Source organism: Azotobacter beijerinckii, assembly GCF_900110885.1.
Classification (GTDB): Bacteria; Pseudomonadota; Gammaproteobacteria; order Pseudomonadales; family Pseudomonadaceae; genus Azotobacter; species Azotobacter beijerinckii.
This window is the reverse complement of the sequence record NZ_FOFJ01000025.1, coordinates 1-55,537: the sequence shown is the minus strand read 5'-3', so window position 1 is coordinate 55,537 and position 55,537 is coordinate 1. Positions and strand designations below refer to the sequence as shown.

Genomic DNA, 55,537 nt, shown 5'->3' with positions numbered 1-55,537 from the left:
GCCAGTGCGAACTACGGTACCCGCTCCAGCACCGCTCTGATCGTCGCGGCGGACGGCACGCGGCAGCTGGTCGAGCGCAGCTACGGCCCCTACGGCGCTCACCTCGCCGAAGTGAGGCTCGACCTCCCGTGAGCAGGTTGGCTGGACAGTCGCTAGCAGACCACGACGCAATCCCGCTGCTGCTTGGCCAGATACAGCGCATCGTCCAGGCGGCGGATCAGCGCGACCGAGTCTTCGCCCGGGCACATCGCCCCCACGGCGAAGCTGGCGGTGAGCAGCATCGGCAAGGCGGCATCGATCCGCCGCAGGGTCAGGCGCAGGCGCTCCGCCAATGACAGGGCCGCACCGGCGTCGGTGTCCGGCAGCAGCACGACGAACTCCTCGCCGCCCCAGCGGGCGAAGCAGTCCACCTCCCGCAGGTCTTGGCGAACCGCCTCCGCCACCGCGACCAGCACCCGGTCCCCGGCTGGGTGGCCGAGGCGGTCGTTGATTCGCTTGAAATGGTCGAGGTCGAACATCAGCAACGCGCAGGGATGGCCATGTCGCTGCAGGCGATGCCATTCGGCCTGCACCTGCCGTTCGAAGCGGCGGCGGTTGGCGACCTGGGTGAGCGGGTCGGTCTCGCTGAGGCGCAGGGCCAGCGCAGCCTGCTCGGCCAGGGCCCGGTTGGCCTGCTGCAGGGCCTCGGTACGCGCCGCCACCAGGTCCTCGAGGGTCCGGTTGAGTTCCAGGAGTTCCTGATTCTTCTGCTGCAGGGCCAGTTCGGCGAGCTTGCGCTCGTGAATGTTGCGGTGTGCGCCGATCATCCGTGTCGCCCGCCCCTCCTCGTCGAACTCGACGAAACGGCCGTGATCGCTGACCCACAGATAGTCGCCATTGCGGCAACGGCAGCGGTACTCCTCGGCATAGAGGGGCTGCGTCCCGTCCAGATAGGCCTGAAAACCGCGCATGACCCGCTCGAAGTCGTCCGGGTGGATCACCTCGTGCCAGGTCGCGACGTTCTCCGACAAGCCGTCCACGGCATAGCCGAGCATCGAATACCAGCCCGGGCTGCGCTTGACGTGATCGGTGCGGATGTTCCAGTCCCAGATGCCGTCGCTGACGATCTCCAGCGCAAAGCGCAACGTCCGCTCGACGGCCTCCTGGGACGCACCAGGATAGGTGCTGTCGGTAATTTTGCGCCCCTCCATGAGCTTCGCCCCGGCGCGGCGCGGGACTGGCCCCATCGCCGGAGGATCCCCGGCCCAGCACGGCTCCGGGAAGATACAGGCCCGCCGCTTATCCCTGCAGCGAGGCCACCGGATTGATCACCCGGCCGAGGCCGAGGTTGCGCAGGGCCAGTTGCAGTGTGCTGTGGACGACCTGCGCATTGTCGATGGCCATCAGCTGGCCGAGCAGCTCCCGGGCCTTGCCGAGGGTGATCTGGCGCAGCAGCCACTTGACCTTGGGCAGGTTGGTGGCGTTCATCGACAGGCTGTCGAAGCCCATCGCCAGCAGCAGCACCGCCGCCGAGGGATCGCCGGCCATCTCGCCGCAGATGCTCACCGGCTTGCCTTCGGCATGGGCGTCCTGCACCACCTTGTTGAGCGCCTGCAGCACCGCCGGGTGCAGGTAGTCGTAGAGGTCGGCGACCCGCGGGTTGTTGCGGTCCACCGCCAGCAGGTACTGGGTCAGGTCGTTGGAGCCGACCGAGAGGAAATCCACCATGCGCGCCAGCTCGCGGGTCTGGTAGACCGCCGCGGGAATTTCTATCATCACCCCGATCGGCGGCATCGGCACGTCGGTGCCCTCGTCGCGGACCTCGCCCCAGGCGCGGTGGATCAGGTGCAGCGCCTCGTCCAGCTCGTGGACGCTGGAGATCATCGGCAGGAGGATGCGCAGGTTGTTCAGTCCCTCGCTGGCCTTAAGCATGGCGCGGGTCTGCACCAGGAAGATCTCCGGGTGATCGAGGGTGACGCGGATGCCGCGCCAGCCGAGGAAGGGGTTGCTTTCCTTGATCGGGAAATAGGACAGCGCCTTGTCGCCGCCGATGTCCAGGGTGCGCATGGTCACCGGCAGCGGATGGAAAGCGGACAGCTGGTCGCGGTAGATCGCCAGTTGCTCCTTCTCGCTGGGGAAGCGCTCGTTGTTCATGAACGGTACTTCGGTGCGGTACAGGCCCACGCCCTCGGCGCCGCGCTCCTGGGCGCGGGCGACGTCGGCGAGCAGGCCGGTGTTGACCCACAGCGGCAGACGGTGGCCGTCGAGGGTCTCGCAGGGCAGCTCGCGCAGGGCGTCCAGCCCCTGGGTCAGTTGGCGCTCCTCCTCGACCAGTTCGGCGAACTGCTGGCGCAGCAGCTCGCTGGGGTTGGTGTAGACCTCGCCGTGGTAGCCGTCGACGATCAGGTCGATGCCGTCCATCTTCGAATAGGGCAGATCGACCGCCCCCATCACCGTGGGAATGCCCATCGCGCGGGCGAGGATCGCCACGTGGGAATTGCCCGAGCCCTGCACCGACACCAGGCCGGCCAGCTTGCCCTCGGGCACCTCGCCGAGCATCGCCGGGCTCAGCTCCTCGCTGACCAGGATGGTGTTCTCCGCATAGACCATGGCCTGCTGGCGGGCCTGCTGCAGGTAGGCGAGCAGGCGCCGGCCGAGGTCCTTGACGTCGGAGGCCCGCTCGCGCAGGTAGGCGTCGTCCATCATCTCGAAGCGCTTGACGTGCTCGTTGACCACCTGGCGCAGCGCACCCTGGGCCCACTGGCCGGTGCGGATCACCCGCTGCACCTCGCTGCCCAGGGAGGCGTCGTCGAGCATCATCAGGTAGACGTCGAACAGCGCGCGCTCTTCCGGACGCAGCTGGGTGGCCAGCTTGACGGACAGCGCGCGGATGTCGGTGCGCACCGCCTCCAGGGCGTTGCCGAACAGCGCCAGTTCGGCCGGGACGTTCCCCGCCGGCTTGTCCGGCACCACGTCCAGGTCGGCCGGCGGCAGCACCACCACGGCCTTGCCGACGGCGACGCCCGGCGCGGCCGGCACGCCGACGAAGCGCGCCTCCTGGATGCCCTTGCCCTGCCGGCCGAGGCCGCTGATCGAACCGGTCGCCTCGGCATGGGCGATGACCCCGGCAAGCTGCGCGCTCATCGTCACCAGGAAGGCTTCCTCGCCCTCGTCGAACTCGCGGCGCTCCTTCTGCTGGACGACCAGCACCCCCATCACCCGCCGGTGGTGGATGATCGGCGCGCCGAGGAAGGAGGCGTAGCGCTCCTCGCCGGTTTCGGCGAAATAGCGGTAACGCGGGTGGTCGGCCGCATTCTCCAGGTTGAGCGGCTCCTCACGGGTGCCGACCAGGCCGACCAGCCCCTCGTTGGGAGCCATGCTGACCTTGCCGATGGAGCGCTTGTTGAGCCCCTCGGTGGCCATCAGCACGAAGCGGTTGGTTTCCGGGTCGAGCAGATAGACCGAGCAGACCTGGCTGCGCATGGTTTCCCGGATGCGTTGCACGATGATGCCCAGTGCCGTTTTGAGATCCTTGGCGGCATTCACTTCCTGGACGATCTTGCGCAACGTGTTGAGCATGGCTCGGTTCGAGCTCCGTCTGATCAGTCCCGCGCCAGCAGGCGCGGTGCGAGTTCTTTCAAGGCGCGCCGGTAGACCTCGCGCTTGAAGGTGACTACCTGGCCCAGCGGGTACCAGTAGCTGACCCAGCGCCAGCCATCGAATTCGGGTTTGCCGGTCAGGTCCATGCGCACCCGCTGCTCGTCGGAGAGCAGGCGCAGGAGGAACCACTTCTGCTTCTGGCCGATGCACAGCGGCTGGCTGTGGGAACGCACCAGGCGCTGCGGCAGGCGGTAACGCAACCAGCCACGGGTGCAGGCGAGGATGCTCACATCCTGCTGCTCCAGCCCGACTTCCTCGTTGAGCTCGCGGAACAGCGCCTCCTCCGGCGACTCCCGCGCATCGATGCCGCCCTGGGGAAACTGCCAGGCATCCTGGTTGATCCGCCGTGCCCAGAGCACCTGACCGATGTCATTGGTCAGGATGATGCCGACATTGGGGCGAAATCCATCGGGGTCGATCACGGCAATGAACCTTGCGAACGCATGTGGGTGCATTGTTCCACAAAAAGGTTCGCGCCAGAAGCAGGCAGGGCAAGGGCTGAAGAAGCGCCGGGCCTCCAGCTTTTACCGCGGAACCGGTATGCTTCGCCACGGTCTCATTCCTTCCCTTCAGCGAGGTTCTCGCGTGCGTCTGGCTCTATTCGATCTCGACAACACCCTGCTGGCCGGCGACAGCGACCATGCCTGGGGCGACTGGCTGTGCGAACGCGGCATCCTCGACGGCGAGGCCTACAAGGCACGCAACGACGCCTTCTACCAGGACTACCTGGCCGGCCGGCTGAACATCGTCGACTACCTGAACTTCAGCCTGGAGATCCTCGGCCGCACCGAGATGGCCGTGCTCGACGAGTGGCACCGGGCGTTCATGCGCGAGCGCATCGAGCCGATCATCCTCGCCAAGGGCCAGGCACTCATCGAGCGGCACCGCAGCCAGGGCGACCGGCTGGCGATCGTCACCGCCACCAACCGCTTCGTCACCGGCCCCATCGCCGCGCGCCTCGGCGTCGACACCCTGCTCGCCACCGAATGCGAGATGGCCGGCGGTCGCTACACCGGGCGCACCACCGACGTACCCTGCTTCAAGGAGGGCAAGGTCGAGCGCCTGAACCGCTGGCTGAAGGAAACCGGTCATTCGCTGGAAGGCAGCCACTTCTACAGCGACTCGCACAACGATCTTCCGCTGCTCGAGCGGGTCAGCCACCCGGTGGCGGTCGACCCCGACCCCAGCCTGCGGGCGGAAGCCGAACGGCGCGGCTGGCCGGTGATCTCGCTGCGCTGAGCGGACGACCGACCGAATCCCGACGGCGCCGGCGGGCGCCGTTTTCGTCGACGGGCCGAGCGGCTCAGACCGGCTTGGCCACCATCAGGAAGAAGATCACCACGAAGACGCCGAACGCCGGCCAGCCGAGGGCGAACCACCAGGCCATGTAGCGCTCGGCGCAGGCGGGCAGCGGCGTGCCCTCGCGCTCGGCCTGCACGGCCAGGTCGCGCACGCGGATCTGCAGCCAGACCACCGGCAACCAGCACAGCCCGGCCAGCACGTACAGCCCGAGAGTCACCAGCAGCCAGGCCTGGCTCAGCGACCAGCCGGCCAGGTAGACCATGGCCGCGCCGCTGAGCGGCTGGAGCAGCGCGGTGGGCGTGGTGAACAGCCAGTCGGCGGTGACCAGATGGCGGAAGGTGGTGGCGATGGTCGCCACCTGCCCGCTCCTCCACGCGCGCCAGGCGTAGTAGGCCGAGCCCAGGCCGGTGCCGAACAGCAGGGTGGAGGAAAGGATATGCAGCGTCTTCAGCAACAGATAAAGGCTCATGGCCGGCTCCGTGCGTAGGCAGGCTGCAACCACAGCAGCCAGAGGCTAGCGGGCAGCAGCACCAGATTCTTGCCGACGCCCTGGAAGGGGTCGAACCAGTAATGCGGCAGCAGCCAGGTGACGAGGGCGGTGTAGCCCAACATCAGGAAGATCTGCGCCTGCAGCGCGCGGCGTCGCCAGCGGGAGAGCAGCAGGCCGAGGCCGAGCAGCGCATCGCACAGTGCACCGGCAAGCACCGCCAGACGCGCCGGCCAGCCGGCGATGCCGGCTTCGGCAAGGATGCGCAGCCCCCAGTCGAAGCCGGGACCGAGACAGGCCAGCGCAGTGCCCAGCCAGATCGTCACCAGCAGCGCCAGCAGCAGCGGCTGCAGGGCCAGATGCACGCTGTCCGCGGAGGACGGCCAGTCGTGCAGGCGCGCCTCGAGCGGCAGGCAGCGGTGACCGCAGGTGCTCGCCAGCGGCTCGGGCGCGGCCAGGTTGTCGCACCGGGCCAGAGCCAGGGTCTGGCGATTCAGGGCGCGCCAGCCGAAGCGCTCGCCCAGCGCCGTGCCGAGCGTGGTCAGCGGCCGCGGCAGTACCCAGTAGCGTCCCGGCCCCCAACCCTGGGCGGCACGCAGGCGATCCAGCAGTTGGCTCTGGGTCATCGCTTCGGGCCCGACCAGCGCCAGGCTGCACGGCTGCTCCGGCCAGTGCCGCAGCAGGGCCAGCACCGCGGCACAGAGATCGTCGACATGCAGCGGCTGCAGGCGGGCACGATTGTCCAGCAGCGGGATCAGCGGCCAGGGCGACAGACGCTGCAGCCAGCGACTGCTGGCGCCGCCGGGGCCGAGCACCAGGGACGGGCGCAATACCACGGCAGGCATGCCGAACCCGAGCAGATGGCGGTCGGCCGCGGCCTTGCTGGCGAGAAAGTCGGTACCCGCCCCCTGCTCCGCGCCCAGGGCGGAGATCTGCAGCACCCGCGCGCCATGGGCTGCGGCTCGCTCGAACAGGGCGCAGGCGCCGCGGTGCTGGACTTCATGCAGTTGCTTGCCATCCGTCGACAGCAGCCCCGCGGCATTGATCACCAGCTCGACACCCTCGGGCCAGACGAAGGCCTGCGGATCGCGGGCCAGCTCGGCCAGGTCGAGTCGGCACCAGTCGCCCGGCGCCGCGGGATCGGGCCGGCGCGCGCTGGCCAGTACCCGATGGCTGGCCGCATGCAGCGCGGCATGCAGGTGGCGACCGATGAAGCCGCCGGCACCGACCAGCAGAATACGCATCAGGCCCACACCCGGAGTCGGGTGCGACGATTGGGATCTTGTCCGTGGAGCATGGCGATCACCTCCCTGCGAGCGGCCAGCATCCGGCGAAATAGCCTGCAGCCACTATATCGCCCAGCCGGTGCCCGAACGAGGCCAACATCACAACCTGGCGGACCGGCGATCACGCGGCGCCGAGCTTCAGAGCGGCTTGACCACCATCAGGCCCAGACTGGCGGCGAAGCACAGCAGCCCGACCAGCGCCAGTCCCAGGCCGAGCCGGACGCCCGGCTTGCCGCCGACGACCCGGGATGCCAGCCACAGCCCGCAGAGCGAGCCCGGCAAAAACAGCAGCGAGCTGCCGAGCAGCCAGGGCTGCCCCAGCGGCCAGCCGGCCAGGTGCGCCAGCCACCAGCCGCTGACCGGCAGGCCGACCAGGCAGAGCAGCAGCAGGATCGCGCAGAGTGCCGGCCACGGCGACGAACGCCCAGGAACGTCCACCTCCGTGGCCTCTGCGACTTGGGCTTCCTCGGTCGCCTCTACGGCCTCCGCGTCTTCCGCCTCGGCGGTAGGTTCCGCTTCCGCCTCCAAGCCCTTCTCGGCCGCGGCATCCGTCGGCGGCGCCGCGACGCGGCGCGACCGCCAGCAGAATCCGGCGAGCGCGAAGAGGGCGACGAGCAGCAGCACGCCGGCCAGTCCATGGAGCAGCTTGAGCAGCGCGAGGTTTTCCATCAGGCGCACATCCTGGTCGGGTCGGCCGAAGGCCGCCGGCGGCTCAGCCGAGGAACAGCCGGTAGGCCGGGTTGTCGGTCTCGTCCCACCAGGGGTAGCCGATGGCTTCGAGCGCTGCCGGCAGCAGGTGGCGCTCGTCCGCCGGCACCTGCAGGCCGGCCACCACGCGGCCGTCGGCGGCACCGTGGTTGCGGTAGTGGAACATCGAGATGTTCCAGCGCCCGCCGAGCTTGCTGAGGAAGTTGAACAGCGCGCCGGGACGCTCGGGGAACTCGAAACGCAGCACCACCTCGTCGCTGACCGCCGCCGCGTGGCCGCCGACCATGTGGCGGATGTGCAGCTTGGCCAGCTCGTCGTCGGTCAGGTCGAGCACCGGGAAACCCTGCTCGCGCAGGCTGGCCACCAGTTGCTCGCGCGGGTCGCTCTCCGGGTGGGTCTGCACGCCGACGAAGATGTGCGCGTGGTCCGGGCGGTTGTAGCGGTAGTTGAACTCGGTGATCTGCCGCTTGCCGATCGCCTGGCAGAACGCCTTGAAGCTGCCCGGCTGCTCGGGGATGGTCACGGCGATGATCGCCTCGCGCCGCTCGCCCAGCTCGGCACGCTCGGCGACGTGGCGCAGGCGGTCGAAGTTGATGTTGGCGCCGGAGTCGATGGCCACCAGGGTCTGCCCGGCCGCCCCCTCGCGCTCGACGTAGCGCTTGATCCCCGCTACCGCCAGGGCACCGGCCGGCTCGGTGATCGAGCGGGTGTCGTCGTAGATGTCCTTGATCGCCGCGCAGATCTCGTCGGTGCTGACGGTGACCACCTCGTCCACATGGTGGCGGCAGACCTCGAAGGTATAGGCACCGATCTGCGCCACCGCCACGCCGTCGGCGAACAGCCCGACCTGCGGCAGCACCACCCGCTCGCCGGCGGCCATCGCCGCCTGCAGGCAGTTGGAGTCCGCCGGCTCGACGCCGATCACCTTCACCTCGGGACGCAGGTACTTCACGTAGGCGGCGATACCCGCGATCAGTCCGCCGCCGCCGACCGGCACGAAGATCGCGTCCAGCCGGCCCGGCTTCTGGCGGAGAATCTCCATGGCGATGGTGCCCTGCCCGGCGATCACTTCGGGGTCGTCGTAGGGATGGATGAAGGTGTAGCCCTTCTCCTCGACCAGCTTCAGCGCATGGGCCAGCGCCTCGGGAAAGGCATCCCCGTGCAGCACGGCTTTGGCGCCGCGAGCACGCACCGCCTGGACCTTGATCTCCGGGGTGGTCCTGGGCATCACGATGATCGCCTTGATGCCCAGGTGCTTCGCCGCCAGGGCCACGCCCTGGGCATGGTTGCCGGCCGAGGCGGTGACCACCCCGCGCGCCAGCTCCGCCTCGCTCAGCTGGGCGACCTTGTTGTAGGCGCCGCGGATCTTGAAGGAAAACACCGGCTGCAGATCCTCGCGCTTGAGCAGGATCTGGTTGCCGAGCCGTTCGGAAAGCTGGCGGGCGGGCTGCAAAGGGGTTTCGACGGCGACGTCGTAGACGCGCGAGGTGAGGATCTTCTTGACGTACTGTTCGAGCATCGGCGGACATCGGGGCGCTGGGAAGGAATCGGGCAGTCTACCCCTCGCTGCCCTGGCCGGCCACCCATCGGGCGCGGCTATAATCATGCTCTTCCCTTCCCTTCGACGAAGATCCCCCATGACCCAGGACCAGCTCAAGCAGGCCGTGGCCCAGGCCGCCCTCGACCACATCCTTCCGCAGCTCAGCGCAAAGAGCGTCGTCGGGGTCGGCACCGGCTCCACCGCCAATTTCTTCATCGACCTGCTGGCCCGCCACCGGATGGAATTCGACGGCGCCGTGGCCAGCTCCGAAGCCACCGCCGAGCGCCTCAAGGGCCACGGCATCCCGGTGTACGACCTGAACAACGTCGTCGAGCTGGAGTTCTACGTGGACGGCGCCGACGAGTGCAACAAGTACCTGGAGCTGATCAAGGGCGGCGGTGCCGCGCTGACCCGCGAGAAGATCGTCGCCGCGGTGGCCGAGACCTTCATCTGCATCGCCGACGAGAGCAAGCGGGTCGACTTCCTCGGCAACTTCCCGCTGCCGGTGGAGGTGATTCCCATGGCGCGCAGCCATGTGGCCCGCCAGCTGGTCAGGCTGGGCGGCGACCCGGTCTACCGCGAGGGCGTGACGACCGACAACGGCAACGTGATCCTCGATGTGTACAACCTGCAGATCGTCAACCCCCGGCAGCTGGAGGCCGATATCAACAACATCGTCGGGGTGGTCACCAATGGCCTGTTCGCCGCGCGCCCGGCCGATCTGCTGCTGCTCGGCACCCGCAACGGCGTGGAGCGGATCAAGCGCCCGTAACCGACGGAGCCGGCACGGATGCCGGCCCGCACGCAGCCGCGTTCGCACGGCCGCTCAGGGTCGCGCCTTGCGAAACACATAGAAGTGGTTCGGCTCGCCGATCACGTAGAGAGTGCCCGCGCCGTCCATGGCCACGCCCTCGGCCTGGCGGATACCGCGGTGCAGGCCGTTGAAACCGCCGAGCAGGCTGATGAAGCTGAACGGCCGGCCCTCGCGGTCGAACTCCACCAGCAGTCGCGACTCGTCGGAAAGCAGCAGGAGATGGCCGCTGCGCGGGTCGACGGTCAGCGAGGACAAGTCGCGCACCGGCAGCCGCTCAAGGGATAGCCGCTGCAGGTCGCCGGCGACTTCCCCCGCGGCGGAGAAAGCCAGGCCGAACAACGCCGGTGGGCGCTCCCGGGCCAGCAGCAGACGGCTCGTCCGCGCATCCCAGCCCAGCCCCTCGAAGCCCTTGTTGCCGGCGGCGGAGGAACCCAGGTCATGGCGCGGCGCAGCGCCCAGATCGAGGCTGTCCGTGCCCGGCGGAAGACGGAACAGCAGCACCTGGCGGCGGCGCTCGTCGATGATCGCCAGACGCCCGTCGCCGAGCGCCTCCACCCCCTCCGGATCGCTGACGCCGCTCAGGCGGATGCGCCGCAGGACCGCACCGTCGAGGCTGAGCTCCACCAAGTGGGGATGCTTGCCGGTGACGGTGAACAGGGTTCCGGTCTGCGGGCTCCAGGTCAGGCCGGAGGTTTCGTCCTCCTCCAGCCCGTGCAGATCGGTTTCCAGCGCCAGCCGGTAGTCGGGCAGCCAGACGCCGGCAGCCCGCGCCTCCGGGGCCGTCCGGTACTCCTGCCAGGACAGCCGGAGCAGATCGAAGCCGTGCCACTCGCGACCGACCACCAGCACGGCCAGGGCGAGCAGCAGCAGGGCGAGAGTGCACAACAGGCGCCGGCGGGGTACACCGGCAAAGGGCATCGGCATGAAGGGGTTTCCACGGGACCAAGCAGCCCGGGAGCGTGCCAGCGCCGGCTTACGTGAAGATGATGAACACGCCGGGCCGGGCGCCGCGGCGCCCGGCCAAGCCTCAGAGCACCCGGCTTTCGAAGCGGGACAGCCCGCTCAATTCCAGCACCAGGCTGTCGCCAGTCAACAGCGGGCCGACGCCGGCCGGCGTGCCGGTGGAGACCACGTCGCCCGGCTGCAGGCTGAAATGCCCGGCGATGTGCTGGATCAACGCGACGATGGGGTTGAGCATGTCGCGGCTGTTGCCGTTCTGGCGGACTTCGCCGTTGATGGTCAGGCGGATGCCGATGTCGGCGAGATCCTCGACGGCATCGCCGGAGACGAAGGGCGCCAGCACGTAGGCGCCGTCGAAGGCCTTGGCCAGCTCCCAGGGCAGGCCCTTTTCCTTGAGCCTGGCCTGCACGTCGCGCAGGGTCAGATCCAGGGCCGGAGCGAAGCCGGAGATGGCGTCGCGCACTTCCTCGGCGCTCGGCCGATGCGACAGCGGCTTGCCGATCAGCACGGCGATCTCCGCCTCGTAGTGCACCGCGCCGCGCTCCCGGGGAATGGCGAAGCCGCCTTCCAGCGGAACGGTGCAACTGCCCGGCTTGATGAACAGCAGGGGCTCGGTGGGCACCGGGTTGTTCAGCTCCCGGGCGTGTTCGGCGTAGTTGCGCCCGACGCAGACCACCTTGCCCAGCGGGTAGTGGATGCGGGTGCCGTCGAGGTATTGGTGCTGGTAACTCATGCAAGGCTCCTCGTGTTTGTCATGACCTGAAGTCCATGGCGACGACTCTACGGCAAATCCCCACGGCGCCGAAGGCTTTTTCCGGACACGGGAACGGGGAGGAACGCAGGCCGCACGGGCCTGCGTCCGAAGCGGGGGTCAGGCGAAGATCTTGCCGGGGTTCATGATGCCGTTCGGATCGAACACTGCCTTGATCGCCTTCATGCAGGCGATCTCGGCCTCCGAGCGGCTGTAGCCCAGGTAGTCGCGCTTGGTCATGCCGACGCCGTGCTCGGCGGAGATCGAGCCGTGGTATTTCTCGACGATCTCGAACACCCACTTGTTCACCGTGGCGCACTGGGCGAAGAACGCGTCCTTGTCCATGGCGTCGGGCTTCAAGATGTTCAGGTGCAGGTTGCCGTCGCCGATGTGGCCGAACCAGACGATCTCGAAGTCCGGATAGTGCTCGCCGACGATCGCGTCGATTTCCTTGAGGAAGGCCGGCACCTTGCCGACCGTGACCGAGACGTCGTTCTTGTACGGGGTCCAGTGGGAGATGGTCTCGGAGATGTACTCGCGCAGCTTCCAGAGGTTCTGCAGCTGCTGCTCGCTCTGGCTCATCACCCCGTCGAGCACCCAGCCCTGCTCGACGCAATGCTCGAACAGCTCCAGCGCGGCGTTGGAAACCGCCTCGCTGCCGGCCTCGAACTCCAGCAGGGCGTAGTACGGGCAGCCGGTCTCGAACGGCGCCGGCACGTCGCCGCGGGCCAGGACCTTGGCCAGGGCCTTGTCAGAGAAGAACTCGAAGGCGGTGAGGTCGAGCTTGCCCTGGAAGGCATGCAGCACCGGCATGATCGAGTCGAGGTCGGGGGTGCCGAGGACCATCGCGGTGAGGTTCTTCGGCGCGCGCTCGAGGCGCATGGTGGCCTCGACCACGAAGCCCAGGGTGCCCTCGGCGCCGATGAACAGCTGGCGCAGGTCGTAGCCGGTGGCATTCTTGATCAGGTCGCGGTTCAGCTCGAGGATATCGCCCTTGCCGGTGACCACCTTGAGGCCGGCCACCCAGTTGCGGGTCATGCCGTAGCGGATCACCTTGATCCCGCCGGCATTGGTGCCGATGTTGCCGCCGATCTGGCTGGAGCCGGCCGAGGCGAAGTCGACCGGGTAGTACAGCCCCTTGTCGCGGGCGAACTCCTGCAGGGTGGCGGTGACCACGCCCGGCTGGCAGACCACGGTGCGGTCGAACTCGTTGAACTGCAGGATCTGGTTCATGTAGTCGAAGGCCACCACCACCTCGCCATGGGCGGCGACGGCGGCGGCGGACAGCCCGGTGCGCCCGCCCGAGGGCACCAGCGCGACCTTGCGCTCGTTGGCCCAACGGACGATCGCCCGGACCTGCTCTATGCTCTTCGGAAACGCGATGGCCAGGGGGGCGGGGGCGAAATGCTTGGTCCAGTCCTTGCCGTAGGCGTTGAGGGAATCGGCGTCGGTGAGCACCTTGCCGGGCTCCACCAGGGTCTTCAACTCGTCGATCAGGGCTGGGTTGGTCATGGGGCAACTCTCAAAGGATTCATGGCCGTCCTGAGTACCCTTCAAGTCCCAGGGATGGCGGTTTGGCGAGCCCGGTATGCTAGCATAGCCGCCCCGTGAGTCGTGCCTCCCGCCGATTTCCGGGACGGCTGTAGCCTTTTTCGGACAGCACTACCGGCTGCCCGCCTGCATCGCCACACACCTCCAGGAAAACAGGTTTACGTAGATGAGCAAGACCTCTCTCGACAAGAGCAAGATCCGCTTCCTTCTGCTGGAAGGCGTTCACCAGACGGCACTGGATACGCTCAAGGCTGCCGGCTACACCAACATCGAGTACCTGACCGGCTCGCTGCCCGAGGACCAGCTGAAGGAGAAGATCGCCGATGCGCACTTCATCGGCATCCGCTCGCGCACCCAGCTGACCGAGGAGGTCTTCGACTGCGCGAAGAAGCTGGTCGCGGTCGGCTGCTTCTGCATCGGTACCAACCAGGTCGATCTGGGGGCCGCTCGCGAGCGCGGCATCGCGGTGTTCAACGCGCCCTACTCGAACACCCGCTCGGTGGCCGAGCTGGTGCTCGCCGAATCCATCCTGCTGTTGCGCGGCATCCCCGAGAAGAACGCGGTCTGCCACCGCGGCGGCTGGCTGAAGAGTGCCAGCCACTCCTACGAGATCCGCGGCAAGAAGCTCGGCATCGTCGGCTACGGCTCGATCGGCACCCAGCTCTCGGTGCTGGCCGAAAGCCTGGGCATGCAGGTGCTGTTCTACGACGTGGTGACCAAGCTGCCGCTGGGCAACTCCACCCAGGTCGGCAACCTCTACGACCTGCTCGGCCAGTGCGACATCGTCACCCTGCACGTGCCGGAAACCGCCGCGACCAAGTGGATGATCGGCGAGAAGGAAATCCGCGCGATGAAGAAGGGCGCGATCCTGCTCAACGCCGCCCGCGGTACCGTGGTGGACATCGACGCACTGGCCGCCGCCATCCAGGACAAGCACCTGAACGGCGCGGCCATCGACGTGTTCCCGGTGGAGCCGCGCTCCAACAACGACGAATTCGTCAGCCCGCTGCGCGGCCTCGACAACGTCATCCTCACCCCGCACGTCGGCGGCTCGACCATGGAGGCCCAGGCCAACATCGGTTCGGAAGTGGCCGAGAAGCTGGTCAAGTACAGCGACAACGGCACCTCGGTGTCCTCGGTCAACTTCCCCGAAGTGGCCCTGCCCTCTCACCCGGGCAAGCACCGTCTGCTGCACATCCACCAGAACATCCCCGGGGTGATGAGCGAGATCAACAAGGTCTTCGCCGAGAACGGCATCAACATCTCCGGCCAGTTCCTGCAGACCAACGAGAAGGTCGGCTACGTGGTGATCGACGTCGACGCCGAGTACTCGGAAATGGCCCTCGAGAAGATCCAGCAGGTGGGCGGCACCATCCGCGCCCGCGTGCTGTTCTGACCGGGCGGCGCCCTGCGCCGGCAGGGCGCTCCTGACGACAAGGCCCGTACCGCACCGGTACGGGCCTTGTCGTTTTCGGGAACTACAGATGCCCGCTGACGAATACCCACAGCGGCAGGGTCAGCGCGGCCAGCAGGGTCGACAGGGTGATCGCCGAGCTGACCACCCGGTTGTCGTCCTGATGGCGGGCGAAGCCCAGCACATTCACCCCGCTGGGGCAGGCCGCCATGACCGTCAGCACCGAACCGGCCAGCGGCCCCAGTCCGAGCCCGGCGCACAGGAGCAGCACCGCCAGCGGAAACACCAGCAGCTTGGCGAAGACGATGCCGAGCGCCTCGCGGCTGGGCAGCAGGTGGCAGTTCGAGAGATTGGCCCCGAGCACGATCAGCGCGCAGGGCAGCGCCGCCTGGGCCAGCCACTGGACCAGGTGCTCGAAGGGCGCGGGCAGCTGCAGGCCGGAGAGGTTCAGCAGCACGCCCAGCAGCAGCCCGACGATCATCGGATTGGCCAGGTTCAGCAGCAGGGAGCGGACATCCACGGCCTCCTTGCCGGCCAGCGCGCCATAAAGGCTCTGGAAGGAGAACAGCAACAGGCTGTGGAAAGCCAGCACCGCGAACACATAGACGAGGCCCGGACTGCCGAACAAACTGGCGACCAGCGGAATCCCCACCAGCACGTTGTTGGAAAAGCTGGCGGTCAGGCCGAACGGCGTGGGACGCCCGCGCAGGCGGTGGCCGACCGCATTCAGCGCGACGAAGGTGGCCAGGGCCGGCACGAAATAGGCCAGCAGCAGGCCGGGAGAAAAGCCCTCGTCCAGCGAGGCCTTGGCGATGCCGCTGAACAGCAGCATCGGCATGAACAGCTTGAAGGTCAGGTTGCCCAGTTCCCGGGCGGCCTGGTTGCTCAGCCATTGACGGCGACCCAGGACGTAGCCCAGCACGATCAGGGCGAAAATGGGCAGGATTGCTTGCAGGACGGCCACGACTGAAGAACTCCGGCGGCGTGAAGGAAGGACCCGCGGCTAGCGCTGCGCCAGGCGCATGATCTGCCGCGCGAAGAAGGCTCCGGTGAAAATCACCCCGAACAGGCGAAGGGTCTGCATGGCCAGCACCAGACCGGCATCGGAGCGGGTGTCCACGGCGATGATCGCCATGGCGTCCAGCCCGCCGGGCGTGGTCGCCAGGTAGACCGAGAGAAAGTCCTTGCCGAGCAGCAGCGCGATCAGCCAGGCCGACAGCGCGCAGAGCACGATCAGCACCACCGCGCCGACGATCATCGCCGGCAGGCGGCGCCAGACATGGCTCAGCGTCGCCATATCGAAGCGCAGCCCGATATAGCAGCCGATCGCCCCGTAGGCCAAAGGCGGCAGCCAGTCCGGCAGCCCCAGGTGCAGCACGCCGCCCACCTGCAGGGCGCCGCCGGCCAGCAGCGGCAACAGCAGGGCGCCGGCAGGCAGGCGCGCCCCGGCCAGCACCCCGAACGGAATCAGCGCCAGGCTCGGCCCCAGATCGACCGGTGCGGCCGTCCCCGCCAGCGGCGGCAAGCCGAGGGACTCGACGCCGACGCCCGGCGTGCCGGTCAGGTGCCCGACCAGCGCTCCGACCAATACCACGCAGACCACCCGCACGTACTGCATGGTCGCCACCACGCGGCCGTCGGCGCCGTCCTCCTCGGCCATCGAAACCATCGCCGACGCGGCTCCCGGCGCCATCCCCCAGGCTGCGGTGCTGCCGGGAATGTCGCCGAACCAGACCAGCCCCAGGCTCACCAGCAGGCTGAGGGCCAGGGTCAGCCCCGTCGCCAGCAGCATCACGTGCCAGGACTGTGCCAGGGTCAGCAGTACCGACAGGGTCATCGACTGGGCGACCAGGATGCCGACGCAGCCCTGCCCCAGCTTGAAGGCCGGCCTGGGCATGTGGATGGTCGCACCGCCGACGCCGAAGGCCACGGCCACCAGCATCGGCCCGAGAAACCAGGCGGCCGGCAGGCCGCAGCGGCCGAGCAGCCAGCCGCCGGCCCCGGCGGCGGTGAGCAGGGCCAGCCACTGCAGCGCGGCGGGCCAGGTGCGAAGCGGAAAGCGCGGCAACTGCGACAACTCGAATGCTCCATGGCGAGGATGAGCGTCATCTGTACGCAAAGGTACACCCGGAGGGATTATTGACCGCATAATTGATCAGGTCTATCCGGCCGTGGGTAGCCATTGGTGGCAACCAATCAATGGTCACGCCGCGCCGTCGCCCGCCTCCAGCGCCGCCAGAGCCGCGGCCGCCTCTGCCAGCGCCTCCTCGCTGAACACCCGCACGCCATGGCGCCGAAGCAGCGCAGCGGTGACGCCCTCGCCGGAGACCCGCCGGCCACTGAAGCTGCCATCGTAGTTCTCGCGGTTGCCGCAGGAAGGGCTGCGCGCCTTGAGCACGGCGAGCCGGATGCCGTGGGCCTCGACCAGCTGCAGAGCCGCGCGGGCGCCGGCGAGGAAGGCCGCGCCGACCTCCGCGCCGTCGATCGTCAGCACACCGCACGCACCGTCCAGCACCTGGGCGCCCTGCCCGCCGGGAATCTCCGCCGTCGGGCGGGGCGTCGGCAGGCCGCCGGCGACCTCTGGGCAGACCGCCACCAAACGGCCCTGGCGCCGCCACGTCTCGAGTTGGACAAAGGGACCGTGACTGCCGCCGTCGTAGCGGACCGGCTCGCCGAGCAGGCAGCGGCTGACCAGGATCTTCTGCATGGCGGGGGACTCCGCTGGGCCGGCGCGGAGCGCGCCTACAGGGACTTGCCGGCGCGGCGGCGGAACCAGCCGGTCAGCGACAGCCGCTCGCGGGTCGCCGGCAGCACTTCGTGGGGGAAGTCCGCCGACATGAAGCAGGCCAGACTGCCGCCCTGCGGCATCACCTCGTGAGCCCGCCCGCCCGGCAGGTAGAGGCGCAGCTCGCCCCCCTCGTCGGGCTGCCATTCCTCGTTGAGGTAGAGCACCACGGTCACCGTGCGGCTGTCGTCGTCGCGGAAGCGGTCGAGGTGACGCTGGTAGTAAGCCCCCGGCGGGTAGAGCGCGAAGTGGCATTCGAGTTCCTCCAGACCGAGGAACAGCTCGCGGTTGAGGGTCTGGCGCAAGGACTCCATCAGCGCCAGCCAAGCATCGCCCGGGGCGCACTGGCCGGATTCCAGCCAAGCGGTGTAGTCGCCGCGCACCCCCTCCTCCACCTGCTGCCGGTCGCCGCGGCCGATGGCGGCGGGAGCCAGCTCGCCGGCAGCGGCTCGCGCACGGCACTCCTGCGCCAGCTCCTCGGTCAGCGTCGGCGACAGAAAGACGCTCTGCTGCGACCAGCCAGGACCGGCCAGGTCGTCGACGATGCGCAGCAGCAGGGGATTATCGGGAGACGAGTGCATGGACGGCATTCTAGCAGGGCGCCGGTCGCCAGGGTGCGCGGCCCCTCGACTTTTGCGCACGGGGCCGCCGACAATAACGCCACGAACGACCGGAGTTCCCATGCGCGCCCTCGCCTTCCTCGTCCTCGCCCTGCTCAGTCCGCCCGGCTTTGCCGACGACTACCTGCAGCTCTACCGGAGCGGAGGCTGGCCAGAACAACGCGAACACTTCCACGCCGCCCTCGCCGCCGCCCAGCAGCGCTACCGGGCCAACCTGCCGCCGGCGATCTACCAGGCCCTGGTCGACAACAGCAACCAGCGCTTCGCCGCCCAGGCCATGGATCGCCGCGCCCTGGCGGCGCTGCGCGCCCGGCTGGCCCAGCCGGGGCCGGCGCTGGCCTTCTTCGAGAGTCCGCTGGGGCGCAAGATCGTCGCCGCCGAACTGGCCGCCACCCGCAGCGAGCAACTGGCCAGAAACGCCAAGGGCCTGCCGCGCATGCAGGCCGAGGCCACCCGGCGCCTGCTGATCCGCCACCTGGCCCAGGCCATTCCGGCCGGCGAGGCCGGTGCCGAGCTCAGCCTGGCGCTGGCCGGCGTGGCGGCCGACAGCCTCAGCCAGATGGTGCCCGGCTTCGGCCTGTTCGGCGGCGGCGACCAGACCCTTGGCATGCTCGACAACCAGCGCCAGCGCATCCGCGCGGAGATCGAGCGGGACCTGGACAACACCCTGATGTACGTCTACCGGGAGCTGTCCGACCCGGAGCTGGAGGAGTTCGCCGGCTTCGCCCAGTCCCCCGCCGGCCAGGCCTACTACCAGGCCGCCCTGGCCGCCCTGCGCGCCGCCCTGGCGGTCGGCCAGCAATAGAAGCCCTACTCCAGCCGCTCGCGGAGAAAGTCGAAGTAGCGCTGGCGCACCGCCTCGCGCTCGTTGGCCAGGTGATGGCGCGCACTCGGCAGCATCAGGAGCTGCGGATCGCGGAACTTGTCCCGCAGGACGTCCAGATTGTGCCGCCAGTCGACGGTCAGGTCGGCATCGCCCTGGATGATCAGCGGACTGCGTTCGCTGCGCGGGGCGGCCTCGATCCGCGGAATCCAGCGCGCCAGCGCGCCGACCCAGGCGGTGGGCAGGATGCGCGCCTGCAGCGGATCGCGCTGGATGAACGCGAGGAAGGCCGCGTCGCCGGAGTTGTCGCTGAAGCGCCGCGGGATCGACTCGACGAACGGCCTGAGTGCCCGGTAGCTGAGCTTCGACAAGCCCCAGCTGCGCGGCCGCACCAGGGGGGCGCTGAGGATGGTCTCGCCCACTTCGGGCCGTGGCGCGCCGCTCAGCAGGTAGTCGAGCAGGATCGCGCCGCCGGTGCTTTGCCCGAACAGATGCCAGGGCTTGGGCAGGTCGAGCACGGCGGCCTCGGACAGGAGTCCCCGGAACACCGCCTGGTACTCGGCGAAGTCGTCGATGCTGGCCGGCGCGCCGCTGGACAGCCCGTGCCCCGGCAGGTCGCAGGAGAGCACGGCGAAGCCCATGCCCAGCGCCCAGTCGAGCACGTGCCGGTAGAGGCCCATGTGATCGTAGTAACCGTGCATCAGCAGCAGCGTCGCGCGCGGCCGCTCCGGCCACCAGACCTGGGCGACGATCCGGTAGGTGCCGACCGAGAAGCAGCCGAGACGGCCCTGCACCCCCGACCGCCGCTCGCCCAGGTCGAGCCCGTAGTAGCGGCGGTAGGCCTGGACCTGCGGCAGCTCGTCGCCGCCCGCGGCCAGAGGCTGCAGCAGGGGACGCAGGAGATCGGGGTGAAAAGACTCTGACATGACACGGCTCGTCCGGAGAGGAAGTTACGCCCCGCGGCCCGCCGCGCTTCATTCGACGGACACGGCATGGCAAGCTGGGGCACCCTGTTCCCGTCTTTACGCCATGCTCTCCCCGAAGCGCAAGACCTTGCTCGCCGTCCTGTTCGGCCTCCTCTGCCTCGCCGCCCTGGCCGCCGCCTACGACTGGTACCGCGGCCGCTACCAGCGGACCGTGCTGTTCGACGCCGTCGACCTGCGCCTGCCGCCCGGACTGGAGGGGCCCGGGCCGATCCGCCTGGTGCACTTCCACGATCCGGCCTGCCCCTGCAACGTCGGCAACCAGCAGCATCTGGCCGAACTGGCCGAGCGCTACGCTCCCCTGGGAGTGACCTTCCATGCCCTGCAGCGGCCGAGCAGCCGGGGGCGTCTGCCGCCAGCGCTGGCCGCGCTGCAGCCGCTGGCGGCTCTCCCCGGCAGCGAAGGGCTGCCGGGGAGCCCGGCGCTGGCGATCTGGGACCGCCAGGGCCGCCTGGCCTATTTCGGGCCCTACAGCGAAGGGGCGACCTGCACTGCGGCCAACAGCTTCGCCGAGCCGGTCCTCGACGCCCTGCTCAAGGGCCGTCCGGTGCGTGCCGGCGGCACCCTAGCCGAGGGCTGCTTCTGCGCCTGGCAGGCGCCCTGACTCAAGACTCGCCCAGCAGCGCCGCATAGCCCTCGCGGTAGCTGGGGTAGTCCGGCGCCCAGCCGAGGGCGCGGACCCCGGCATTGCTGCAGCGCTTGCTGCCGGCGCGCCGGCCGAGGCCCTCGCCGCCCTCGCCGACCACCCCCAGCCGCCCGCGCAGCCAGGCCACCACCTCGTGCAGCGGCGCCGGCGCGTCGTCCACGCCCAGATAGCAGTCGGCCAGCGGAACGCCGCGGGCATCGGCCTCGAGCAGGAAAGCCAAAAGACTCGCGGCGTCGTCGCGGTGGATGCGGTTGCCGTAGAGCGGCGGCTGCGGATCGATGCCAGCGCCGCGGCGCACCTGCCCGATCAGCCACTCGCGGCCGGGACCGTAGATGCCGGCCAGCCGCACCGCGCTGGCCGGCAGGCCGCTGCCCAGCGCCAGTCGCTCGGCTTCCAGCAGGACCCGCCCGGAGAACCCCAAAGGCTCGGTGGGCGAGCGCTCGTCGACCCACTCGCCGTCCTGCTGGCCGTAAACCCCGGTGCTGGAGACGAACAGCAGCCGTCGCGGCCGTTGGCCGTGGAGCGCCAGCCAGTCCAGCACATGGCGCAGACCCTCGACATAGGCGGCGCGATAGCCGGCCTCGTCGTGGCGGCTGGCCGCCGCGCAGTAGACCAGGTAATCGAGCGGCCCGCCCGGCCAGTCCGGCGGGCACTGGGCGGCCTCGAGATCGCCGCGCAGCGGCAGGATCGCCGGCGGCAGGGCCGCCACCTGCCGGCGCAGGCCATGCACGCGCCAGCCGGCGGCGGCCAGCCGCTCGCCGAGTCGGCTGCCGACGTCGCCGCACCCGGCGATCAGCAGCACGGGATCTGTGGTTTCCATCCGCCTCTCCCCCCGTGGAGTCCACGGGCATGGTTGGTTCTCGGCCAAGCAAAGGCTATTCTTGCTGGTGAGCTAATGGAAATTCGCTATGACCCTCACCGAACTGCGCTACATCGTCACCCTCGCCCAAGAACAGCATTTCGGACGCGCCGCCGAACGCTGCCACGTCAGCCAGCCGACCCTCTCGGTGGGCGTGAAGAAGCTCGAGGACGAACTCGGCGTGCTGATCTTCGAACGCAGCAAGACCGCCGTGCGCCTGACCCCGGTCGGCGAGGGCATCGTCACCCAGGCGCAGAAGGTGCTGGAGCAGGCACAGAGCATCCGCGAACTGGCCCAGGCCGGCAAGAACCAGCTGGCCGCGCCGCTCAAGGTCGGCGCCATCTACACCATCGGTCCCTACCTGTTTCCGCACCTGATCCCGCAGCTGCACAAGGCGGCGCCGCAGATGCCGCTGTACATCGAGGAAAACTTCACCCACGTGCTGCGCGACAAGCTGCGCACCGGCGAACTCGACGCGATCATCGTCGCCCTGCCGTTCCACGAGGCGGACGTGCTGACCAAGCCGCTCTACGACGAGCCCTTCTACGCCCTGCTGCCGGCCGACCACCCCTGGACCAAGCTGCAGACCATCGACAGCGAGATGCTCAACGACAAGAGCCTGCTGCTGCTCGGCGAGGGCCACTGCTTCCGCGACCAGGTGCTGGAAGCCTGCCCGTCGCTGCGCAAGGCCGACGAGGCGCACCGCCACACCACGGTGGAGTCCAGCTCGCTGGAAACCATCCGCCACATGGTTGCCTCCGGGCTCGGCATCTCGGTGCTGCCGTTCACCGCGGTGAACAGCCACCACTATGCCCCCGGCGTGCTCGAGGTTCGCCCGCTGACCTCGCCGGTGCCGTTCCGCACCGTGGCCATCGCCTGGCGCGCCAGCTTCCCGCGGCCGAAGGCGATCGAGCTGCTGACCGACTCCATCCGCCTGTGCTCGGTGAGCCATTCGCCGGCCGGGCCCGCCCAGCAGAGCGCATGAGCGAGCTGGCGGCGGTTCCGGTCACGGCGCTCAAGGGCGTCGGCGCGGCGCTGGCCGAGAAACTCGCCCGGGTCGGCCTGGAGACCCTCCAGGATCTGCTGTTCCACCTGCCGCTGCGCTACCAGGACCGTACCCGGATCACCCCGATCGGCGCCCTGCGTCCGGGCCAGGATGCGGTGGTCGAAGGTACGGTGGCCACCGCCGACGTCGTCACGGGCCGGCGCCGCAGCCTGCTGGTGCGCCTGCAGGACGGCAGCGGTACCCTGTCCCTGCGCTTCTTCCACTTCAGCCCGGCGCAGCAGGATGGCCTGAAGCGCGGCACCCTGCTGCGCTGCTACGGCGAGGTGCGCCCCGGCGCCTCGGGCCTGGAGATCTATCATCCGGAATACCGCGCGCAGAATGGCGACGAACCGGCACCGGTCGAGCAGACCCTGACGCCCATCTACCCGACCACCGAGGGCCTCACCCAGCAGCGCCTGCGCGGCCTGACCGGGCAGGCGCTGGCCCGCCTCGGCCCGCACAGCCTGCCGGACTGGCTGCCGGCGGAACTGGCCCGCGCCCACCGCCTCGCGCCGCTGGACGAGGCGATCCGCTACCTGCACCGGCCGCCGCCGGACGCCGATCTCGCGGAACTCGCCGAGGGCCGCCACTGGGCCCAGCATCGCCTGGCCTTCGAGGAGCTGCTGACCCACCAGCTGTCGCTGCAGCGCCTGCGCGAGAGCATCCGCGCCCAGCACGCGCCGCGACTGCCCAGAGCCCAGCGTCTGCCGATGCAGTTTCTCGCCAACCTCGGCTTCGCCCCCACCGGTGCCCAGCGCCGGGTCGGTGCCGAGATCGCCCACGACCTCAGCCAGTCCGAGCCCATGCTGCGCCTGGTGCAGGGCGACGTCGGCGCCGGCAAGACGGTGGTCGCCGCGCTGGCCGCCCTGCAGGCCCTGGAAGCCGGCTACCAGGTGGCGCTGATGGCGCCCACCGAGATTCTCGCCGAACAGCACTACCTCAACTTCGCCCGCTGGCTGGAACCGCTGGGCATCGATCTCGCCTGGCTGGCCGGCAAGCTCAAGGGCAAGGCGCGCGCCACGGCGCTGGAGAAGATCGCCGGCGGCTGCCCGATGGTGGTCGGCACCCACGCGCTGTTCCAGGACGAGGTGCGCTTTCGCAACCTGGCCCTGGCGATCATCGACGAGCAGCACCGCTTCGGCGTCCAGCAGCGCCTGGCCCTGCGCCAGAAGGGCGTCGACGGCCGCCTCTGCCCGCACCAGCTGATTATGACCGCCACGCCCATCCCGCGTACCCTGGCGATGAGCGCCTACGCCGACCTGGACACCTCGATCCTCGACGAGCTGCCGCCCGGTCGCACCCCGGTGAACACCCTGGTGATCGCCGACAGCCGGCGCCTGGAGGTGGTCGAACGGGTCCGCGCCGCCTGCCTCGAGGGCCGCCAGGCCTATTGGGTGTGCACGCTGATCGAGGAGTCCGAGGAGCTGACCTGCCAGGCCGCGGAAACCACCTTCGAGGAACTCGACGCCGCCCTCGGCGAACTGCGCGTGGGCCTGATCCACGGACGCATGAAGCCGGCGGAGAAGGCCGCGGTGATGGAAGAGTTCAAGGCCGGCCGGCTGCAGCTGCTGGTCGCCACCACGGTGATCGAGGTCGGCGTCGACGTGCCCAATGCCAGCCTGATGATCATCGAGAACCCCGAGCGCCTCGGCCTCGCCCAGCTGCACCAGCTGCGCGGGCGGGTCGGCCGCGGCAGCGCCGCCAGCCACTGTCTGCTGCTCTACCACGCGCCGCTGTCGCAGCTCGGCCGCGAGCGCCTGGCGATCATGCGCGAGACCTCGGACGGCTTCGTCATCGCCGAGAAGGATCTGGAGCTGCGCGGCCCCGGCGAGATGCTCGGCACCCGCCAGACCGGCCTCTTGCAGTTCAAGGTCGCCGACCTGATGCGCGACGCCGATCTGCTGCCGGCGGCGCGCGAGGCGGCGCAGAGCCTGTTGGCGCGCTGGCCGCAGCATGTCGGCCCGCTGCTGGAGCGCTGGCTGCGGCATGGCCAGCAGTACGGGCAGGTCTGAGCCGTCATTGGCGCAGGTCAGTGCAGCGACCGGCCGACTGATTATACTCCCCTGATTTCGCCCCTCCGGCAGAATGCTTCATGCCCGACACCGTGCCGACCGCCGCCGAGTTGCTGAAACCCCAACTGCCGCCGATCATCCGCGACCTGCTGACAAGCCTCGGGGTTCCCGTGCGGATCGTGCACGAGCGGCCCGGCTCCGGCCTGCCGCGGGTACAGGCGGCGCTGCTCGAAGATGCCGCCGGCAGCCTGCTGGTGCTGTTCCCCGGCGACCAGCTGCTTGACCTCCACCGCCTGAAAACGGTCGTCGGCCGCGACCTCGTCCCCGCCGAGGCACGCCGGCGGCAGTTGCTCGACAGCGCGCGGCTGAGCGCGCTCCCCGGCCTGCCGGCGCTGATCGACGTCCCCTGCCTGTACGACGAACGCCTGTTGCAGGAGCCGAGCCTGCTGCTCGACTCCGGCCAGCCCCACGTGCTCCTGGAAATCGACCGCGAGGTCTATCGCAGCCTGCTCGCCGATGCCCACGGCGCCCGTTTCGGCATGCCGCTGGTCCGCCTGCGCCACAACCTGCAGAGGCACGCCGCCGAGCCGATGGAGGCGGTGCAGGGCTTCACCGCCCGGCGCATCCGTCAGCGCCTGGAGCGCCGGGTGGAGATCCCGCCCCGGCAGAACACCGTGCGCCGGATCCACCAGCTGTACGGCAATCTCCGCGGCTGCAGCGACGACGACGTCACCGACCTGATCGAGACCGATCCGGCCCTGGCCGCCCAGGTGGTCAGCTGGGCCGGCTTGAGCGGCACCGCCCATCATCCGGCACCGGAAAGGGTGCTCTCGGTGGAGGACGCCATCGTGCGGGTGCTCGGCTCCGAGGTGGTACTCAACCTGTCGCTCGGCTTGTCCGAGGGCAAGCCCCCCGAGCCCCCCGACGCCCGGGACGACATGACGTCCTACTGGGAAGCGGCCCTCTACACCGCCACCCTGATGGACGGCCTGTGCCGGGCGATGCCACGCGGCACACGCCCGGAACCGGGCCTGGCCTACCTGGCCGGACTGCTGCACAACTTCGGCTACCTGACCCTCGCACACATCTTCCCGCCCTACTTCAAGCTGCTCAGCCAGCACCTGCAGATCAATCCGCACATCCCGCACGCCCTGGTCGAACACCACCTGCTCGGCGTCACCCGCGAACAGATCGGCGCCTGGCTGATGGAGCACTGGCAGATGCCCGAGGAGCTGACGGTCGCACTGAACGGCCAGCACGATGCCGACTACCGCGGCCGGCACGCGGTGTATGCCAATCTGGTCTATCTGGCGGTCAACCTGCTGCGCAACCGCGGCATCGGCGACACGCCGCAGGAGGAGATTCCCCCGCGGCTGCTCGACGACCTGGGGCTGACCCGGGCCAGGGCCGAGGAGGCGCTGGACCGGGTGCTGGCGGCGGAAACGGCGTTGCGCGTGCTGCTCGCGCAGCCGGAGTGAGACGGTGCGGCCGTCCATCACGAATTGAACGATGGCGCGCAAATCCCAGTCAGGGAGAGTTCATCGCCCGAACCCTTCCCGTTCGGGCGACACGGGCCTGCGCTCGATCAGTTGACGGCATCCCGGAGCGATTTTCCGGGCTTGAAGGCGACCGTGTTGCTGGCCCTGATGTTGACCGGCTGGCCGGTCTGCGGATTCTTTCCGGTCCGGGCACCGCGATGGCGCTGCAGGAAAGTGCCAAAGCCGACCAGGGTGACGCTGTCCTTGCGGTTCAGCGCGCCGGTGATTTCCTCGAGCATCGCATTGAGTACCCGGTTGGCCTGATCCCGGGTGAGATCGGTCTTTTCCGCGATGGCGGCAGCAAGTTCCGGTTTACGCATGATTACCTCTTCGACGTTTCTTGTTGTTGTATCCGTACGTTTGCTCTTCCCACTGCCACAACGGCTCCATGTTGCAGCCAACACAGGGAGGATGGCATGCCATCCGGCTCTCCGCCAGTCGCCCCGCGGCCTTGAGCGGTGCGAGCCGATGGAGCGCCCTGCCCGGCCGCCGCGCCCGGTCAGGGAAAAACGCGCGCCCAACGGCTAGTTGCCCAGAAAATTCTGGAAAAACAAGGGAATTAGCGTCAAACGATCTCGATCATCTCGAAGTCCTGCTTTCCGGCACCGCACTCGGGACACAGCCAGTCGGAGGGCACGTCCTCCCAGGCGGTCCCCGGCGCGATGTTCTCCTCCGGAAGGCCGTTGGCCTCCTCGTAAATAAAGCCGCAGACGATGCATTGCCACTTGCGCATGGCTCACCTCCCGATGCCCCGACCAATACCCCACGCTACTGCAAGTCGCCGACAGCGCCAAGAGCGGCGCCGGCCGGCACGCATGCCAGCGTGGAAACAATCGATGGCAGGCCCTAGACTCGCCCCCCTGTCCACTCCTCCGGAATGCCCCTGTGACCGCTGCTCCCGCTTTCCACTGGCTCGGCGCCGACCAGTTGCACCCCGCCCCCGCAGCCTGCCTGGCCGACTGGCTGTTCGATACCGGCTCGCTGACCCGCCGGCTGACCGCCCTCTCCGCCGGGCGCTTCGCCGTGACCCTGCTGGAGGAAGGCTGGCAGACCCTGCGCGACGACGAGTGCGCCGCCCTCGGCGTGGCGCCCGGCAGCGCAGGCTGGGCACGCGAGGTCTACCTGCTCGGCGAGGAGCGCCCCTGGGTGTTCGCCCGCAGCGTGGCGGCGCTCGAGGCCCTGGAAGGCTTCGCCCCGGTGCTCGCCGAGCTGGGCCTCCGGCCCCTCGGCGAGCTGTTGTTCAGCGATCCGGCCTTCGCACGCGGCCCGCTCCAGGCGACCCGCTATCCGCCGGCCGACCTGCCGGCCGCGGTGCGCCGCAGTGGCCTCTGGGGGCGCCGCTCCTGCTTCCGCCGCGGAGCCCTGAAGGTGCTGGTGGCGGAGGTCTTCCTGCCGGATCTCTGGCGATACCAGGGAATCGACCCGGACGCCTTATAATCCGCCGGAGCCGTCCGGGAGAGCCGACCATGTACACCGCCCTGCTGCACTCGATGAACCGCCTGCACCCCCGCGCCTGGGACTTCATCCAGCTGATGCGCCTGGACCGGCCGATCGGCATCTACCTGCTGCTCTGGCCGACCCTCTGGGCGGTATGGATCGCCGCCGATGGCGCGCCCAGCCCGAAACACGTACTGATCTTCGCCGGCGGCGTGATCCTCATGCGCTCGGCCGGCTGCGTGATCAACGACTTCGCCGACCGCCACTTCGACGGCCACGTCAGCCGCACCCGCCAGCGGCCGCTGGCGACCGGCCGGATCACGACGCGCGAGGCCTTGACCCTGTTCGCCGTGCTGGTGGCGCTGAGCTTCGGCCTGGTGCTGCTGACCGACCCGACGACCGTCGCCCTGTCCTTCGGCGCCCTGGCGGTGGCCTCGCTCTACCCCTTCATGAAGCGCTACACCCACCTCCCGCAGTTGGTACTCGGGGCGGCCTACTCCTGGGGCATCCTGATGGCCTTCACCGCCGCGACCGGCCGCCTGCCGCTCGAAGCCTGGCTGATCTTCATCGCCAACCTGGCGTGGACCGTGGGCTACGATACCTACTACGCGATGACCGACCGCGAGGACGACCTGAAGATCGGCGTGAAGTCCACCGCCATCCTCTTCGGCGCCGCCGACCGGGCGATCATCCTCGCCCTGCAGGGCCTGACCCTCGGCCTCCTGCTGGTGGTCGGGGCGCGTCAGGGGTTCGGCCTGTACTTCCACCTCGGCCTGCTGGTCGCCGCGCTGTGCTTCGCCTGGGAATTCGTCGCCACCCGCCGGCGCGAGCCGCAGGCCTGCTTCCGGGCCTTCCTGCACAACCACTGGGCCGGCCTGGCGGTCCTGCTCGGCCTGGTCCTCGACTACGCGCTCTAGAGCCGGTCCGCACCGGCCTCCCGCAGGCATTTATCTGTCATACGGCTGCAATAATTCCGTTATCTAATGCGCTGCACTGACAGGAACTACAACGGGACAGCTGCCCATGGCCGGCAAGACAATCCTTATCGTCGACGACGAGGCCCCCATCCGCGAGATGATCGCCGTGGCCCTGGAGATGGCCGGCTACGAGTGCCTCGAAGCGGAAAACACCCAGCAGGCCCACGCCGTCATCGTCGACCGCAAACCCGACCTGATCCTGCTCGACTGGATGCTGCCCGGCACCTCCGGCATCGAGCTGGCCCGCCGCCTGAAGCGCGACGAGCTGACTGCCGGCATCCCGCTGATCATGCTCACCGCCAAGGGCGAGGAGGACAACAAGATCCAGGGCCTGGAAGTCGGCGCCGACGACTACATCACCAAGCCCTTCTCGCCGCGCGAGCTGGTCGCCCGCCTGAAGGCCGTGCTGCGCCGCACCGGCCCCAGCGACCACGAAACGCCGATCGAGATCGGCGGCCTGCTGCTCGACCCGATCAGCCACCGGGTGACCATCGACGGCAAGCCGGCCGAGATGGGACCCACCGAATACCGCCTGCTGCAGTTCTTCATGACCCATCAGGAGCGCGCCTATACCCGCGGCCAGTTGCTCGACCAGGTCTGGGGCGGCAACGTCTATGTCGAGGAGCGCACCGTCGACGTGCACATCCGCCGACTGCGCAAGGCCCTCGGCGAAGCCTACGAGAATCTGGTGCAGACGGTGCGCGGCACCGGTTATCGTTTCTCCACCAAGAGCTGAACCCGGCGCCGAAGCGGCGCGAAGGTCAAGGATGCCCCTGTGAAACCCACCTGGCTCGGCCCGCTGCTGCGCAGCCTCCTGCCGCCCACCGCCGTCGGCCTGCTGCTCGGCCTGATTGACGGCGACTACGGCTGGTCGCTGGCCATCGGCCTGGCTACCTACCTCGCCTGGCACCTCTACCAGCTCATCCGCCTGCACCAGTGGCTGAAGACCTACCAGCCCGAGGAGCCGCCGCCGGACGGCCACGGCCTGTGGGGCGAGGTGTTCGACGGTCTCTACAGCATCCAGCGCCGCGACCAGCGCGTGCGCGGCCGCCTGCAGGCGGTGATCGACCGCGTGCAGGAGTCCACCGCCGCGCTCAAGGACGCGGTGATCATGCTCGACGCCGAGGGCAACCTGGAATGGTGGAACCGCGCCGCGGAAACCCTGCTCGGCCTGAAGACGCCGCAGGACAGCGGTCAGCCGATCACCAACCTGGTCCGCCATCCGCTCTTCAAGACCTACATGGCGCAGGACAACTTCAAGGACGCCCTCGAACTGCCCTCGCCGCTCAACGACCGCCTCCACCTGCAACTGCAGATCACCCGCTACGGCAACGGCGAGCAGCTGATGCTGGTCCGCGACGTGACCCACGTGCGCCAGCTGGAACAGATGCGCAAGGACTTCGTCGCCAACGTCTCCCACGAGCTGCGCACCCCGCTGACGGTGATCGCCGGTTATCTGGAGCCCCTGCTGGACAACGTCGAGGACGTGAATCCGCGCTGGCGCCGCCCCCTGCAACAGATGCAGCAGCAGGCCGAACGCATGAAGAACCTGCTCGACGACTTGCTGCTGCTGGCCCGGCTGGAGGCCAGCGACAGCCTCCAGGACAAGCAGCCGGTCGCGGTGGAGCCGCTGCTGCAGGCGATCTCCAGGGATGCCCGGGCGCTCTCCGGGGAAGGCAACCACCAGATCCTCCTGGAGGCCGATCCCCGGCTCGAACTCCAGGGCAACGAGGCAGAGCTGAACAGCGCCTTCTCCAACCTGGTGTTCAACGCGGTGAAATACACCCCGGCCGGCGGCGAGATCCGCATCCGCTGGTGGGCCGACCCGGCCGGCGGACACCTGAGCGTGCAGGACACCGGCATCGGCATCGAATCCCGGCACCTGGCGCGGCTGACCGAACGCTTCTACCGGGTCGACGCCAGCCGCTCGGCCAGCACCGGCGGCACCGGCCTGGGCCTGGCCATCGTCAAGCATGCACTGATCCACCACCACGGCCGCCTGGAAATCGCCAGCGAGCCAGGCAAGGGCAGCCTGTTCACCTGCCACTTCCCGACGACGCAGCTGGCGACTCGCCGGGAACTCGGCAACGCCTCTTGAAAGCGCGGCCCGGCGCCCTCATATGCCCCCCTTTGCCAGCCACTTTACAAAGACTTCATGGACCCCTCTCCCAGTTCCGACTTCGCCTACCTCGCCGACCTCGGCCTCATTCTCTTCGCCCTGTTCCTGGTCCTGCTGAACGGCTTCTTCGTCGCCGCCGAATTCGCCATGGTCAAGCTGCGCGCCACCCGCGTCGAACTGATCGCCGGCCAGAATGGCTGGAGCGGGCAGATCCTGCGCCGCGTGCACAGCCAACTGGACGCCTACCTCTCGGCCTGCCAGTTGGGCATCACCCTCGCCTCGCTGGGCCTCGGCTGGGTCGGCGAGCCGGCCTTCGCCCACCTGCTCGAGCCGCTCATGGTCAAGCTCGGCATCGACACGCCGGCGCTGGTCCACGGGGTGTCCTTCTTCAGCGCCTTCTTCGTCATCTCCTACCTGCACATCGTGGTCGGCGAGCTGGCCCCCAAGTCCTGGGCGATCCGCCAGCCGGAGCGGCTGTCGCTGTGGACCGCGGTGCCGCTGTACCTGTTCTACTGGCTGATGTACCCGGCGATCTGGCTGCTCAACGCCAGCGCCAACACCATCCTGCGCATCGCCGGCCAGGGCGGCGCGGGTGCCCACCACGAGCACCAGTACAGCCTCGACGAGCTGAAGCTGATCCTGCACTCCAGCCGCGCCCATGACCCCAGCGACCAGGACATGCGCGTGCTCGCCTCGGCGGTGGAGATGGGCGAGCTGGAGGTGGTCGACTGGGCCAACTCCCGCGAGGACCTGATCTACCTGGAGCGCAGCGCGCCGCTCGACGAGGTCATGAGCACCTTCCGCCGGCACAAGTACAGCCGCTACCCGGTGTATGACGAACGCGCCGGGCGCTTCGTCGGCGTGCTGCACATCAAGGATCTCCTGATGCACCTGTCCCTGCTGGAGATGCTGCCCTCGGCGCTGAAGCTCGACGAACTGATGCGTCCGATCGAGCGGGTCGACCGGCACATGCCGCTGACCGAACTGCTCGAGCGCTTCCGCCACGGCGGCTCGCACTTCGCCCTGGTCGAGGAGTCCGACGGCAAGGTGGTCGGCTACCTGACCATGGAGGACGTGCTGGAGGCGCTGGTCGGCGACATCCAGGACGAGCACCGCAAGGCCGAGCGCGGCATCGTCGCCTACCAGCCGGGCAAGCTGCTGGTACGCGGCGACACCCCGCTGTTCAAGGTCGAGCGTCTGCTGCAGATCAGCCTGCCGGCGGACATCGAGGCCGACACCCTGTCCGGGCTGATCCACGAGACCCTCAAGCGCCTGCCGGAAGAGGACGAGGTGCTGGAAGCCCAGGGCCTGCGGATCATCGTCAAGAAGATGAAGGGGCCCAGGGTCGTTCTGGCCAAGGTGCTGAAGCTGAGCTGAGGAACGTGCCGGGCCGGAAGCGCGCCGGCCCGGCGGAGGGAAACTCAGTCGCCGCCGACCGCGAAATTCGGCAGGGCGTCGACCGGCTGGTTGAACTGGAAGGGAATCGACTCCACCGCCAGACCGACGTTGCGCTGCACCACGAAGTGCAGGTGCGGTCCGGTGCTGCGCCCGGTGTTGCCGGAGTTGGCGATCGGCGTGCCGACCTGGACCCGCTGTCCCTCGCTGACCCGTACCGAACCTTCCTGCAGGTGCAGATAGACGCCCATGGTGCCGTCGTCGTGGAGAATGCGCACCTGATTGCCGCCCGGATTGGGGCTGCGCCCGCGCTGATCGTTCTCGGTCTGCACCACCACCCCGGCGCGGGCGGCGACGATCGGCGTCCCCACCGGCATCGAGATGTCCACGGCATGGCGCCCCTTGGGAGTGTAATGACTGTACTGGCCGTTGGCGCCCTGGGTCAGGCGGAACGGGCCGCCGCGCCAGGGCAGCGGATAACGGTGCGGCAACGGCCGCAGGCGCGGATCGCCGAAGGCATGGCGCAGCTTGGGGGTATAGCGCAGCGGCTTGTCCGGATCGCGCGGCGCCAGGGTGGCCAGACGGATCTGGCTGCGCGGCGGGACGACCCAGCGAATCGGCTCGTCCGGCGCACCGCTGACGTTGCCGAGCCCGTCCAGGCTCAGCTCGACTTCCACCGGGGCGAACGTGTCGTTCTGCACCCTCAGGGTATGGCCGCCGGCATGCTTGAGGGTATCCAGGCGCACCCGGTCGTCCGGCGCATCGCTGCGCGCGGCCGGCATCGGCAGCCGTTCCGGGCGCGGCGACACCGACTGCAGGCCGCGAAAACCGCGGCCGGGCTGGATGACGTGGACAACCCGCGCCCCGGGGCGGGCCTGGTCGCCGTAGCTGACCATGCCGTTGGCGTCGACGTGTTTGTAGATGGTTACGGCCGACACCGGCGCGGCCAGAGCGAAGAGGGTGGCAAAAAGTAGCGGGCGGCCCAGCATCGATGCATGACTCAACAATAGTGGACGAAACGCGAAGACTAACAGCGCCGCACGCTTATCGCGAGACGGTGAGGTCAAGCCTGTGATGAAGACGGCGCCCGAATCGACGAGCGGCAGCCCCTCCCCGACTTCAGTTCTGGGCCGGCGTTTCGTTGTCGCCGGCCTCGCCCGCCGGCTTCTGGCGTGCCAGTCCGGTATGCCGCACATCGGTACCGTGCACCAGGTAGATCACCAGTTCGGCGATGTTGCGTGCATGATCGCCGATCCGCTCCAGCGAGCGCAGCGCCCAGATCACGTTGAGCACGCGGGAGATCGAGCGCGGGTCCTCCATCATGTAGGTGACCAGTTCGCGCAGGGCGCTCTTGTACTCGCGGTCGACGGTCTTGTCGTATTGCGCCACCGACAGCGCCAGGTCGGCATCGAAGCGGGCGAAGGCATCCAGCGCCTCCTGGACCATCTTGCGCACCTGCTCGCCGATGTGGCGGACCTCCACGTAGCCGCGCGGCGACTCGCCCTCCTCGCTGAGCAGGATGGCGCGCTTGGCGATCTTGGTGGCCTCGTCGCCGATCCGCTCGAGGTCGATCACCGATTTGGAGATGCTGATGATCAGCCGCAGGTCGGAGGCGGCCGGCTGGCGGCGGGCGAGGATGCGGATGCACTCCTCGTCGATGCTGCGCTCCATCTGGTTGGTCTGGGTGTCGATCTCGCGCACCTGCATGGCAAGTCCCGAGTCGGCATCGATCAGGGCGGTGACCGCATCGTTGACCTGCTTCTCGACCAGGCCGCCCATCGCCAGAAGGTGGCTGCGTACCTCCTCCAGCTCGGCGTTGAACTGCTGGGAGATATGCAGGGAAAGATTGTCTTTGTCGATCATGGTTCACTCCGCGCAAAGGCTGAAGGGGTCGAGCCGATTAACGTTGTCTCCGGACGGCAGGCCGCTGGCGACCTCCGGTCGGCCGCTAGCCGTAGCGGCCGGTGATGTAGTCCTCGGTCTGCTTCTGCGCCGGGTTGGTGAACAGGGTGTCGGTGTCGCCGTACTCGATCAGCTTGCCCATGTACATGAACGCGGTGTAGTCGGACACCCGCGCGGCCTGCTGCATGTTGTGGGTGACGATGACGATGGTGTACTTGGACTTCAGCTCGAAGATCAGTTCCTCGACCTTGAGGGTGGAGATCGGGTCGAGCGCCGAGCAGGGCTCGTCGAGCAGCAGCACCTCGGGCTCCACGGCGATGGTGCGGGCGATCACCAGACGCTGCTGCTGGCCGCCGGAGAGGCCGAGGGCCGAGTCGTGCAGGCGGTCCTTGACCTCGTCCCACAGCGCCGCGCCCTTCAGCGCCCACTCCACCGCGTCGTCGAGCGTGCGCTTCTTGTTGATGCCCTGGATGCGCAGGCCGTAGACCACGTTCTCGTAGATGCTCTTGGGGAACGGGTTGGGCTTCTGGAACACCATGCCGACCCGCCGGCGCAGCTCGGCGACGTCCACCCCCTTGCGGTAGATGTTCTGCCCGTCGAGGTTGATCGCACCCTCCACCCGGCAGCCGTCGACCAGGTCGTTCATCCGGTTGAAGCAGCGCAGCAGGGTCGACTTGCCGCAGCCGCTCGGGCCGATGAAGGCGGTCACGCGATGCTTCGGAATGTTCATCCGGACATCGTGGAGCGCCTGCTTGCTGCCATAGAACAGGCTGAGGCCGGGCACCTCGAGGGTCACCGGCTCGCTGGCCAGGTTGAAGGCCTGCTTCTTGCGGCCGAGGGCGTCGAGGTCGATGCCGTGGCTGGGGGATTCGTGTCGCATGACTCACTCCGTTCAAGCTGGGAACCCGGAGCCGGCCGCCGGAAACCCCTCGCGGGCCCGAGCCGCCGGCTCCCGGCCGGTGTTTAGTGGTCCAGCGCCTTGTACTTCTCGCGCAGGTGGTTGCGGATGAACACCGCACTCAGGTTGAGCAGGGCGATCACCAGCACCAGCAGCAGCGCGGTGGCGTACACCAGCGGGCGGGCCGCCTCGACGTTGGGGCTCTGGAAGCCGACGTCGTAGATATGGAAGCCCAGGTGCATGATCTTCTGGTCGAGGTGCAGGTACGGGTAGTTGCCGTCCAACGGCAGCGAGGGCGCCAGCTTGACCACGCCGACCAGCATCAGCGGCGCCACTTCGCCGGCGGCGCGGGCCACGGCGAGGATCATGCCGGTCATCATCGCCGGACTGGCCATCGGCAGCACGACCTTCCAGAGGGTCTCGGCCTTGGTCGCGCCGAGCGCCAGCGAGCCTTCGCGCAGGGCGCGCGGGATGCGCGCCAGGCCTTCCTCGGTGGCGACGATCACCACCGGCACGGCGAGAATCGCCAGGGTCAGCGAGGCCCACAGCAGGCCCGGGGTGCCGAAGGTCGGCGCCGGCAGGGCCTCGGCGAAGAACAACTGGTCGATCGAGCCGCCCAGCACGTAGACGAAGAAGCCCAAGCCGAACACGCCGTAGACGATCGCCGGCACCCCGGCCAGGTTGTTCACCGCGATGCGGATCATCCGGGTCAGCGGGCCCTGCTTGGCATACTCGCGCAGGTAGATCGCCGCCAGCACGCCGAACGGGGTGACCAGCAGCGCCATGATCAGGGTCATCATCACGGTGCCGAAGATCGCCGGGAAGATCCCGCCCTCGGTGTTGGCCTCGCGCGGTTCGTCGCTGACGAACTCCCAGAGTTTGGCGAAGTAGAAGCCGAACTTGTCGAAGGTCCCCATGGCGTTCGGCCGGTAGGCCCGCACCACCTTGCCCAGGCTGATCTCCTCCTCGCGACCGTCGACCGTGCGCACCAGGATGCCGTCGCGGTTGAATGCCTGCCGCAGACTGACCAGCTGGGTTTCCAGCTGCTGGTATTCGGCGTCCCACTGGGCGCGCTCGGCAGCCAGGTCGGCCTGGGCAGCGGCATCCAGCTCGCCGTCGAGTTCCAGCCCGCGCTCCTTGAGGCGCAGCCGCTCGAGGGCGTGGTTGATGCGACCGATGTCCTTCTTCTCCAGACGGGCCAGTTGCTCGTGCAGCTCGGCGACCCGCTCGATGCGCGGCTGCAGCTCGGCCCAGGCGGCCTCGCCTTCGGCGACCAGCTGGCCGCTCTCCTTGACGCCCAGCAGGTAGCCGTAGAAGTTGCCCCACTCGCGGCGCTCGAGCGCCACCAGGTTCGCCGGCTTGCGCAGGTTATCCAGCCACTCGCCGACCACCCAGCTGAAGTCGGCGCCATACAGCTCGCGGTTGCCGACCTTGAGCAACTCGCGGGTCATGAACTCGCCGCCCGAGACGCTCACCGGCAGGCCGCTGGCGGCCAGTTGCGCGCGCGGCACCTCCTCGGCCTCCACCAGCTCGCCGGCGAGCACCTGGGCCGGCTGGCCGGGGATGCGGTAGTCGCCTTCCAGCACGTCGGCCGGCCAGAAGTGGCCGAGGCCACGCACGGCGATCAGCGTCAGCAGGCCGATGGTCATGATCACCGCGATGGACACCCCGCCCCCGGTGAACCACACCCAGGGCGAGCCGCTCTTGAACCAGGTCTTCAGATTTTGCTGTTTCACGGTCTTCTACCTTTCTCGGCGCTCAGAGCGACGCATATTTCTTGCGCAGGCGGGTGCGGATCAGCTCGGCGGCGGTGTTCATCACGAAGGTGAACATCAGCAGCACCAGCGCGGAGAGGAACAGCACGCGGTAGTGGCTGCTGCCGACCTCCGACTCGGGCATCTCCACCGCCACGTTGGCCGCCAGGGTGCGCAGGCCCTCGAAGACGTTGACGTCCATGATCGGCGTGTTGCCGGTGGCCATCAGCACGATCATGGTTTCGCCGACGGCGCGGCCGAGGCCGATCATCAGCGCCGAGAAGATCCCCGGACTGGCGGTGAGGATGACCACCCGGGTCAGGGTCTGCCAGGGCGTCGCGCCGAGCGCCAGGGAGCCCAGAGTGAGACTCTTCGGCACGCTGAACACGGCGTCCTCGGCGATCGAGAAGATGTTCGGGATCACCGCGAAGCCCATCGCCAGGCCGACCACCAGGGCATTGCGCTGGTCGAACTTGATGCCCAGGTCGTTGGTCAGCCAGAGGCGCATGTCGCCGCCGAAGAACCAGTTCTCCAGGTGGCCGCTCATGCCCAGGGCGAAGGCGCCGACGACGAGGATCACCGGGATCAGCAGGGCCGCCTCCCAGCCGTCCGGCACCCGCAGGCGGATGCGCTCCGGCAGGCGGCTCCAGCCGTAGGCGGCGGCGAGAATGCCCAGCGGGGTCAGCAGCAGCAGGCTGAAGATCCCCGGCAGGTGGGACTCCACGTAGGGGGCGAGGAACAGCCCGGCGAAGAAGCCGAGGATCACCGTGGGCAGCGCCTCCATCAGCTCGATCACCGGCTTGACCTTGGTGCGCATCGCCGGGGCCATGAAGTAGGCGGTATAGATCGCCGCGCAGATGGCCATCGGCGCGGCCAGCAGCATGGCGTAGAAGGCCGCCTTGAGGGTGCCGAAGGTCAGCGGCGCAAGGCTCAGCTTGGGCTCGAAGTCGGTGTTGGCGGAAGTCGATTGCCAGACGTACTGGGGTTCGTCATAGCTCTCGTACCAGACCTTGCCCCACAGGGCGCTCCAGGAGACTTCCGGGTGCGGGTTGTCCAGCGCGAAGCTCTGCAGCCGGCCGGCGGACTCCAGCAGCAGTTGGTCGGCACGCGGCGACAGGGCGGCCAGCGCACCGGCGCCGGCGACCGGCTCGACGAGCAGGGTGCGGTGCGCGGTGCTGTGGAACACGCCCAGGTTGCCGGCGGCATCCAGGGCGAGGAAGCCCTTGCGGCGCTCTTCCGGGAGGATCTGGACGATCGGGCTGCCGGCCAGCTGAAAGCCGCGGACGTGCTTCAGCTCGGGGCCGGTTTCGCCGCGCGCCATGAACCACTGCTCGATGCCGCCCTTGGAGTCGCCGACCATCAGCGAGAGACCGCCGAGCAGGGCCGTCACCTCGGTCACTTCCGCCTGGGGATCGGCGAGCAGCTTGTAGCGGCCGTTCAGCTCCTGCCGGCGCAGATCGAACACATCGGCGGTGGAGCGCCCGTTGATCACGTACAGCCAGAGCTGGCGCGGGTCGATCAGCAGCGCCTTGACCGGCTCGGCGAGCTGCGGCAACTCCAGGCGCCGCTCGCTCAGGGTGACCTCGCCGGTCATCAGGTTCTCCTCGCGGCTCAGCTCCAGGGCCAGGACCTGATTGCCGGTCGAAGCGGCCAGCAGCAGCCCGTCGCTGCCGACGTTCATCGCCACCTGGTGCAGCGGGCGGCCCTGCGGGTCGAGCGGGATCGGCGTCTCGCCGAACGGGTAGTCGATGCGCGGGGTGACGGTCTTCACGTTGCCCGGGTAGGTCACCTGATAGGAATGGCCGAACACCAGCGCCTGGCCGTTGGAGAACCCCAGCACCAGACGGTTGCTGCCGGGCAGGTCCCGGCCCAGGGAGACGATCTCGGCTCCCGCGGGAATCGGCAGCGCGACCTGGCCGAGCAGCCTCTCGCCGGCCGCCTCGAAGAACCGCACCTGGCCGCGGGCGTCCAGGCGCATGGCGACCTCGTTCTGTTCCTCGACCGCCAGCAGCAGCGCCTGGCCCTGCTCGGCCAGCCAGGCCGGCCGCTGCGGCTCGCCCTGCGCGCTCAGCTCGGCACCCTGGAACATCGGCAGGACCACCTGGATCAGATAGAAGAAGATCAGGGTGATGGCGCCCAGCACGGCCAGACCGCCCACCGTGACATACCAGCGCGCCAGGCGGTCCTGCAGGGCACGCCGGCGGCGCTTGCGCTGCAGGGCGGGAGTGTTGAAGTCCAGCCGCGGCGTCGGGGGAGCGGCGGTCGTGAGGTCTTTGGCCATGTCGGTCATCGTTCGGGCTCGGTTGCATGGGCGTTCGGCGGGCCGTCGCTGAGCGGCTGCACCGGCCTTGCGACCCGGCCTTCGCTCGCCGCTGTTTGGCGACCCCCGGCCGGGGGCACTCTAATCGCCATCTATGACAGAAAGATTACAGCGCGGTGACGTGCCAATGCCCATCACCCCCTGAGGAGTGACGGGCATGGCGCTCCCGCCTCCAATCCCCGGCGTCCGTGCCGGGCGGAAAGCCCCGGATTAGAGGCCGAGCTCCTTCAGGGTCTTGTCCACGACCCGCTTGGGCAACGGAATGTAACCGTCCTTGACCACCACTTCCTGGCCCTGCTTGGACAGGACCAGCTTGACGAACTGCGCCTCCAGCGGGCTCAGCGGCTTGTTCGGCGCCTTGTTCACGTAGACGTAGAAGAAACGCGCCAGCGGGAACTTGCCGGACAGGGCGTTGACCTCGTTGGCCTCGAAGGGCTCGCCGCCCTTCTTGGACAGCGGCACGGCGCGCACGCTGGAGGTCTTGTAGCCGATGCCGGAGTAGCCGATGGCGTTCAGGCTGCTGGACACCGACTGCACCACCGAGGCGGAACCCGGCTGCTCGTTGACGTTGGCCTTGAAGTCGCCCTTGCAGAGCGCTTCCTCCTTGAAGTAGCCGTAGGTGCCGGACACCGAGTTGCGGCCGAACAGCTGGATCGGCTTGGCCGCCCACTCGCCGGTCAGGCCCAGGTCGCCCCAGGTCTTGAGGTCCTTGGCGCCGCCGCACAGGCGGGTGCTGGAGAAGATCGCGTCGACCTGGGCGATGTCCAGGGACTTGATCGGGTTGTCCTTGTGCACGAACACCGCCAGGGCGTCGATGGCCACCGGCACGGCGGTCGGCTTGTAGCCGTGCTTGGCTTCGAAGGCCTGCAGTTCGTTGTCCTTCATCATGCGGCTCATCGGACCGAGGTTGGCGGTGCCCTCGGTCAGGGCCGGCGGCGCGGTGGAGGAACCGGCGGCCTGGATCTGGATGTTGACGTTCGGATACTGGCGCTTGAACTCTTCGCCCCACAGGGTCATGAGGTTGGCCAGGGAGTCGGAGCCGACGCTGGACAGGTTGCCGGAGACGCCCGAGGTCTTCTCATAGACCGGCAGGGCCGGATCGACGGCGGCAATCGCGCTCGCGGTCACCACACCAGCGGCGACGAAAGTCATGGACGCCATCAAACGCTTCAATTTCATGCCTTGCTCCCAAGCAGGACGGTATTGGTTCGGATCGCGGGCCAGTATCGGCAGGACCCGTGACCACTCTATGAACGAAACATGACAGCTTTGTGACCTTAGATGATCCGAGGGAACTTTTCCCGCATGGCCCGATACCGCGCGAAATGGGTGCCGAAAACCGCCCCCTTGACATTTCCGAACCGGCCACGCTCGCCTGCTGCCCGCCCTTCCCGTTATAATCGGGGCCTCATTCCTGCCGCCCGACAAGCGCCCGACGAACCTATCCCATGAACGAACTCGAACAGGATGACCCGGTTCCCCAGGGCGATCTGGCCCTGCAGATCACCGCGCTGCCCCGCGACGCCAACGGCTTCGGCGACATCTACGGCGGCTGGCTGGTCGCCCAGATGGACCTGGCCGGCACCGCCACGGCCAGCCGGCTGGCCGGCGGACGGGTGGCCACGGTGGCGATCGACCGCATGGCCTTCATGGTGCCGGTGGCGGTCGGCGCCCAGCTCTCCTTCTATACCAAGCTCCTGCAGCAGGGTCGCAGCTCGATCCAGATGCTCGTCGAGGTGTGGAGCGACGACCCGCTGTCCAGCGAATGGCGCAAGGTGACCGAGGCGATGTTCGTCTTCGTCGCCATCGACGGCGGCGGCCGTACCCGCGCGGTACCGCGCCGCTAGAGGCCCCCCTTCCGCGTGATGGAGCTTTTCCGCCGCGCGCGATCTAATGGGCCATCTGCATCGAGAGGACCCTGCCATGAACCACGCCGCCACACTCCCCCAGGTCGAACGGGTCGAGATGGACGAACTGCCCTGCTGGCGGATCAGAACCGCCTCGGCCGAACTGCTGGTCGCCGAACAGGGCGCCCAGATTCTCAGCTACCAGCGCGACGGCGAACCGCCGCTGATCTGGCTCAGCGAACAGGCGGAATTTCGCCGCGGCCAGTCGGTGCGCGGCGGCGTGCCGGTGTGCTGGCCCTGGTTCGGCGACCTGGCGCGCAACCCGGCCGGCGTGCGCGCCATGCGCGAGGGCGAGGGCCCGGCACCGGCCCACGGAGAGGTACGCGGCCGCGACTGGCAGCTGCTGGACATCGCCAAGGAGAACGGCGCGGTGACCCTGGCCTTCAGCCTGCTGCAGCCCAGCAGCGGACTGCCCGACTGGCCCCACGCGCTCGACCTGACCCTGGCCATCCGCCTCGACGAACGCCTCGACCTGCGCCTGACCACCCACAACCGCGGCAGCTACCGGGTCGCCCTGAGCCAGGCGCTGCACACCTACCTGGCGGTCAGCGACATCCGCGAGGCGAGCATCGAGGGCCTCGACGGCCTGCGCTACATCGAAACCCTGGAGGGCTGGGACGAGCGCCAGCAGAGCGGCATCCTGCACTTTGCCGGCGAGACCGACCGCATCTACCTGGACACCCCGCCGCGGCTCGACCTGGTCGACCCCGGCTGGAAGCGGCGGATCTGCCTCGAAGCCAGCGGCTCGCACTCGGCGATCGTCTGGAACCCCTGGATCGACAAGGCCGCGCGCCTCTCGCAGTTCGCCGACGACGCCTGGCAGCGCATGCTCTGCATCGAGACGGCCAACGTGCTGGACGACGCCGTGGAGCTCGCCCCCGACCAGTCCGCCATCCTGGCCCTGTGCCTGTGGAGCGAGCCGCTGTAGCGGCCGGCGCGAACCGAACGGGCGGATGCCGGAGACGCCCGCCCTCTGCTAAGGTCGGGGCGTTTCCGCCGCCGAGCGCTCCGCCATGACCGAACCCCGCCCGTTCAAGGACCATTTCTCCACAGCCGCCGCCGGCTATGCGGCACATCGCCCGAGCTATCCCGCCGCGCTGATCGACTACCTGGCCGACCTCGCGCCGGCCACCGCCTGCGCTCTGGACTGCGGCTGCGGTACCGGGCAGCTCTCGGGGCCGCTGGCCGGGCGCTTCGCCCGCGTGCTGGCGACCGATGCCAGCGCGGCGCAGATCGCCAATGCCGAGCCGCATCCGGGCGTGGACTACCGCGTGGCGCTCGCCGAGGACAGCGGCCTGCCGCCGGCCAGCGTCGACCTGATCACCGTCGCCCAGGCCGCCCACTGGCTCGATCTCGAACGCTTCTATGCCGAAGTGCGCCGGGTCGCCCGCCCCGGAGCGGCGCTGGCGCTGATCAGCTACGGCGTGCTGCAGGTGGAAGGCCCGCCGACGCCGCTCGTCGAGCACTTCTATTACCGGGTGCTCGGCCCCTGGTGGCCGGCCGAGCGGCGTCATGTCGAGGAGGGCTACCGGAGCCTCCCCTTCCCCTTCGCGGAGCGTCAGGCGCCCGCCCTGGCGATCGAGGTGCAGTGGGGCCTGGCCGAGCTGCTCGGCTACCTCGATACCTGGTCCGCCGTGCGTGAACTGGAAAAGGCCCAGGGCCGCGCGCCCGTGGAGCGCTTTGCCGCCGAGCTGGCCGCGGCCTGGGGCGATCCGGCAGCGCGCCGCACGGTCCGCTGGCCGCTGGCGCTGCGCGTCGGCCAGGTCGACGCCCCCTGATCCGGCGGCCCGGTACGGAGCGGAAACGGGCGGATCAGTCCAGCACGCCGTGCAGGACCTCCTGGACCGTACCGCGGCGGCTGTCGACCAGCACCAGGCTGCTGCCGGCGCGGCGCCACTCGTAGCCGCGGTACTGCGGCAGGTGATGCAGTTGCCCGGCGCTCAACCGGCTGCCCCAGCCGGACGGCAGCCGCTTGCCCCTGACGATCCGCACATGCGCCGGCAGCGCCGGGCCGCGACCGATGTCGTGGCGGTGCTCGCGGATCGACTCGCGCAGCGGGCCGAAATCCGCCGGCGGGCGCTCTTCGGCGTAGCTGTCGCGAGCGGCAGGCCCGCGGGCGTCGCGGTAGCGCCAGTCGTCCTGCTCATGGGAGGGGCCGGCCAGCACCAGGGAACTGCCCAGGCAGAGTGCCAGGCCCAGGCCGGCGAGTAGACGGGTCGATTGCATGGGATGACCTCGGAACGGTGCGATGGATAACGGCGCCCGGCAGCCGGGCGTGACGACATCCTAAGCGTGCGGGGCACGGAAAAACCGTTGTCAACCCGGCTTTACCCGGACCTTTACACAGGACCGGGCTTTGTCAGCCAAACCTTACGTTGCCCCCGCGCAATGCACCGATTTCGCCCCTTCGACCTGTCACAAAGCCGACAATGTCGCACCGCCGACCCTGCCGGTAAACCGCAGCAGCCCTTGCCAGACGGGCAATCTGCAGTCTGGTACTGCTCTTGCAAGTACACTCCCCCGGCCTACAAGAATTCCATCAGACCATGCCGACCTCGACTCCGCCCGCCCCCGCCGCCCTGGCGGCCGTGCTGGACTATCACCAGCGCACCAAGCACCGCTTCGAGGCCTACGCCTCCGGCCCCGGCACCCTCGACTGGGACGCCCAGCCGGCGCCGTTCCGGCATTTCCAGGGCGCCCCGCAGATCGCCCTGCCCAGGCTCTCGGCCGTGCCGCCCGACAGCGCCCTGCACGCCGCGCTGCAGCGACCGTTCGCCCGGCTCGACGAGCCGCAGCAGGCGCCGCTGCCGCCCGATCTGGCGAGCCTCGGTGCCCTGCTGCAGCTGTCGCTCGGCCTCACCGCCTGGAAAAGCTACGGCCCGGACCGCTGGGCGGTACGCGCCAACCCCTCCAGCGGCAACCTGCACCCCACCGAGGCCTACCTGCTGATCGCCGGCATCGACGCGCTGCAGGACGGCCTGTACCACTACCGTCCCGAGAACCACGCACTCGAGCTGCGCGCCGCGCATCCCACCGCCGGCCGGGAGCCGAGCCTGGCCATCCTGCTCACCTCGGTGATGTGGCGCGAGGCCTGGAAGTACGGCGAACGCGCCTTCCGCTACTGCCAGCTGGACACCGGCCACGCCGCCGGCGCCCTGCGCTACGCCGCCGCCGTGCTCGGCTGGCGGCTCGCCGAGCAGGCCCACGTCGGCAGCGACACCCTCGCGCGGCTGGCCGGCATCGACCGGCTCGCCGAATTCCCCGCCCGCAAGCGCGCCGAAACCGAGCTGGAGGAGGCCGAGATCCTCCTCGCCGCGAGCTTCTGTGCCGCGCCGCCGAAGCCGCTGGCGAGCACCGAACTGCAAACCCTGGCCGAGCACGCCACCTGGCACGGGGTGGCCTCGACCATCGACCGCTACCCCATGTACAGCTGGCCGGCGATCGCCCAGGTGGCCGCCGCCACCCGCCGCGCCGACGGCGAGGCGCAGCCTGCCGCCACACTGCCCGCACCGGCGCCGCGCGCGCCCGGCGAGGCTGCCAAGCCGGTGCAGGCGCTGCTCGGCGAGCGGCGCAGCGCCCAGCGCTTCGACCGCCACCATGTGATGGGGCAGGCGCAGTTCGCCGCGGTCCTCGCCCGCCTGCAGCCGGCCGCCGGGCTGCCCTGGGATGTCTTCGCCGAAACCCCGCGCAGCGCGCTGGTGCTGTTCGTCGCCCGTGTCGAAGGACTGGCCCCCGGCCTCTACCTGCTGCCGCGCAGCGCGGCGCAGCGGGACGCCCTGCGCCCGCTGCTCGCCGGGCGCTTCGCCCTCGCGCCGGTGCCCGGCCTCGAGCCCCTGCTGCAGCTGGCCGGCCTGGAGCCGCTCGAACTGCAGCGCAGCACCCGCAGCCTGCACTGCCACCAGGACATCGCCGCCAACGCCTGCTTCGCCCTCGGCATGCTCGCCGCGTTCGACGCCGCGCTGGAAAGCGGTCCGGCCGCCTACCGCAGCCTCTACCGCGAGGCCGGGCTGATCGGCCAGGCGCTCTACCTGGAGGCCGAGGCCCAGGGCCTGCGCGGCACCGGCATCGGCTGCTTCTTCGACGACCCGGTGCGCGCCCTGCTCGGCCTCGAAGGCCACGCCTGGCAGACGCTCTACCACTTCACGGTCGGCCTGCCGGTGGAGGACCCGCGCATCGAATCCGCGCCGGCCTACGCCGACGACGCCGACACCCTCCCCCACTGACTCCTGCGGAGACCCTTCATGGCCCCAGCCGAACGGATTCCCTACCAATGCCTTTCCGCGGTCGAGGCCGCGGCCCTGCTCCGCGCCGAACCGGAACTCAAGCTGTTCGACGTGCGCGACCTGCACAGCTACCAGCAGGAGCACCTCGACGGCGCCATGCACCTGACCGAGGACCGCGTGCCGCTGTGGCTCGGCCGCCTGCCCAAGGACAAGCCGGTGCTGATCTACTGCTACCACGGCAACGCCAGCAAGACCTTCGCGCAGATGTTCAGCGACTTCCGCTTCGCCCGCGTCTACAGCGTCGACGGCGGCTACCGGCCGCTGGCCACGGCCCTGACCGAAGCCGCAGCGCCGGGCGGCGCACCCAGCGCCGAACTGGCCGCCTTCCTCGCCGACTGGCAGTACCCGGCGGACGATCTCGAAGCCCGCGGCCAGCACGGCCTGACCCCGCTGATGCGCGCCGCCCTGCAGGGCCGCCGCGAACTCGTCCGGGAACTGCTGGCCCTCGGCGCCGACGTCAAGGCGCGCAACGACGACGGCAACACCGCCCTCTGGCTCGGCTGCGTGTCCCGCGACACCGCGCTGGTGCAGGATCTGATCGAGGCCGGCATCGAGCTGGACAACCGCAACGACGCCGGCTCCACGGCGCTGATGTACACCGCCTCCAGCGACCGCCCGGAGCTGTTGAAGATCCTCCTGGACGCCGGCGCCGACCCGCAGGTGCGCAACTTCGACGACCTGCGCGCGGTGGAACTGGCCGCCTCGCGGGCCTGCCTGAAACTCCTGCGCCATACCGCCGACTGAGGAGCAACGATGATCGAATTCCCGGTGAAGCTGGCGGTGGCCAGCAAGGAAGGCCAGGCGATCAGCGAGCACTTCGGCCACGCCAAGCGCTTCGCGATCTACGAGGTCACCCCGGAAAGCTGCCGCCTGCTGGAGTCGCGCGAGGTCGAGCACTACTGCCTGGGCAACAGCTCCAACCAGAGCGCGATGGCCGGCATCCTCGAAGCCATCAAGGACTGCCAGGCGGTGTTCGTCGCCAAGATCGGCGACGGGCCGACCGAAAAGCTCGCGGCGATCGGCGTGCGCGCCGTCTCCGCCTACGCCTGGGAGACCATCGAGGCCTCCCTGCTCGACTACGCGCGGCGCAGCGCCGCCGGCGAGGTGCTGGCATGACCGCCGCGCGCGTGGCCCGCTGGGCCGAGGAACATCCGCTGTCGCCGCCCCACGTCGACTGCGCCACCGCGGTGATGCTCAAGATCCTCGACGGCAAGTGCAAGATGAAGCCCACCGAGAAGCTGGTGATGGCGCTGCTCTACGAGCAGGTCAAGGGCCGTCCCGGCGAGAAGCTCGGCGCGGACATCCACCGGCTGATCGCCGACTCCCGCAAGCGCCTGGACGAGGATATGCAATTCCTCCTCTACGAAAAGCGCGTGCTGGCCGAGACCATGATCTCCCGGCCGGTGATGAAGGCGTTCAAGGCGATGATCCGCGAGCAGGGCCTGCTCGAGCCGGAACTCGACTGGGAGGAGACCGAGGCATGATGAAGTTCTACATGACCCCCGGCTCCTGCAGCACCGGCATCCACATCCTCCTCGAGGAGCTGGAGCTGGTGTTCGAGGTCCACCTGGTCAACCTGCTGGCCGGCGACCAGTTCAAGCCCGAGTACCTGGCCCTCAACCCCAAGGCGACCATCCCGACCCTGGTGCGCGACGACGGCACGGCGCTCACCGACTTCCAGTCGATCGCCTGGTGGCTGGCGCGCCGCCATCCCAAGCGCCGGCTGCTGCCGGAGGACGCCGACGGCGAGGCGCGGGTGCTGGAGGCGATGAACTTCGCGGTCGGCACCCTCCACGGCCAGGGCTTCGCGCGGATCTTCACCACCGAGAAGTTCGCCACCGACGCAGCGCAGCACGAGGCGGTCCAGGCCCAGGGACGGGAGATCCTCGAACGCGGCTTCGCGGTCGCCGACCGCCTGCTGGAGGGGCGCGAGTATCTGGCCGGTAGCTTCGGCATCGCCGACTGCGCGCTGTTCTACGTGGAGTTCTGGGCCGACCGCACCGGGATCGCCCTGCCCGCCAACTGCCAGGCCCACTACCGGCGGATGCTCCAGCGCCCGGCGGTGCGCCAGGTGCTGATGGAAGAAGGTTACGCCGCTGCGCTGCGCTGAGCGGATCGCGGCGGCGCCCCGCACGGGACGCCGCCGCAGAGTAGCGGGGTGGACAAGCCTGCGGCGTTGTCCACCCTACGGGCTACACGACTACCGGCCGGCCGGCAGGTGCTGCTCGTCTTCGTGAACCTGCTGCAGGGCCCGCCGCCGGCGGGCCTCGCTGCGGCGCATGAAGAACCAGGCGAGGAAGGTGAACAGCGATACCGCCAGCAGGATCAGGCTGGCCACGGCGTTGATGTCCGGCTTCACCCCCAGGCGCACCGCGGAGAAGATCTCCATCGGCAGGGTGGTCGCGCCGGGGCCGGAGACGAAGCTCGCCAGCACCAGGTCGTCCAGCGACAGGGCGAACGACAGCATGCCGCCGGCGCCCAGCGAGGGGGCGACCATCGGCAGGGTGATCAGCAGGAACACCTTCCAGGGCCGCGCGCCCAGGTCCATCGCCGCTTCCTCGATCGACAGGTCCAGCTCGCGCAGGCGCGCCGAGACGATCACCGCCACGTAGGCGGTGCAGAACGTGGTGTGGGCGATCCAGATGGTGGTCAGGCCGCGCTCAGCCGGCCAGCCGATCAGCTGGGCCATGGCCACGAACAGCAGCAGCAGCGACAGGCCGGTGATCACCTCGGGCATCACCAGCGGCGCGGTGACCAGCCCGCCGAACAGGGTCCGGCCGCGAAAGCGCGGGATGCGGGTCAGCACGAAGGCCGCCAGGGTGCCGAGGACCACCGCGGCGACGGCGCTGCACAGGGCGACCTGCAGGGAGCGACCGAGCGCCCCCATCAGCTGGCGGTTGTCGAGCAGCCCGGCGTACCAGCGCACCGACCAGCCGCCCCACACGGTCACCAGCCGCGAGTCGTTGAACGAGTAGACGACCAGGATGACCATCGGCAGGTAGATGAACAACAGGCCAGCCCACAGCATGAAGCCGGAAAAACTCGGGCGCTTCATAGCCGTCCCTCCAGTTCCTTGGCTTGGTTGCGGTTGAGCAGGATGATCGGCACCAGCAGGATCGCCAGCATCACCACCGCCAGGGCCGCGGCCACCGGCCAGTCGCGGTTGTTGAAGAATTCCTGCCAGAGCACCTTGCCGATCATCAGCGTCTGCGGCCCGCCGAGCAGTTCGGGGATGACGAACTCGCCGACCACCGGGATGAACACCAGCATGCAGCCGGCGACGATGCCGTTCTTGGACAGCGGCACGGTGATCCTCCAGAAGCTCGCCAGCGGGTGCGCGCCCAGGTCGGCGGCGGCCTCCAGCAGGCTCGGGTCGTGCTTGACCAGGTTGGCGTAGAGCGGCAGGACCATGAACGGCAGGTAGGAATAGACCACGCCGATGTACACGGCCAGGTCGGTGTTGAGGATGCGCAGCGGCTCGTCGATCAGCCCGAGCCCCTGCAGCACGCTATTGAGCAGGCCGTTGTTGCCGAGGATACCCATCCAGGCGTAGACGCGGATCAGGATCGCGGTCCAGGTCGGCATCATGATCAGGAGCAGGCAGACGGTCTGCATCTCCTTGCTGGCGCGGGCGATGGCGTAGGCCATCGGGTAGCCGATCAGCAGGCAGAACAGGGTGCCGACGGTGGCGATCTTCAGCGAGCCGAGGTAGGCGGAGAGGTACAGTTCGTCCTGGCCGAGGAACACGTAGTTGTTCAGGTTGGCGAGGATCTTCAGCTGCTGGTCTACATAGGTGAAGATCTCCGTGTACGGCGGAATCGCCACCGCGGCCTCGGAGAAGCTGATCTTCAGCACGATGGCGAAGGGCAGCAGGAAGAACAGCAGCAGCCAGACGAAGGGGATGCCGACGACCAGTTGGCGGCCGGGAAACAGGTGGCGGAGTCTTTTCATGTATGCAGCACCACCCCGCCGTCGTCGAACCAGCTGACGTACACCTGATCGCTCCAGGTCGGGCGCTTGCCGTGGCGCTCGGCGTTGGCCATGAAGGCCTGCACCACCTGCCCCGAGGGCAGCTCGACGTAGTACATCGAGTGGCCGCCCAGGTAGGCGATGTCCTTCACCCAGCCGCTCGACCAGTTGTGCCCCTCGTGCTGCAGCTCGGGCTTGTCCAGGCCGAGCTGGACCTTTTCCGGGCGCAGGGCGTAGGTGATGCGAGTCTCCTCGGCGCGGGTGGAGATGCCGTGGCCGATGTAGATCGGCCGCTCCAGCTGCGGGCAGGCGATCACCGCGTGGTCGGGGCTGTCGTCCACCAGTTCGCCGTCGAACAGGTTGACGCTGCCGATGAACTCGCAGACCAGCCGGCTGGCCGGGCTCTCGTAGATGTCCATCGGACTGCCGACCTGGGCGATCCAGCCCTGGTGCATGATGGCGATGCGCGCGGCCATGGTCATCGCCTCCTCCTGGTCGTGGGTGACCATCACGCAGGTCACGCCGACCCGCTCGATGATCTGCACCAGCTCCAGCTGCATCTGCGAGCGCAGCTTCTTGTCCAGCGCGCCCATCGGCTCGTCGAGCAGCAAGAGCTTCGGCCGTTTCGCCAGCGAGCGGGCCAGGGCCACGCGCTGGCGCTGGCCGCCGGAGAGCTGGTGCGGCTTGCGCCGGGCGTACTGGGTCATCTGCACCAGCTTGAGCATCTCCGCCACGCGCGCGTCGATCTCGGCCTTGGGCAGGCGGTCCTGCTTGAGGCCGAAGGCGATGTTCTGCTCCACCGTCATGTGCGGGAACAGCGCGTAGGACTGGAACATCATGTTGATCGGCCGCTCGTAGGGCGGCAGCTCGGTGATGTCCTGGCCTTCCAGGTAGATGCGCCCCTCGGTCGGCCGCTCGAAGCCGGCGAGCATCCGCAAGAGGGTCGACTTGCCGCAGCCGGAGCCGCCGAGCAGGGCGAAGATCTCGCCCTTGTCGATGGTCAGCGACACGTCATCCACCGCCACCATGTCGTCGAACTTCTTGGTCACCCGGTCGATCCTGACCAGCACCTCCTTCGCCGGCTGGTCGTCGGCGAGAGCATTCTTGTTAGCACCGGCGACAGTCGCCATGGTCACAACTCCACTAATGAACAGGGGGCCTCCGCTCGCCCCGTCGGCCTTCGGCCAACCGTCCAGGCAGCCTCGGGAGGCGGCAATCGGGTTGCGGAGCGCCCGCCGCGGGCGGGGGCGCTCCTCGTGATCTACGGGCCGGCCATGTCTTCCTGCCGGGGCGCGGCGGCCCGCTGCAGGAAGACGCGGCCAGCCGGCGGCGCGACACGTCCGTGACGAGCGCCGGGACCGGGCGGCGACCGCCGGTCCCCTCAAGAACCTCAGGTCCCCGACTTGATCCGGGTCCAGCTGCGGGTCATGGTGCGCTGGACGTCGGGAGCGAGATCCGGGAAGGTGTAGAGCTTCTTCAAGATGGCCTGGCTCGGGTAGATGCCCGGGTCGGTGCGGATCGCCTCGTCGACCAGCGGCGTGGCCGCGGCGTTGCCGTTGGGGAAGTGCACCTCGTTGGTGATCTCGGCGATCACCGGCGGCTTCATCAGGAAATTTATGAAGGCATGGGCCTCTGCCACGTTCTTCGCGTCGGCGGGAATCGCCAGCACGTCGAAGAAGCTGCCGGCGCCCTCCTTGGGAATGCTGTAGGCGATCTTCAGGCCGTTGCCGACCTCCTCGGCGCGCGCCTTGGCCTGGTAGATGTCGCCGGAATAGCCGACGGCCACGCAGGTGTCGCCGTTGGCCAGGTCGGAGATGTACTTGGAGGAGTGGAAGTAGGCCACGCTCGGGCGGATCTTCAGGAACAGCTCCTCGGCCTTCTTCAGCTCCTCGGGCTTGCTGCTGTCCGGCGCGTAGCCCAGGTAATGGAGGGCGGCGGGCAGCATCTCGGTCGGCGAGTCGAGGAAGGACACGCCGCAGGCCTTGAGCTTCGCGATGTTCTCGGGCTTGAACACCAGGTCCCAGGAGTCCAGCGGCGCCTTGTCGCCGAGGACGGCCTTGATCTTGTCGACGTTGTAGCCGATGCCGACGGTGCCCCACATGTAGGGCACCGCATACTGGTTGCCCGGATCGCTCAGCTCCAGCGCCTTGAGCAGGTCCTTATCGAGGTTCGCCCAGTTCGGCAGCTTGCTCTTGTCCAGCTTCTGGAACACCCCGGCCTTGATCTGCTTGGCCAGGTAGGGGTTGGAGGGCACCACCACGTCGTAGCCGGAACTGCCAGCGAGCAGCTTGGCTTCCAGCACCTCGTTGCTGTCGAAGACGTCGTAGACGACCTGGATCGCGCTTTCCGCGGAGAAGTTCGCCAGGGTGTTCTCGCCGATGTAGTCCGACCAGTTGTAGACGTGCAGGGTCTTCCCGGCCGGCGCCGCCGCAGGAGCGGCCGCGCCGGGGGTTTCCTCCTTCTTGCTGTCGCTCTCGGCGGGCTTGTCGCATGCGGCGAGCATGCCCAGGGACAGCGCGAGAAGGGTCTTGCCAAAGTGTTTCATGCGTACCGCTCCTTTTGTCGTTGAGGTATCCGGACGGGGCGTGTGCCGGGACGCACGCGGCCGCCCTGCCCGACCGGTTCGGGGTGGTGCAAAAGCGCGCAGTCTGGCAAGGCTCGGGGCTGCTTTACAAGCACCACGAGGGTGGATAGGCGGAACTTATATATAGGCGCCGCGCAATGGCGTCGAGTTGAACGCTTCAGCGGCGATTGGCAGAGCGGACAGCCCGGCGGGCGGTGAGCCGGGGCTGGATCGGGGCGCGTTCGGCAATACTGAGTCCGTGATGGGACAGGGCAACACCTTGGCGAAACGGTCGGGTGTTGCCCTCAGACGTTGCCACCGCCCGGTATTAGAAGAAAACTAATGAGTATGACGTAGCGCATTTATGCCTGACGTTTAGGTTAAGGGGCCGCGGCATGCGTTTCCAGAGAGCGAAGAGAACCATTTGAACTGCTAGTTAGGGCTATGGGATTTTCGGCGAAAAATGAGAATCGCCCAAAATACAACAAACAACTCAAGCAGAAATGACCAGTGCAAAAGAAAATTCAACCACCACGGCTTATATAAGGATGGAGCGGTAAACAAAGAAAATGGTTGAAAGCCAAACGGCGCAAGCCAAAAGATGTCACCCACTATTGTGTCCAGCAGTATATGGATAAAGCCGCTGACTGAGAAAATACATGCCAGTGCGGCATTGGATTTTTGCCTGGCGAAGTAAAACCAAGAACCGGATACGACAAGGAAGGCCAGCCACACTGCGGGGTAATGAGGCCAGTACATATGGTGATGTGTCTGGCGATTATCAATTAAATAAAAATAGAACATGTCAAAATCTGGCGCGACACCACCAATAATTGCGGCAAGGATTAATATCCTTGCCGGTGCTCCAGCTTTTGCGAATCGCTGATGCAGAGTTTTCCCACAGATGTAGCCTGCTGGAATGTGCGCAATAAACATGCAAGCCCCTAAGAATTAAGCTAACCGGAGAGCAAAAGCGTAGCTTTTGCTACGCCCAGTGAGCAAAGAAAATGGTATTGAGTGTACCATTATAAGCCGAGCTGCCCAAGGAAGGCCATGATAACAATGGCAAAAGCCAGCATTCCGACACATGCGACATAAACTTCCTCTCTTGAGCTTTCTCTCCAGCCCTTCCTGGGATACTTGCCCAAGGTTGCTAGCTTTACGAACGGCCAGCCAAGCCAGTAGAAGAATGTGCCGAGAATTATTTCTGAAATCACATTGCCTATTAGGCGGAATACGAATGTGGCGATTTCTTCCATGGTTCACCAGCTTATAAAGTCCGCGTCGCTGTTGAGCGGCAAGAATACAGGAGTGGTATACCGCCTACTCGATACGTTCTGCTTCGTTGGAAATGCTGCCGTATAAGCCCAGAATAAATGCCCAAGTTAAAAGTGACTCCCTTGTATACCTCCCGAATCGGATGCTGTAGATTTCTAGAACATTGCTCCCTCTGACAGGAATAAAGCCCAAACGATTAACTGCCAAACCAACTGGCTGGATACCCTCAGACACACACATCGCCATAGCACGCGGCAAATGAAACTCTTGAGTGAGCAAAATTCCTTCGGTCGCTAAATGCGCAAAGTGACGACACGTATCTTGAGTATCAATACCTAATTGATCGATCACGATATCGTTAGGTGTCACACCGAGGTTTTTGGCATAGTCGGCAATGGCCTCGGCTTCCCGATTGTGCCGATTATTACCTGAGACATATACCTTTGTAATCACGCCGGTCTTATACAGACTAATCGCGGCCTCAATGCGCTCTCGGGTGACATCCGCTAAGGATAGATCTTCGTTAACCCGGGCACCAAATACGATTCCATATTCGTGGGGCGGTACATCTCTGAGATTGCGATAAATCTGATCTGTAAACTGACTTCTCAGCCACGCTTGCGGTGCGAACACGACCCCGATAGAGCTAACCATCAAGAGAGCAACCCGCCATTTGCGTTTCAACAATTGCTGTACCATAAGTTTAGGTTGAGTGCCGCCCAACCTTCGCCATAACCGGCAGTGAAAAGCGGGGCGACGAAGGCGCGCCGCTTTTCACTGTCTGCGTTGATTGCTGTAATGGACTCTCCCTGCACCACACTTATCCGCACCAGTGGTGCCGCGAGTGGCGTTCGGAGGATTGCAGCGATGCCCAAGCAGATTGCAGTGGATTTGGCCAAGTCCGTTTACCAGGTTGCCGAGAGCGTTTGTGCCAGCCAGGTGAGTCAACGCAGACGGCTGAGTCGCGAGGCGTTTCTCCGGTATATACAGGAGCAGACGGAGCCGGTCGAGTGGCTGATGGAGGCCTGTGGCACGGCGCACTACTGGGGACGATTTGCCCAATCGCAGGGGCATCGGGTGATCCTGCTGCGTGCGCGCTATGTAAAACCCTACCGGCGACGCAACAAGACCGACCGCAACGACTGCGATGCCATTCTCGAAGCCGCGCGCTGCGCCGGCATCCATCCGGTGCCGGTGAAGAGTCACGAGCAGCAACAACTGCAGCAACTGCATGGCCTGCGCGAGACCTGGAGGAAGAGCCGCACCCAGCGTATCAATCTGCTGCGCGACATCTTCCGCGAGATGGGCATCGAAGCCCCGGCGTCGACGGCCGCCTTCCTTCGGGCGGCCAACGAACTGGTCAAGCGCCCCGAGGTCGTGGCCTCGCGGGGCCAGCGGCAGATTGTCCTGGCGGAGATCAACCTGTACGAGCAATGCAGGGTCGAGTGCGAGCAGCAGCTCGCCCGCTGGCATGCCGACGACGCCATCGTGCGCAAGCTGGACGAAGTCAGCGGCATCGGCGTGCTGACCGCCAGCGCCCTGAAAACGGCGGTCGGCCAGCCCGAGCGCTTCGCCAGTGGCCGCCAGCTGAGCGCCTGGCTGGGCATGACCCCGCGCGAATTCAGTAGCGGCGACCGGCGCAAACTGGGGCATATCAGCCGGCAGGGCAACACCTACGTGCGTACCCTGCTGATCCACGGCGCGCGAGCCGCCCTGCTGGCGGCCCAGCATTGTCAGACCAAGACCCCGCAGCGCCTGACCCGACTGCAACGCTGGGTGGTGGCGACGGCGGCACGAATCGGCCACAACAAGGCGGCGGTGGCGCTGGCCAACAAGCTGGTACGGATCTGCTGGGCGGTGTGGTGCCATGAGCGGCGCTTCAGCGGCGAGTGGCAGAGCAGCCGGCCCGCCTGACGGCGGGCCAGGGTAATCAGGCGTCAGTTTTCTCGTGGTTGTGGTGAATAGCGACACTGTCGGAACAGGCGAGTCCTGCAGCGGAGCAAGGCCGATAAAAATACTGATCCTGGTGATCGATTGAGCGCTTGGCCCCCGCTGCGCGAACTATAGAATGGCCCGGGCGGCAACGCCCATGGAAGGCCGGATATACGAATGCAACCGCACTGACGACAGGGTTGAAACAGCATTACTCACTACTTGTGGGGAGAGTCCATATATGAATTGTTAGGCGCAACGGCAACTATCTGCCAATTACGGCAATATCCTTTGCTGTCGCCACACGCCTCAATAACGCCCAATGTGGCAAAAAAAGCCAATAGCATGGCAATTAAGAGGCATATTAAGAAATAAACAAGGCTTGGCTTGGTCGCGCGATATTGCTTAGCGGACAAAACAATACCCGTACAAAAAGATGCTATAGATAAAGCTAAAATCCATGACTTAATAATAAATTCGCCAAATCCACTCGAGCCATCAGATCTTATGATGGTTGTAAAGTGAAAGCATAAAATTAAACCCACCACATTGATGAGGTTGTAAGAAAAAGCAAAAACAATACGCCCCCACTTTTTGTGGTGACTGTATTTCTGGCATGGAAGTTGGTGGATTCATAAGCCTAACGTTGGAATTCAGCGGCCGCCGTAGGTGGTCCGCTGGAATGACTGGTTAGGGCTGGCATGGCACTACTCGAACGACTTCTTGTGCCGTGCGCTAACCCACTGAGTGTCCACGGGCCCATTAAAGCCAACGACTGCATCCACGGCACAGTGTGGACATATGGCAGTCTGTGAGCTGTCTTCGCCATCGCACCATTCGGTGATGTCGCTCGGCTGGAACTGACTGAAGCAGTAGAAGCAAACGGCCACGTCACTGGATAGCAGCGCTTGCCGATTGAATGTGCAATCACAGGTACGACCCATAAGCCCCACCCCTTTCAAGGTCTTTTACTTTTCGAGGCCTTGATGAGGCGGTCGGTGGAGACATGGGCGCGAGCCGTCGCGGCATCGACCCAGGCC

At 67.8% G+C, this 55,537-nt stretch carries 55 protein-coding genes (1 of these 55 cut by a window edge); 23 read left to right on the top strand and 32 right to left on the bottom strand.

The features are described 5' to 3' along the window. A protein-coding gene (locus tag BMY22_RS13685; protein ID WP_090622917.1) for an NRDE family protein crosses the window boundary here: on the top strand, positions 1-132 show its final stretch. The gene continues 618 nt to the left of window position 1, outside the view; only the last 132 of its 750 coding nucleotides appear in the window; its start codon lies off the left edge, out of view; its stop codon occupies positions 130-132. A gap of 20 nt (positions 133-152) precedes the next feature. Here BMY22_RS13685 and BMY22_RS13680 read toward each other — a convergent pair whose 3' ends face one another. The 3 genes from BMY22_RS13680 to BMY22_RS13670 form a co-directional block, all read right to left on the bottom strand. Continuing rightward, positions 153-1,190 carry a GGDEF domain-containing protein gene (locus BMY22_RS13680; protein WP_090622915.1) on the bottom strand — a complete coding sequence of 346 codons (1,038 nt, stop codon included), beginning with the start codon at positions 1,188-1,190 and terminating at the stop codon, positions 153-155. Positions 1,191-1,278: 88 nt separating this feature from the next. Beyond that, complete coding sequence (gene ptsP, locus BMY22_RS13675) at positions 1,279-3,558, bottom strand: phosphoenolpyruvate--protein phosphotransferase (RefSeq protein ID WP_090622913.1); 2,280 nt, start codon at positions 3,556-3,558, stop codon at positions 1,279-1,281. 23 nt (positions 3,559-3,581) lie between these two features. Continuing rightward, positions 3,582-4,061: an RNA pyrophosphohydrolase gene (locus tag BMY22_RS13670; RefSeq protein ID WP_090622911.1), complete on the bottom strand. Its 480-nt coding sequence runs from the start codon at positions 4,059-4,061 to the stop codon at positions 3,582-3,584. A 163-nt stretch (positions 4,062-4,224) separates the two neighbouring features. Here BMY22_RS13670 and BMY22_RS13665 point away from each other — a divergent pair, with 163 nt between their 5' ends. After that, the gene (locus BMY22_RS13665; protein WP_090622908.1) at positions 4,225-4,878 is read left to right on the top strand and encodes a histidinol-phosphatase; all 654 of its coding nucleotides are present in this window, start codon (positions 4,225-4,227) and stop codon (positions 4,876-4,878) included. 64 nt (positions 4,879-4,942) lie between these two features. Here the strand turns inward: BMY22_RS13665 and BMY22_RS13660 are convergent, their stop codons facing one another. The 4 genes from BMY22_RS13660 to ilvA all read right to left on the bottom strand — a co-directional run bounded on the left by BMY22_RS13660 (position 4,943) and on the right by ilvA (position 8,941). Continuing rightward, positions 4,943-5,410: a DUF2269 family protein gene (locus BMY22_RS13660; protein ID WP_090622907.1), complete on the bottom strand. Its 468-nt coding sequence runs from the start codon at positions 5,408-5,410 to the stop codon at positions 4,943-4,945. Then, positions 5,407-6,672, bottom strand: a complete 1,266-nt coding sequence (locus tag BMY22_RS13655; protein ID WP_090622923.1) for an SDR family oxidoreductase — start codon at positions 6,670-6,672, stop codon at positions 5,407-5,409. Before BMY22_RS13655 ends, BMY22_RS13660 begins: the two co-directional genes overlap by 4 nt. Before the next feature lie 180 nt (positions 6,673-6,852). Then, complete coding sequence (locus tag BMY22_RS13650; RefSeq protein WP_090622904.1) at positions 6,853-7,383, bottom strand: DUF2269 family protein; 531 nt, start codon at positions 7,381-7,383, stop codon at positions 6,853-6,855. 43 nt (positions 7,384-7,426) lie between these two features. Continuing rightward, a complete protein-coding gene (ilvA, locus tag BMY22_RS13645) occupies positions 7,427-8,941 on the bottom strand; it encodes a threonine ammonia-lyase, biosynthetic (protein WP_090622903.1) in 1,515 nt (504 codons plus the stop codon). A gap of 118 nt (positions 8,942-9,059) precedes the next feature. Here ilvA and rpiA point away from each other — a divergent pair, with 118 nt between their 5' ends. Then, positions 9,060-9,734: a ribose-5-phosphate isomerase RpiA gene (gene rpiA, locus BMY22_RS13640; RefSeq protein ID WP_090622900.1), complete on the top strand. Its 675-nt coding sequence runs from the start codon at positions 9,060-9,062 to the stop codon at positions 9,732-9,734. Positions 9,735-9,788: 54 nt separating this feature from the next. On the opposite strand, the gene BMY22_RS13635 is transcribed toward rpiA, so the two are convergent. The 3 genes from BMY22_RS13635 to BMY22_RS13625 all read right to left on the bottom strand — a co-directional run bounded on the left by BMY22_RS13635 (position 9,789) and on the right by BMY22_RS13625 (position 12,999). Beyond that, entirely contained in the window at positions 9,789-10,700 is a 912-nt protein-coding gene (locus BMY22_RS13635) for an SdiA-regulated domain-containing protein (RefSeq protein ID WP_090622899.1), read from the bottom strand. 103 nt (positions 10,701-10,803) lie between these two features. Beyond that, positions 10,804-11,469 carry a fumarylacetoacetate hydrolase family protein gene (locus BMY22_RS13630; RefSeq protein WP_090622896.1) on the bottom strand — a complete coding sequence of 222 codons (666 nt, stop codon included), beginning with the start codon at positions 11,467-11,469 and terminating at the stop codon, positions 10,804-10,806. Positions 11,470-11,607: 138 nt separating this feature from the next. Continuing rightward, the gene (locus BMY22_RS13625; protein ID WP_090622895.1) at positions 11,608-12,999 is read right to left on the bottom strand and encodes an FAD-binding oxidoreductase; all 1,392 of its coding nucleotides are present in this window, start codon (positions 12,997-12,999) and stop codon (positions 11,608-11,610) included. A gap of 205 nt (positions 13,000-13,204) precedes the next feature. Between BMY22_RS13625 and serA the strand changes: the two genes are divergently transcribed. Next, positions 13,205-14,434, top strand: a complete 1,230-nt coding sequence (gene serA, locus BMY22_RS13620) for a phosphoglycerate dehydrogenase (protein ID WP_090622892.1) — start codon at positions 13,205-13,207, stop codon at positions 14,432-14,434. 82 nt (positions 14,435-14,516) lie between these two features. Here the strand turns inward: serA and BMY22_RS13615 are convergent, their stop codons facing one another. From BMY22_RS13615 to BMY22_RS13600, 4 genes are all read right to left on the bottom strand, one after another. Further along, positions 14,517-15,416, bottom strand: coding sequence for an AEC family transporter (locus BMY22_RS13615; protein ID WP_090622890.1), 900 nt, complete (start codon positions 15,414-15,416; stop codon positions 14,517-14,519). 39 nt (positions 15,417-15,455) lie between these two features. Beyond that, positions 15,456-16,529 carry an AbrB family transcriptional regulator gene (locus BMY22_RS13610; protein WP_090622887.1) on the bottom strand — a complete coding sequence of 358 codons (1,074 nt, stop codon included), beginning with the start codon at positions 16,527-16,529 and terminating at the stop codon, positions 15,456-15,458. 126 nt (positions 16,530-16,655) lie between these two features. After that, entirely contained in the window at positions 16,656-17,159 is a 504-nt protein-coding gene (locus tag BMY22_RS13605) for a 2-thiouracil desulfurase family protein (RefSeq protein ID WP_090622886.1), read from the bottom strand. Positions 17,160-17,194: 35 nt separating this feature from the next. Next, positions 17,195-17,827 carry a 2OG-Fe(II) oxygenase gene (locus BMY22_RS13600; protein ID WP_208599284.1) on the bottom strand — a complete coding sequence of 211 codons (633 nt, stop codon included), beginning with the start codon at positions 17,825-17,827 and terminating at the stop codon, positions 17,195-17,197. A gap of 91 nt (positions 17,828-17,918) precedes the next feature. Between BMY22_RS13600 and BMY22_RS13595 the strand changes: the two genes are divergently transcribed. Then, positions 17,919-18,662 (top strand): DUF2059 domain-containing protein, encoded by a 744-nt coding sequence (locus BMY22_RS13595; protein WP_090622881.1) that lies wholly within the window; start codon positions 17,919-17,921, stop codon positions 18,660-18,662. 5 nt (positions 18,663-18,667) lie between these two features. Here BMY22_RS13595 and bipL read toward each other — a convergent pair whose 3' ends face one another. After that, positions 18,668-19,606 (bottom strand): phospholipase BipL, encoded by a 939-nt coding sequence (bipL, locus tag BMY22_RS13590; RefSeq protein ID WP_090622879.1) that lies wholly within the window; start codon positions 19,604-19,606, stop codon positions 18,668-18,670. Between the two features lie 103 nt (positions 19,607-19,709). Here bipL and BMY22_RS13585 point away from each other — a divergent pair, with 103 nt between their 5' ends. Further along, on the top strand, positions 19,710-20,267 hold the full coding sequence (locus BMY22_RS13585; protein WP_090622877.1) for a DUF6436 domain-containing protein: 558 nt from the start codon (positions 19,710-19,712) through the stop codon (positions 20,265-20,267). Between the two features lies 1 nt (position 20,268). Here BMY22_RS13585 and BMY22_RS13580 read toward each other — a convergent pair whose 3' ends face one another. After that, positions 20,269-21,129, bottom strand: a complete 861-nt coding sequence (locus tag BMY22_RS13580) for an NAD-dependent epimerase/dehydratase family protein (RefSeq protein ID WP_090622875.1) — start codon at positions 21,127-21,129, stop codon at positions 20,269-20,271. Between the two features lie 88 nt (positions 21,130-21,217). On the opposite strand from BMY22_RS13580, the gene BMY22_RS13575 reads away from it, so the two are divergent. From BMY22_RS13575 to BMY22_RS13565, 3 genes are all read left to right on the top strand, one after another. Then, positions 21,218-22,153: a hydrogen peroxide-inducible genes activator gene (locus BMY22_RS13575; RefSeq protein WP_090622872.1), complete on the top strand. Its 936-nt coding sequence runs from the start codon at positions 21,218-21,220 to the stop codon at positions 22,151-22,153. Next, the gene (gene recG, locus BMY22_RS13570) at positions 22,150-24,225 is read left to right on the top strand and encodes an ATP-dependent DNA helicase RecG (protein WP_090622870.1); all 2,076 of its coding nucleotides are present in this window, start codon (positions 22,150-22,152) and stop codon (positions 24,223-24,225) included. The genes BMY22_RS13575 and recG overlap by 4 nt, the downstream gene beginning before the upstream one ends. A gap of 80 nt (positions 24,226-24,305) precedes the next feature. Continuing rightward, positions 24,306-25,703, top strand: a complete 1,398-nt coding sequence (locus BMY22_RS13565) for an aminoacyl-tRNA deacylase and HDOD domain-containing protein (protein ID WP_090622868.1) — start codon at positions 24,306-24,308, stop codon at positions 25,701-25,703. Between the two features lie 107 nt (positions 25,704-25,810). On the opposite strand, the gene BMY22_RS13560 is transcribed toward BMY22_RS13565, so the two are convergent. Beyond that, positions 25,811-26,164, bottom strand: a complete 354-nt coding sequence (locus tag BMY22_RS13560; RefSeq protein ID WP_167363744.1) for an HU family DNA-binding protein — start codon at positions 26,162-26,164, stop codon at positions 25,811-25,813. Positions 26,165-26,328: 164 nt separating this feature from the next. Next, positions 26,329-26,496 (bottom strand): rubredoxin, encoded by a 168-nt coding sequence (locus BMY22_RS13555; RefSeq protein ID WP_090622863.1) that lies wholly within the window; start codon positions 26,494-26,496, stop codon positions 26,329-26,331. Between the two features lie 152 nt (positions 26,497-26,648). Here BMY22_RS13555 and BMY22_RS13550 point away from each other — a divergent pair, with 152 nt between their 5' ends. From BMY22_RS13550 to BMY22_RS13530, 5 genes are all read left to right on the top strand, one after another. Further along, a complete protein-coding gene (locus tag BMY22_RS13550) occupies positions 26,649-27,200 on the top strand; it encodes a chorismate--pyruvate lyase family protein (RefSeq protein WP_090622860.1) in 552 nt (183 codons plus the stop codon). 29 nt (positions 27,201-27,229) lie between these two features. Continuing rightward, positions 27,230-28,117, top strand: a complete 888-nt coding sequence (gene ubiA, locus BMY22_RS13545) for a 4-hydroxybenzoate octaprenyltransferase (protein WP_090622858.1) — start codon at positions 27,230-27,232, stop codon at positions 28,115-28,117. A 106-nt stretch (positions 28,118-28,223) separates the two neighbouring features. Further along, the gene (phoB, locus tag BMY22_RS13540; RefSeq protein WP_090622855.1) at positions 28,224-28,913 is read left to right on the top strand and encodes a phosphate regulon transcriptional regulator PhoB; all 690 of its coding nucleotides are present in this window, start codon (positions 28,224-28,226) and stop codon (positions 28,911-28,913) included. 39 nt (positions 28,914-28,952) lie between these two features. After that, entirely contained in the window at positions 28,953-30,275 is a 1,323-nt protein-coding gene (phoR, locus tag BMY22_RS13535; protein ID WP_090622852.1) for a phosphate regulon sensor histidine kinase PhoR, read from the top strand. A 57-nt stretch (positions 30,276-30,332) separates the two neighbouring features. Further along, entirely contained in the window at positions 30,333-31,673 is a 1,341-nt protein-coding gene (locus BMY22_RS13530) for a hemolysin family protein (RefSeq protein WP_090622850.1), read from the top strand. Between the two features lie 44 nt (positions 31,674-31,717). On the opposite strand, the gene BMY22_RS13525 is transcribed toward BMY22_RS13530, so the two are convergent. The 6 genes from BMY22_RS13525 to BMY22_RS13500 all read right to left on the bottom strand — a co-directional run bounded on the left by BMY22_RS13525 (position 31,718) and on the right by BMY22_RS13500 (position 39,744). Beyond that, positions 31,718-32,680: a peptidoglycan DD-metalloendopeptidase family protein gene (locus tag BMY22_RS13525; protein WP_090622848.1), complete on the bottom strand. Its 963-nt coding sequence runs from the start codon at positions 32,678-32,680 to the stop codon at positions 31,718-31,720. A gap of 130 nt (positions 32,681-32,810) precedes the next feature. Further along, complete coding sequence (gene phoU, locus BMY22_RS13520) at positions 32,811-33,554, bottom strand: phosphate signaling complex protein PhoU (RefSeq protein ID WP_090622845.1); 744 nt, start codon at positions 33,552-33,554, stop codon at positions 32,811-32,813. A gap of 85 nt (positions 33,555-33,639) precedes the next feature. Continuing rightward, the gene (gene pstB, locus BMY22_RS13515; protein WP_090622842.1) at positions 33,640-34,473 is read right to left on the bottom strand and encodes a phosphate ABC transporter ATP-binding protein PstB; all 834 of its coding nucleotides are present in this window, start codon (positions 34,471-34,473) and stop codon (positions 33,640-33,642) included. Between the two features lie 83 nt (positions 34,474-34,556). Beyond that, the gene (gene pstA, locus BMY22_RS13510) at positions 34,557-36,227 is read right to left on the bottom strand and encodes a phosphate ABC transporter permease PstA (protein WP_090622841.1); all 1,671 of its coding nucleotides are present in this window, start codon (positions 36,225-36,227) and stop codon (positions 34,557-34,559) included. A 22-nt stretch (positions 36,228-36,249) separates the two neighbouring features. After that, positions 36,250-38,535, bottom strand: a complete 2,286-nt coding sequence (locus BMY22_RS13505) for an ABC transporter permease subunit (RefSeq protein ID WP_090622838.1) — start codon at positions 38,533-38,535, stop codon at positions 36,250-36,252. 240 nt (positions 38,536-38,775) lie between these two features. Next, the gene (locus BMY22_RS13500; RefSeq protein ID WP_090622837.1) at positions 38,776-39,744 is read right to left on the bottom strand and encodes a phosphate ABC transporter substrate-binding protein PstS family protein; all 969 of its coding nucleotides are present in this window, start codon (positions 39,742-39,744) and stop codon (positions 38,776-38,778) included. Positions 39,745-40,013: 269 nt separating this feature from the next. Here BMY22_RS13500 and BMY22_RS13495 point away from each other — a divergent pair, with 269 nt between their 5' ends. The 3 genes from BMY22_RS13495 (at position 40,014) to BMY22_RS13485 (ending at position 42,250) form a co-directional block, all read left to right on the top strand. After that, positions 40,014-40,412, top strand: coding sequence for an acyl-CoA thioesterase (locus BMY22_RS13495; RefSeq protein WP_090622836.1), 399 nt, complete (start codon positions 40,014-40,016; stop codon positions 40,410-40,412). 76 nt (positions 40,413-40,488) lie between these two features. Then, positions 40,489-41,400 (top strand): D-hexose-6-phosphate mutarotase, encoded by a 912-nt coding sequence (locus tag BMY22_RS13490; RefSeq protein ID WP_090622835.1) that lies wholly within the window; start codon positions 40,489-40,491, stop codon positions 41,398-41,400. An 85-nt stretch (positions 41,401-41,485) separates the two neighbouring features. After that, the gene (locus BMY22_RS13485; RefSeq protein ID WP_090622833.1) at positions 41,486-42,250 is read left to right on the top strand and encodes a class I SAM-dependent methyltransferase; all 765 of its coding nucleotides are present in this window, start codon (positions 41,486-41,488) and stop codon (positions 42,248-42,250) included. Between the two features lie 34 nt (positions 42,251-42,284). On the opposite strand, the gene BMY22_RS13480 is transcribed toward BMY22_RS13485, so the two are convergent. Further along, positions 42,285-42,698 (bottom strand): hypothetical protein, encoded by a 414-nt coding sequence (locus tag BMY22_RS13480; protein ID WP_244158868.1) that lies wholly within the window; start codon positions 42,696-42,698, stop codon positions 42,285-42,287. A gap of 320 nt (positions 42,699-43,018) precedes the next feature. Between BMY22_RS13480 and BMY22_RS13475 the strand changes: the two genes are divergently transcribed. The 5 genes from BMY22_RS13475 to BMY22_RS13455 are packed head-to-tail and all read left to right on the top strand — an operon-like array spanning position 43,019 to position 46,865. Continuing rightward, entirely contained in the window at positions 43,019-44,695 is a 1,677-nt protein-coding gene (locus tag BMY22_RS13475) for a SagB family peptide dehydrogenase (RefSeq protein ID WP_090622830.1), read from the top strand. Between the two features lie 18 nt (positions 44,696-44,713). Beyond that, positions 44,714-45,499 (top strand): ankyrin repeat domain-containing protein, encoded by a 786-nt coding sequence (locus BMY22_RS13470; protein WP_090622828.1) that lies wholly within the window; start codon positions 44,714-44,716, stop codon positions 45,497-45,499. A gap of 9 nt (positions 45,500-45,508) precedes the next feature. Next, positions 45,509-45,871 carry a NifB/NifX family molybdenum-iron cluster-binding protein gene (locus BMY22_RS13465; RefSeq protein ID WP_090622825.1) on the top strand — a complete coding sequence of 121 codons (363 nt, stop codon included), beginning with the start codon at positions 45,509-45,511 and terminating at the stop codon, positions 45,869-45,871. Further along, a complete protein-coding gene (locus BMY22_RS13460; protein WP_090622822.1) occupies positions 45,868-46,239 on the top strand; it encodes a hypothetical protein in 372 nt (123 codons plus the stop codon). The genes BMY22_RS13465 and BMY22_RS13460 overlap by 4 nt, the downstream gene beginning before the upstream one ends. Further along, entirely contained in the window at positions 46,236-46,865 is a 630-nt protein-coding gene (locus BMY22_RS13455; RefSeq protein WP_090622820.1) for a glutathione S-transferase family protein, read from the top strand. Before BMY22_RS13460 ends, BMY22_RS13455 begins: the two co-directional genes overlap by 4 nt. Before the next feature lie 90 nt (positions 46,866-46,955). Here BMY22_RS13455 and BMY22_RS13450 read toward each other — a convergent pair whose 3' ends face one another. The 7 genes from BMY22_RS13450 to BMY22_RS13425 form a co-directional block, all read right to left on the bottom strand. Then, positions 46,956-47,810, bottom strand: a complete 855-nt coding sequence (locus BMY22_RS13450; RefSeq protein ID WP_090622817.1) for an ABC transporter permease subunit — start codon at positions 47,808-47,810, stop codon at positions 46,956-46,958. Next, the gene (locus BMY22_RS13445) at positions 47,807-48,706 is read right to left on the bottom strand and encodes an ABC transporter permease subunit (RefSeq protein WP_090622814.1); all 900 of its coding nucleotides are present in this window, start codon (positions 48,704-48,706) and stop codon (positions 47,807-47,809) included. Before BMY22_RS13445 ends, BMY22_RS13450 begins: the two co-directional genes overlap by 4 nt. Next, the gene (gene potA / locus BMY22_RS13440) at positions 48,703-49,854 is read right to left on the bottom strand and encodes a polyamine ABC transporter ATP-binding protein (protein WP_090622812.1); all 1,152 of its coding nucleotides are present in this window, start codon (positions 49,852-49,854) and stop codon (positions 48,703-48,705) included. Before potA ends, BMY22_RS13445 begins: the two co-directional genes overlap by 4 nt. A 260-nt stretch (positions 49,855-50,114) precedes the next feature. Then, a complete protein-coding gene (locus BMY22_RS13435) occupies positions 50,115-51,269 on the bottom strand; it encodes a polyamine ABC transporter substrate-binding protein (protein ID WP_208599283.1) in 1,155 nt (384 codons plus the stop codon). A gap of 450 nt (positions 51,270-51,719) precedes the next feature. Next, positions 51,720-52,223 carry a metal-dependent hydrolase gene (locus BMY22_RS13430; protein ID WP_090622810.1) on the bottom strand — a complete coding sequence of 168 codons (504 nt, stop codon included), beginning with the start codon at positions 52,221-52,223 and terminating at the stop codon, positions 51,720-51,722. A gap of 89 nt (positions 52,224-52,312) precedes the next feature. Continuing rightward, positions 52,313-52,546, bottom strand: a complete 234-nt coding sequence (locus tag BMY22_RS23810) for a hypothetical protein (RefSeq protein WP_143068491.1) — start codon at positions 52,544-52,546, stop codon at positions 52,313-52,315. 64 nt (positions 52,547-52,610) lie between these two features. Continuing rightward, entirely contained in the window at positions 52,611-53,249 is a 639-nt protein-coding gene (locus BMY22_RS13425; protein ID WP_167363743.1) for a SanA/YdcF family protein, read from the bottom strand. Between the two features lie 183 nt (positions 53,250-53,432). On the opposite strand from BMY22_RS13425, the gene BMY22_RS13420 reads away from it, so the two are divergent. Then, the gene (locus BMY22_RS13420) at positions 53,433-54,479 is read left to right on the top strand and encodes an IS110 family RNA-guided transposase (protein WP_090622806.1); all 1,047 of its coding nucleotides are present in this window, start codon (positions 53,433-53,435) and stop codon (positions 54,477-54,479) included. The last annotated feature ends 1,058 nt before the right edge of the window (positions 54,480-55,537 follow it).

Bases quoted from the DNA above. Each gene is read 5' to 3' on its own strand.
- serA (WP_090622892.1), top strand. From the start codon at position 13,205: ATGAGCAAGACCTCTCTCGACAAGAGCAAGATCCGCTTCCTTCTGCTG.
- BMY22_RS13460 (WP_090622822.1), top strand. From the start codon at position 45,868: ATGACCGCCGCGCGCGTGGCCCGCTGGGCCGAGGAACATCCGCTGTCG.
- BMY22_RS13580 (WP_090622875.1), bottom strand. From the start codon at position 21,129: ATGGAAACCACAGATCCCGTGCTGCTGATCGCCGGGTGCGGCGACGTC.
- BMY22_RS13420 (WP_090622806.1), top strand. From the start codon at position 53,433: ATGCCCAAGCAGATTGCAGTGGATTTGGCCAAGTCCGTTTACCAGGTT.
- BMY22_RS13575 (WP_090622872.1), top strand. From the start codon at position 21,218: ATGACCCTCACCGAACTGCGCTACATCGTCACCCTCGCCCAAGAACAG.
- bipL (WP_090622879.1), bottom strand. From the start codon at position 19,606: ATGTCAGAGTCTTTTCACCCCGATCTCCTGCGTCCCCTGCTGCAGCCT.
- phoB (WP_090622855.1), top strand. From the start codon at position 28,224: ATGGCCGGCAAGACAATCCTTATCGTCGACGACGAGGCCCCCATCCGC.
- BMY22_RS13625 (WP_090622895.1), bottom strand. From the start codon at position 12,999: ATGACCAACCCAGCCCTGATCGACGAGTTGAAGACCCTGGTGGAGCCC.
- potA (WP_090622812.1), bottom strand. From the start codon at position 49,854: ATGGCGACTGTCGCCGGTGCTAACAAGAATGCTCTCGCCGACGACCAG.
- BMY22_RS13495 (WP_090622836.1), top strand. From the start codon at position 40,014: ATGAACGAACTCGAACAGGATGACCCGGTTCCCCAGGGCGATCTGGCC.
- ubiA (WP_090622858.1), top strand. From the start codon at position 27,230: ATGTACACCGCCCTGCTGCACTCGATGAACCGCCTGCACCCCCGCGCC.
- BMY22_RS13435 (WP_208599283.1), bottom strand. From the start codon at position 51,269: ATGAAACACTTTGGCAAGACCCTTCTCGCGCTGTCCCTGGGCATGCTC.
- BMY22_RS13485 (WP_090622833.1), top strand. From the start codon at position 41,486: ATGACCGAACCCCGCCCGTTCAAGGACCATTTCTCCACAGCCGCCGCC.
- rpiA (WP_090622900.1), top strand. From the start codon at position 9,060: ATGACCCAGGACCAGCTCAAGCAGGCCGTGGCCCAGGCCGCCCTCGAC.
- pstB (WP_090622842.1), bottom strand. From the start codon at position 34,473: ATGCGACACGAATCCCCCAGCCACGGCATCGACCTCGACGCCCTCGGC.
- BMY22_RS13430 (WP_090622810.1), bottom strand. From the start codon at position 52,223: ATGTTTATTGCGCACATTCCAGCAGGCTACATCTGTGGGAAAACTCTG.
- phoU (WP_090622845.1), bottom strand. From the start codon at position 33,554: ATGATCGACAAAGACAATCTTTCCCTGCATATCTCCCAGCAGTTCAAC.
- BMY22_RS13450 (WP_090622817.1), bottom strand. From the start codon at position 47,810: ATGAAGCGCCCGAGTTTTTCCGGCTTCATGCTGTGGGCTGGCCTGTTG.
- BMY22_RS13465 (WP_090622825.1), top strand. From the start codon at position 45,509: ATGATCGAATTCCCGGTGAAGCTGGCGGTGGCCAGCAAGGAAGGCCAG.
- recG (WP_090622870.1), top strand. From the start codon at position 22,150: ATGAGCGAGCTGGCGGCGGTTCCGGTCACGGCGCTCAAGGGCGTCGGC.
- BMY22_RS13650 (WP_090622904.1), bottom strand. From the start codon at position 7,383: ATGGAAAACCTCGCGCTGCTCAAGCTGCTCCATGGACTGGCCGGCGTG.
- BMY22_RS23810 (WP_143068491.1), bottom strand. From the start codon at position 52,546: ATGGAAGAAATCGCCACATTCGTATTCCGCCTAATAGGCAATGTGATT.
- BMY22_RS13525 (WP_090622848.1), bottom strand. From the start codon at position 32,680: ATGCTGGGCCGCCCGCTACTTTTTGCCACCCTCTTCGCTCTGGCCGCG.
- BMY22_RS13455 (WP_090622820.1), top strand. From the start codon at position 46,236: ATGATGAAGTTCTACATGACCCCCGGCTCCTGCAGCACCGGCATCCAC.
- BMY22_RS13565 (WP_090622868.1), top strand. From the start codon at position 24,306: ATGCCCGACACCGTGCCGACCGCCGCCGAGTTGCTGAAACCCCAACTG.
- BMY22_RS13555 (WP_090622863.1), bottom strand. From the start codon at position 26,496: ATGCGCAAGTGGCAATGCATCGTCTGCGGCTTTATTTACGAGGAGGCC.
- BMY22_RS13480 (WP_244158868.1), bottom strand. From the start codon at position 42,698: ATGCAATCGACCCGTCTACTCGCCGGCCTGGGCCTGGCACTCTGCCTG.
- BMY22_RS13445 (WP_090622814.1), bottom strand. From the start codon at position 48,706: ATGAAAAGACTCCGCCACCTGTTTCCCGGCCGCCAACTGGTCGTCGGC.
- BMY22_RS13655 (WP_090622923.1), bottom strand. From the start codon at position 6,672: ATGCGTATTCTGCTGGTCGGTGCCGGCGGCTTCATCGGTCGCCACCTG.
- BMY22_RS13660 (WP_090622907.1), bottom strand. From the start codon at position 5,410: ATGAGCCTTTATCTGTTGCTGAAGACGCTGCATATCCTTTCCTCCACC.
- BMY22_RS13470 (WP_090622828.1), top strand. From the start codon at position 44,714: ATGGCCCCAGCCGAACGGATTCCCTACCAATGCCTTTCCGCGGTCGAG.
- BMY22_RS13635 (WP_090622899.1), bottom strand. From the start codon at position 10,700: ATGCCGATGCCCTTTGCCGGTGTACCCCGCCGGCGCCTGTTGTGCACT.
- BMY22_RS13630 (WP_090622896.1), bottom strand. From the start codon at position 11,469: ATGAGTTACCAGCACCAATACCTCGACGGCACCCGCATCCACTACCCG.
- BMY22_RS13600 (WP_208599284.1), bottom strand. From the start codon at position 17,827: ATGCCGTCCATGCACTCGTCTCCCGATAATCCCCTGCTGCTGCGCATC.
- BMY22_RS13605 (WP_090622886.1), bottom strand. From the start codon at position 17,159: ATGCAGAAGATCCTGGTCAGCCGCTGCCTGCTCGGCGAGCCGGTCCGC.
- BMY22_RS13475 (WP_090622830.1), top strand. From the start codon at position 43,019: ATGCCGACCTCGACTCCGCCCGCCCCCGCCGCCCTGGCGGCCGTGCTG.
- BMY22_RS13595 (WP_090622881.1), top strand. From the start codon at position 17,919: ATGCGCGCCCTCGCCTTCCTCGTCCTCGCCCTGCTCAGTCCGCCCGGC.
- BMY22_RS13490 (WP_090622835.1), top strand. From the start codon at position 40,489: ATGAACCACGCCGCCACACTCCCCCAGGTCGAACGGGTCGAGATGGAC.
- BMY22_RS13530 (WP_090622850.1), top strand. From the start codon at position 30,333: ATGGACCCCTCTCCCAGTTCCGACTTCGCCTACCTCGCCGACCTCGGC.
- ilvA (WP_090622903.1), bottom strand. From the start codon at position 8,941: ATGCTCGAACAGTACGTCAAGAAGATCCTCACCTCGCGCGTCTACGAC.
- BMY22_RS13505 (WP_090622838.1), bottom strand. From the start codon at position 38,535: ATGACCGACATGGCCAAAGACCTCACGACCGCCGCTCCCCCGACGCCG.
- BMY22_RS13500 (WP_090622837.1), bottom strand. From the start codon at position 39,744: ATGAAATTGAAGCGTTTGATGGCGTCCATGACTTTCGTCGCCGCTGGT.
- ptsP (WP_090622913.1), bottom strand. From the start codon at position 3,558: ATGCTCAACACGTTGCGCAAGATCGTCCAGGAAGTGAATGCCGCCAAG.
- BMY22_RS13585 (WP_090622877.1), top strand. From the start codon at position 19,710: ATGCTCTCCCCGAAGCGCAAGACCTTGCTCGCCGTCCTGTTCGGCCTC.
- BMY22_RS13680 (WP_090622915.1), bottom strand. From the start codon at position 1,190: ATGGAGGGGCGCAAAATTACCGACAGCACCTATCCTGGTGCGTCCCAG.